The organism is Xanthomarina spongicola (assembly GCF_003148645.1).
In the GTDB taxonomy this organism is placed as follows: Bacteria; Bacteroidota; Bacteroidia; order Flavobacteriales; family Flavobacteriaceae; genus Xanthomarina; species Xanthomarina spongicola.
The window spans coordinates 461,371-519,041 of the sequence record NZ_QGGP01000001.1 but is presented as its reverse complement, the minus strand read 5'-3'; the positions used below and the strand labels follow the sequence as shown (position 1 = coordinate 519,041).

Sequence of the window (57,671 nt, the reverse complement as noted above, 5' to 3'; positions counted from 1 at the left end):
CATGAGCAGCAAAGCAGTAATTATCTCCAATATCTGTTATTGGAATGATATATACCACTTGATGTGGTGATTCATAATAAGGTTCTGTAAATTCAAAATGTCCAATTTGTGGATTACCAGAACCTGTTGTTGGCACCCAACCTTCTTCACATACTCCAATGCTTAAATGAGTTGTGCCTAGAGTCCAATCTTCATTTGTGGTATAAGTTACTATTAAGTTATTACCAACAACATCTATAGTTACAGCTCCAGCAGTATGATGCTGACCAGCTATAAGACTTGTATAAACACAATGTCCTCCTGTATTTGTATTAGGATTTAAATCAGGTAATTCTAATTCTTGACTTTTAATTTTCTTTTTTTGATTGTATTGTTGGTCATCTAATTGTTCACTTGAACAACCTATAAGAACCGATAAGAACAATACAGCCATAACACTAGTAAGTTTTTTCATAATTTGTAGATTTTGGGTTATTTAATTATAAGGTAATAAGGATTGTCGATTATAAAACAATTTATTCGTTGAGTTGCATTAAAAATATTATTTTTGAAAGCTTTTTCTTACTTTTATCGATGAACTACACTCTTAAATTAGAAGAATATTGAATTGATCAATTAATAAATCCTATACATTCATTTTAGATTTTATAGAAAGTCCTTTTTTATTTTTCAAAAACTACAACCGTTTTATCCTTCTCAACAGTCATATCAATTGTTCTTCCAAATATCATTGCGCGATTATCTTTTTCATGTCCAGCTGGCATATTAAATGCAATTGGGAAATTATAGTCTGCAAGCGCATCTAAAATAAGTTGTTCTATTGATGTTCCCCAAAGAGTTGTGTTTTTACGCATTTTACTCATGTCTCCAACCAAAACACCTGCACAATTATCAAAATAACCTGCTCGTTTTAAACTTTGTAACATTCTGTCAATATGATACTTATATTCACCTATTTCTTCAATAAACAATATTTTACCACTGGTATCAATACTCGTTTTAGAACCCAACATGGTATGTAACATGGTTAAATTTCCACCAACCAAAGGTGCTTTAATTGTTCCAACTCGATTATAATCTGTTCCTTTTAGTGTGTAGCTTAAAGGCTCCCCAAAAATAGCATCTTTAAATGTTGAAATGGATTCTGAAATATTGTCAAGATTATCTGTTAAACTAGTACACATTAAAGCATGTATGGTTTCAAAACCTTCGTTATGAAATTGATTGTGCAAAGCTGTAATATCGCTATATCCTATCAACCATTTAGGGTTTTCTCTAAACATAGAAAAGTTTAATTTATCTAAAATTCTAACAGTCCCATAACCTCCACGAGCACACCAAATAGCACTTATAGATGGATCGTCCATAGCTTTTTGGAAATCTTCATAACGTTCATCATCTGTTCCAGCAAAATGATTGTCTTGACTAAACACATGTTTTCCAACAACCACGTTCAATCCCCAACTTTTAAGTAAATTTTCAGCTTGTTGTACTTCGCCAGTTTTATTTTTTAATATTCCTGAAGGTGCTACAATGGCAACTGTGTCGCCAGCTTTTAAATATGGAGGCTGTATCAAAACTTGTGTTTTATATGTTAGTGTTTCTTGTGCAGATAGATTATTTTCTTCGAAGAAAAATATCAGACTGAATAAGCTTAAAAGTAAGGTCTTTTTTGTCATATTGTAAAAGTACATTTTTTTTCTAATTCGCTCTTAAAATGTGTACTTTTGTGGATTCAAAAAAAGTTCTAATAATGTCAAAAAGATATACCATAACAGCTGCTTTACCCTACACAAATGGACCAATACATATTGGACATCTTGCAGGTGTTTATGTGCCAGCAGATATTTACGCTCGCTATTTAAGATTAACAGGAAACGATGTTGCTTTTATTTGTGGAAGTGATGAGCATGGTGTTCCTATTACTATTAAAGCGAAAAAGGAAGGTGTTTCACCACAGGATATTGTTGATAAATATCATGCAATTATCAAAAAATCGTTTGAAGATTTTGGTATCTCATTAGATAATTATTCTAGAACTACTGCGAAAATTCATCATGATACAGCTTCAGAATTCTTCACAACCTTATACAATAAAGGCGAATTTATTGAAGAAGTAACAGAGCAATTGTACGATGAAGAAGCCAATCAGTTCTTAGCTGATAGATTTGTTGTTGGAACCTGCCCAAAATGTGGTAATGAAGAAAGTTATGGCGACCAATGTGAAAAATGTGGAACAAGCCACAATGCTACAGATTTAATTAATCCGAAGTCTGCTATAACAGGCAATGTACCAACTTTAAAACAAACAAAACACTGGTTTTTACCTTTAGATAAACATGAAGCCTTTTTAAAAGAGTGGATTTTAAAAGGTCATAAAAAAGACTGGAAACCTAATGTTTATGGACAAGTAAAATCATGGATTGACGATGGTTTACGACCAAGAGCAGTAACCAGAGATTTAGATTGGGGAATTCCTGTGCCACTTCCAGATGCTGAAGGCAAAGTGCTATATGTGTGGTTCGATGCACCAATTGGATACATTTCTGCAACCAAAGAATGGGCAGAACGCGAAGGGAAAGATTGGGAACCATATTGGAAAGACAAAGACACCAAACTAGTGCATTTTATAGGGAAAGATAATATTGTATTTCACTGCATTATTTTTCCAGCCATGTTAAAAGCTGAAGGCTCATATATTTTACCAGATAACGTGCCTGCAAACGAGTTTTTAAATTTAGAAGGAAACAAATTATCAACCTCTAAAAACTGGGCTGTTTGGTTGCCAGAATATTTGGAAGATTTTCCAAATCAGCAAGACGTAATGCGTTATGCTTTAACAGCTAATGCTCCAGAAACAAAGGATAACGATTTTACTTGGAAAGATTTCCAAGCAAGAAACAACAACGAGCTAGTAGCTATTTTTGGAAATTTCATCAATCGTGTGGTGGTTTTAACCAATAAATACTACAACGGAATTGTTCCAAGCCCATCTGAATTCTCTCAAATAGACGAAGAAACTTTAGCAACGGTTAAAGCTTATCCAGCAGTAATTTCAAGCTCAATAGAACGATATAGGTTTCGTGAAGCTGGTCAGGAATTAATGAATTTAGCCAGACTTGGAAATAAATATTTAGCTGACGAAGAGCCTTGGAAAGTGATTAAAGAAGACGAAGCCAGAACGCAAACCATTATGTTTGTTGCCTTACAAATTGCTTCAGCTTTAGCCACTTTAAGCGAACCGTTTTTACCGTTTACTTCCAATAAATTAAAAGATATTTTAGGATTATGTCATATCGAGAAGCAAAGCGAAGTGGTTATCTCCTCAAACAAAGAGATTGCCACGACTCAAAAAAATGAGTCTCGCAATGACGCTCTAAGTTGGAACGACATATCATCAAAAGACATCCTTTTGCCAGTTGGACATAAAATAGGAAAAGCAGAATTATTATTTTCTAAAATTGAAGATGAAACCGTTCAAGCTCAAGTAGATAAATTATTGGCCACTAAAAAAGCTAATGAAGCAGCCAACAAAACAGTAGAACCTCAAAAAGAAGAAATTACATTTGATGATTTTACCAAATTAGACATTAGAGTTGGAACTATTTTGGAAGCTGAAAAAATGCCAAAAGCTAAAAAGCTTTTAGTATTAAAAGTTGATACAGGAATCGATGTTAGAACTATAGTTTCAGGCATTGCCGAAAGTTTCACTCCAGAAGAAGTAGTTGGAAAAAAAGTAACTGTTTTAGTCAATTTGGCTCCAAGAGCCTTACGTGGTGTGGAAAGTCAAGGGATGATTTTAATGACGGAAACTCCAGAAGGAAAATTGGTGTTTGTAAATCCTGATGATGCTTCAGTTAATAACGGATTGCATATTAGTTAGCAAATGAACAACCCTCAAAATTTAAAAGAACACTGGAACAGAGCTTATGATAAAGCCGATAATCAATTGGGTTGGTTTGAAGAAAACCCAGCTCAAACCATGCAACTTATTGAATCATGTAAGCTTGAAAAAGATGTCAGAATTTTAAATGTTGGTGTAGGAACTACGACTTTAATCGATGCCTTATTAGATGCTGGTTACTTCAATCTAATAGCAAACGACTTAAGCGATTTAGCTTTACAAAAACTAAAAGAACGTATAAAAAAATCACATAACTACGACTTAAATTGTATTACAGACGATTTAACAAATCCTATAGAATTACAAAACATAGAACCTATAGATTTATGGATTGACAGAGCTGTGCTTCATTTCTTTTTACAAGCAAAAGAACAAACAGCTTATTTCAATCTTATTAAAAAAATAGTTGCCAAAAATGGTTATGTGCTAATTGCCGTTTTTGCTCTCGATGGTGCCGAAAAATGCTGTGGTTTAGATTTAAAACGCTATAATGTTGAGATGCTTCAAAATAATTTAGGAACAGATTTTAAACTTATTACATCTTTCAATCATACGTTTATTAATCCGTTTGGAGGCGAACGTCCTTATATTTATACATTATTTAAAAGACATTAAATTTAATCAAGTAACCATTAATTTATTTATGAAAGCAATAAACATACACATTGCAACTTTAGTGCTATTAGTCTTCACTAGTTGTAATTCGAATGAAAAAAAGAATGCTGAAACTAATTCAGAAAATATTGTAGAAATCGTTGAAGAAGAAGTAGTCATCGATTCCCACTCAAGTGAAAGCTCGTTAGATTGGGAAGGAACTTATAAAGGTACACTTCCATGTGCCGATTGTGAAGGCATAGAAAGAACTATTACTATTAATGGGCATACTTTTATTTCTAAAGATAATTATTTAGGAAAAAAAGATGGTGTTTTCGATAGTCGTGGTTATATTAAATGGATAGATAATGGTCAAAAAATCCTATTATCAGATGATAATGAAACAACTTATCTTGTAGGTGAAAACACTTTAACTCAACTTGATAAATCTGGAAATAAAGTGACTGGTGAATTAGCTGATTTTTATATCTTAAAAAAACAGATAGCTATTTCATCAACTGGAGAAGAGAACGCTAAGTAACTTAATTAGTTGCTTATTGAAGCATTAAAAAAAGTCTTTAAACTATATATTATAAACCTCACAGACTATGTTCTGCGAGGTTTTTTTAGTATTTTCGACTTTCAAAATAAATTTATGATTTCCTATATAATTTCCCAAACTAAACTATCAGAAACTTCAGTAAAAAATACAGTCGAATTATTAAATGAAGCCTGTACCATTCCGTTTATTTCACGTTATAGAAAAGAACGTACTGGTAATCTAGATGAAGTTCAAATAGGAGATATCGTAAAATATAAAGAACTATTTGAAGCCCTTGAAAAACGAAAAGCGACCATTATAAAAGCTTTAGAAGAACAAGAAGTTTTAACTGAAGAATTAAAACAAAAAATTGAAAAAACTCAAGAATTAATAACGCTTGAAGATCTCTACTTACCCTTCAAAAAGAGTCGTAAAACTAAAGCAGAAACTGCTAGAAAAAACGGTTTAGAACCTTTGGCTAAAATTATTATGAGCCAAAATGCTTCGGATATTGAATCCATTGCTTTTAAATATGTAAAAGGAGAGGTTGATTCTGTTGAAGATGCTCTAGAAGGTGCCAGACATATTATTTCAGAATGGATTAACGAACGTACAGATGTTAGAAACAACATTCGTCATCAATTAGAACGTTTTGCTATGATATCAACCAAAGTAGTAAAATCGAAAGTTGACGATGAAAATGCCCAAAAATATCGAGATTATTTTGAATGGGAAGAAGCCTTAAGTCGCATTCCATCTCATAGATTGTTGGCTATTTTAAGGGCCGAAAAGGAAGGTTTTATAAAATCTAAAATTTCTATTGACAACGACAAAGCACTTGCTAAAATTGAAGATCGCATCATACGTTCTAAGAATGCTTGTTCAGAGCAAATACAGATTGCCATTCAAGATGCTTATAAACGCTTATTGTTTCCATCTCTATCTAATGAAGCGCTTCAAAACGCTAAAGAAAAAGCCGACAAGTCTGCCATTAATGTTTTTGCTAAAAACTTAAAACAGTTATTGTTAGGCTCGCCTTTAGGTGAAAAACGTGTGTTAGCAATCGATCCAGGATTTAGAACAGGTTGCAAAATAGTCTGTTTAGATGCCCAAGGGAATTTAAAACACAACGAAACCATTTATCCACATCCTCCAAAAAGCGATACCATTGGAGCCATGAAAAAAATAAGCTCGCTTTCTGAAGCTTATCAAATAGAAGCTATTGCAATTGGAAACGGAACTGCTTCTAGAGAAACCGAAGCAATCATTAGAAAAATAAGATTTAAAAACGATATTCAAGTCTTTGTAGTAAGCGAAGCTGGAGCCAGTATTTATTCGGCCTCCAAAATTGCTCGTGATGAATTCCCTAATTACGATGTAACCGTTCGTGGCTCTGTTTCTATAGGAAGGCGTTTACAAGACCCTCTTGCAGAACTGGTTAAAATTGATGCCAAATCTATTGGTGTTGGACAATATCAACACGATGTAGACCAAACGAAGCTTCAAAAAGAATTAGATAATGTTGTTGAAAATTGTGTGAATGCTGTTGGAGTGAATATTAATACAGCTAGTACCAGTTTATTAAGTTATGTATCAGGAATTGGTCCAAAATTAGCCGAAAATATTTTTAATTATAGAACCGAAAAAGGCATCTTCAAATCCAGAAACGATATAAAAAAAGTACCACGTTTAGGAGATAAAGCCTTTGAACAAGGCGTTGCTTTTTTAAGGATTAAAGATGCTAAAAATCCATTGGACGATTCAGCTGTACATCCAGAAAGTTATGCGATTGTAGAAAAAATGGCAAAAGATTTAGGTAAGAATGTTTCAGATTTAATTGGAAATTCAGCCTTACTTCAAAAAATAGATTTAAAACCTTATTGCACCAATTCGGTTGGATTACCAACACTTCAAGATATTATTAAAGAACTTGAAAAACCTGGATTGGATATTCGTGAGCAAGCCAAAGTATTCACCTTTAATCAAAATATTAAATCCATAACCGATTTACAAGAAGGACAATTACTTCCAGGCATTATTAACAATATTACCAATTTTGGTGCTTTTGTAGATGTTGGAATCAAGGAAAGTGGTTTAATTCATGTGTCCAATTTATCAGATAGTTTTGTAAGTGATGTAAATGCACATGTTAGTTTACATCAACAAGTTATAGTAAAAGTTCTGGAAGCAGATATAGTACGAAAACGCATTCAATTAAAACTTCACAAGTAAAAACAGGATAATATTTTACCATAATTGGCTAACTTAGTCTTATACAAATCTATAAATAATAAGTACTTTTGCCGATTCAATTTCAGTTACTGAATATACCTGTATGAAGAAGGCAAGAATCGCATTAGTTATTGGAATATTTTGTATTTCTATATTCCCCATTTTGGTAAAATTAAACCTGACTCCAGGCGTTATTTCGGCATTTTACAGAATGTTGTTTTCCCTAGTGCTATTACTTCCTTATGTTCTAATAAGTAAGCAATTTAAAATCCCAGATTTAAAAGCTGGACTTTTAGCCGTTTTTTGTGGAATTGTTTTTGGTAGTGACGTGGCTGTTTGGAATGTAGCTATCCAAGAATCTACAGCAACTCAGGCTTCGTTATTAACAAACTTATCTCCAGTTTGGGTAGGCGTTTTATCGTTATTTTTTATAAAAGATAAACCGAGAACTAATTTTTGGATTGGAACTGTAATTGCTGTTTTTGGAATGATGATGTTGGTTGGTTTTACAGTATTTAAAAATCTAGATTTTGATTTAGCTTTTAGTTTTGGAGTACTTTCTGGAGTGCTTTATGCCTTTTATATGTTAATTAGTAAGGAGGTCTTAAAAACAATGAATGTTATTTCATTTATGACTTTAAGTTTATTAGCTTCTTCAATTCATTTAGGCATTGTAAGCTATGCCATAAACGAACCATTTACAGGCTTTACTAATGCTGGTTGGCTCGTTTTAGTTATTCAGGCTGTAATTTGTCAATTATTAGCTTGGTTTCTTATTAGTTATGCGACACAACATATGCGAGCAACCAGAGTTTCGGTAAGTTTATTGGGACAAGGTATTTTAGCATCTCTTTTAGCTTGGATGTTTATTGATGAAACTATTTCTTTACAAATGGTTCTTGGTGGTTTTATTTTATTATTTGGCATACGTGTAACCTTCATAGAAAAACAGATTTTTAAAATAAAAAAAGCGACCTAAGTCGCTTTTTAAATAAATACTTTTTAAATGTTATTTACCTAACATCAAAAGCTCATTACATACCACTTCTGTTATGTAGCGTTTTTCACCTTCTTTAGTTTCGTAACTTCTAGATGTTAATTTTCCTTCAATAGCAACTTCCTTGCCTTTAGTGACATATTTTTCAATGATTTCTGCCGTTTTCCCCCAGGCAACCACATTGTGCCATTGGGTATCAGTTATTTTTTCGCCTTTAGCGTTTTTATAACTTTCGTTAGTTGCTATTGCAAATTTTGCTAATGTTTTTCCTGATTCAAGATTAATAATTTCTGGGTCGTTTCCTAAATTACCAATTAACTGTACTTTGTTTCTTAACGTATTCATAAGATAAGGTTTTAATTATATTGAATGTCATTAGTTCAATTCAACAAGGCAAAGATGCAACCACTTGCAAATGATAGTCGGTTATTAACTAATTAAATTCGTTTGTAAATGTTTGTAGTCATTTGTAAACGACTATTGTTTTTACTATATTGCAACACAAACAGTTACTTATGAAGCATTTAGCAACCTTTTTTATAATTTTATTCTTTATTTCTCAGAATTGCATAGCACAAGAACAAACCATAAAATTTTTAGAAAACAGCATGTCTCCTCAAGCTAGTTTAGAAGATATTTCTTGGATTCAAGGCTATTGGAAAGGTGAAGCTTTTGGTGGTATAACCGAAGAATTCTGGAGTCCTCCTCTTGGAGATTCCATGATGTTTTGCTTTAAACTAGTGGTCGATAATAAAGTGGTTTTTTATGAATTAGGAGGCATTAGACAAGTAGAGGAAACTCTCTTGTTACAACTAAAACACTTTGGAAACGATTTTAAAGGCTGGGAAGAAAAAGACGAAACAGTTGATTTTAAATTGGTGAAAATTGAAAATAATAAAGTTTATTTTGATCAATTTACATTTGAAAAAGTATCAGAAAATGAAATGAATCTTTATGTTGTTATTGAAGAAAATGGGACATCTGAAGAAGTAAAATTTAATTATAAAAAAGAAAAATGACTTTTCATATTGAAACAGAAAGGCTACTATTAAGAGACTTAAGATTAACAGATCTAGAAGGTATGTTTGCTTTGGATTCTGATCCTGAAGTACACAAGTTTCTAAGAAACAAACCTGTAAAAACTATAGATGAATCGCGAATAATTTTAGAGAGTGTTCTTACACAATATAAAGAACGAGGTATTGGTAGATTTGCAGTTATAGAAAAATCTTCTGGAGATTTTGTTGGATGGTCTGGTTTGCGTTTAAATACCGAATACAACATGAATGGCTTTACTAAATATTACGATGTTGGATATAGACTAATAAAACGTTTTTGGGGAAAAGGTTTTGCCACAGAATCTGGTAAAGCTTCTGTAGATTATGCTTTTAATAATATGAAACTTCCTGAAATTTATGCAACTACAGAACTAGGGAATCAAGCTTCACACAATGCACTCTTAAAAATAGGTTTGCACTATGTGGAAGATTTTTATTTTGAACAAGAGCAAGTAAATTTACGTTGGTATAAAATAGAAAAGCCATAATGGCTTTTATTAAAAAATAATATATATGCAAAAACAATGTCCTGAATGTGGAGATAAAATTGTAGGCAGAATTGACAAAAAATTCTGCAGCGACGCTTGTAGAAACTCATTTAATAATCGAGTTAATAAAGATTCTAAAAACCTAATTAGAAACACCAATAACAGATTGAGAAAAAATTACAGAATTTTAGAAGAGCTCAATCCAGAACAGAAAACCAAAACATCAAGAGCCAAACTAATAGAAAGAGGTTTCGATTTTAACTATTTTACTAGTATTTATACTACAAAAGCAGGAACAGTTTATTACTTTGTTTATGACCAAGGTTACCTCCCTTTAGAAGCCGATTATTACGCATTAGTAAAGCGTGAAAGTTAGTTTTTCGTTACATTTTCACTCTCACACCTTAGATATTTTCTTAATGCCTTTTTTAATAATATGACGAATGTCATGTTTTTTAAGGATTCATCGTTTTATTTTTGTTTAAAAGATTAAAAGGTCTTTTTTAACTAATTTAACCATTAATCATATGTTATCAAAAAAACAAGCACGTGCTTTTTTCCTTGGAGGTACTGTGGTTACATTCTTAATTTTTATAGGATTAACCATTTTTTCTTTTAGTAAAAGTCAAGACCAAACCAACCACGAAGGTATTACCGAACAGGTAGTTCGAGGTAAAGTGTTATGGGAAGAAAACAATTGTATGGGTTGCCATACTATTTTAGGTGAGGGAGCTTACTACGCTCCAGAATTAACAAAAGTACTAGATCGTCGTGGCGAAGGTTACGTTAAAGCTGTATTAATGTCTCCTATTCCTTGGAATCCTAATGGGAGGAAAATGGTTGCTTACGGTTTTACAAAAGAAGAAGCTGATGACCTAATAGCTTTCTTTGATTGGATTGGAGGCATTGATCTAAACGGATTTGATACTGTAGTCTCTCCTTTAGCTAAAGACAAAATTGAAAGAAATAAAAACTAACTAACTATGAAATATAAATCACAAAAAGTAGCCTATTGGTTTTTTGCCTTTTCAATGCTACTACTCGTTTTACAAATTACCTACGGATTTATTATGGGTTTTGCTCGTATTGGATTCGATGGACTCCATGAATTTATTCCTTTTAACACAGCAAGAGCTGTGCACACAAACTTATTAGTTGTATGGTTACTTTCCGGTTTTATGGGAGCAGCATACTACATTATCCCAGAAGAAGCACAACGCGAATTAGTTAGTGTTAAATTGGCTTATGTTCAATTAATTTCACTTGCTGTTGTTGGTGTTGCTGCTGTTATTGGTTATCATTTTAACTGGTGGGAAGGACGTAAATTCTTAGAAATACCTAGACAATTAGATTATCTTGTAGTTGTAAATGTCCTCTTATTTTTGGGACTAATTCTAGCAACGCTTTTTAAAGGTAAACGTAAAACTACTACAGCTTTAGTGCTTACAATGGGATTATTGTTTGCAGCTTTGCTATATATTCCTGGAATGCTTCCTTTCGATAGTCAAGTAACAGATTCATTCTTTAGATGGTGGGTTGTTCACTTATGGGTTGAAGGTGTTTGGGAACTAATAATGGGAGGTATCTTATCTTTTCTATTAATAAAACTTACTGGTGTCGATAGAGAGGTTATCGAAAAATGGCTTTATGTTATTGTAGGATTAACGTTCCTATCTGGTATTCTTGGTACTGGTCACCACTATTACTACATTGGTGTAAATAAAATTTGGTTAATTGTTGGTGGTATTTTCTCTGCTCTAGAACCTTTAGCTTTCTTAGCTATGGCATTGTTTGCAGTAAATATGTATAGAAAAGGTGAAAAGAAACATCCAAATAAAATAGCTTTATTCTGGACTCTTGGTTCTGCCATTGTATCTTTTGTTGGTGCAGGATTATTAGGTTTTGCACATACCTTACCTCAAACAAACTTATATACTCATGGTACTTTAGTAACTGCTATGCATGGTCACCTTGCTTTTTGGGGAGCTTATGCAATGATAGTTCTTGCAATAATTAGTTATGCTTTACCAAATATGACAGGAAGGAAATTATACGATAGCAGTGTAGGTCGTGCAGCCTTTTGGATGTCTAATGTAGGAATGATAGGAATGACAGTTGCCTTTGGTGTTGCAGGTGTTGCACAAGTATATCTTGAACGTAAATTCAAAATGGATTTTATGGAAGTTCAAGCAGAAATTAGTATACACTTTGTGGTATTAATTCTTTGTGCTACTTTATTTACAGTAGGAATTATCATGTATATCATGGACTTTATAAAACATGGAAAACCAACTGATGAAGCTTTAGATTTAGAATCCGATTTATAACAAATAATAGCAGAAATGGCCTTTTGGTTATATATAGATAGTGAAGTTAAATTTGCTCATACCTGACAATTACTCGCTTCAAAAATCTTTAACTAAAGGGCCTTTTAAATTTTATAATCATGTCAAAAACGATAGTCAATTCAGCTATAAACTCAACTAATTTGAATTCAGAAATGCAACATACAAACACAATAAAACCTTTCTATAAACCAATAGCTAAAGAAATTGAAGTGTTTGAACATGCTTACAAAAATAAAATTCCTGTACTCTTAAAAGGACCTACTGGAACTGGAAAAACCCGTTTTGTGGACTACATGACCTATAAATTAGAGAAGGAATTAATTACTATTTCTTGTCATGAAGAGACTTCATCAACAGATTTAATTGGTCGTTATATTATAAAAGGTGCCGAAACTGTTTGGATAGATGGACCTCTAACAAAAGCAGTAAAAAAAGGTGCCGTAATTTATTTAGATGAAATTGCCGAAGCCAGACCAGATGTTATTGTAGCTATTCACTCCTTAACAGATCATAGAAAAGAATTGTATATCGATAAATTGGGCGAAACTATAAAAGCACATCCAGATTTTATGCTAGTCGCATCTTTTAATCCTGGCTATCAAAAAGGGTTTAAAGAATTAAAACCTTCAACAAGACAACGATTTATAGCACTAGCTTTTAATTATCCAAATGAAAAAGATGAAGCTGAAATATTAGTAAACGAAACACAAATTGATGCTTCAATTGCTAAAAAATTAGTTTCAATTGCTAATAAAATTCGTAACCTAACTGAACTTGGCTTAACTGAAACCGTTTCCACACGTTTATTGGTGGATGCTGCCAAACTAATACATACTGGTTTAGGAAAACGTCTAGCTGTTCGTGTGGCTGTTGTAGAGCCATTAACAGACGACACAGAAATTACCGAAGCCTTATCAGATTTATGTGATTTAATGATTTAAATAAAAAATCATGTTCGAGCCAGATGAATTTATCTATTCTAAAATTGTAAAGTTTTTAAAGCGTCGTAAAAAAAATGCTCAAGAAACAATCGAACATGCCGTTAAGTTAAAAGACATAAAGCAACGGCTAACTATTTTTTCTAGAGCTATAACAGGTCAAGCTATAGAAATATTTGAAGCCGAACGTGAAGGTGGTTATAAAAACAATAGCTTCTTCTTACCAACTCGATTTTCAGAATTTCAAACCTTAGAGCAGAACACCAAATTTTATATTTTTAGAATTGTTTATCTATCTGTTCAAAAAAACTTGAATTTAAATTTTACAGCTGAAGATGAATTTACTTTAGAGACTGCTCGTGAAAAGGCGCTTGAAACTTCAACTTTAATTCTAAACGAGATGTTTCAGCAGTTTCCAATAACCAAGCAAATTCATCAGGAATTAATTACGCATTATTTCAAATTTGCAACAGAGAAGACACCAGAAGATTTAAGCTTTATTTATGGAAAATGGATGCGCAATGATCCTCAAACTTTAAAGAAATCTGTTTTAAATAACATTTCAGAACAAGTAAAAAAAGCCATAGACCACGAAATAAACACTATTTTAAAAGCCAATGCAGTCGAGGAAATTACGTCTTTAGAAATAGATAAAAAACAACAAGAAGATTATGTGATGACACATAATTTTGAAAAAATTGAAACTGCTGAAGAATGGGAAGGTGGTTGGAGAGATTTTGATGGCGACGACGATTTAGACGATCATGCCAATGCTTTAGAAGACCTCAACATGAAACATACAGTACGTGTTGACGATCCAGTTCACTCCATTTATCAAGCAGAATTTATTGAAAATACAACTATTTCTGAAAGTGCCGAATTAGATACAGAAGCACCTCATGTTGCTTACGACGAATGGGATTACTCCAAACGTGAATACAAATCCAAATTCTGTAAGGTGTATCCAAAAACACAAGTAGAAACTGATTCTGCTTATTATAAAAAAACAATTCAAAAAAACGCATCTACCTTAACAGGGTTGCGTAAAATGCTGACTTCTGTTAATAACAAATACCAACAACAACGCAGACAAACGCAAGGAGAAGATTTTGATTTAGATGCTATAACAGATCTATATGTAGATATTCATTCTGGCCATACACCTTCAGAAAAAATCTACCTTTCAAAACGCAAAAAAGATAAAGACTTATCTATTTTAATCTTATTAGATGTCAGCCTTTCTAGCGATGGTTATGCTGGAGGAAATAAAGTGATTGATGTTGAAAAACAAGTCTCTATTATTTTTGGTGAAATTTTAAACGAGTTCAACGTAGATTTTTCTATTCAAAGCTTTTATTCCAAAACCAGAAACTACGCAACCTACCTCACTCTAAAAGGATTTGACGATACTTGGGATAAAGCCAAACACAAAATTGGAGCTGTAGAACCTAGTGGTTATACCAGAATTGGAGCAGCATTGCGACATTCAGGAGCTTTACTGGACGCACGAGATACAAAAAACAAATGGGTTATTTTAATCTCGGATGGAAAGCCAAATGATTACGATAAATACGAAGGAAAATATGGCATTAACGATGTTAAACAAGCGCTTCGTGAGTTAAACCAACGCAATATTAACTCGTATGCTTTGGCCATAGAAGCACAAGCTAAATACTATTTGCCACAAATGTTTGGGCAAAACCATTATCAAATATTAACAACACCAGTAGAGTTATTGCAATCTTTAGTAAAACTCTACGAAAAAATAAAACATCAAAGTTAATGTCAACAGTCATTCAACAACATAACTCTAAGAATATTCTTTATCCACCTGGAGGTATTTTAATGTGGATAATTATCTATCTAGAACTTTTAACATTTGGAGCAGTATTGGTAGCCATGGTTTGGTATAGTAAAGACGAACCTGAACTTTTTCACCAATCGAGATTACAATTAAACACCACCTTTGGAGCCATAAACACCTTATTTTTATTGATTAGTGGGTTTTTTATGGCGCTTACTGTTGTCAATTTAAAAGTTAATAATATCGCCAAATCTAAATTATACTTAAAACTCACCATGCTTGGAGGTTTGCTGTTTTTAGGTTTAAAAACTGTAGAATATTTAGATAAAATTGATGCTGGACTAACCATGGGTTACAATACATTTTATTCATTCTATTGGATGTTAACACTTTTTCATGTGATTCATGTATTAGTTGGTTTAGTCATTTTAGCTTCGGTTTTAAGAACTATGGTTAAAAATCCTAAGAAACTCATATTAGAAGATGTTGAAGCAAGTGCTACCTTTTGGCACATGTGCGATATAATTTGGCTATTGTTATTTCCTGTAATTTATTTGATTTTTTAAAATGAAACAGAAACCGTTTTTATATATATTAATTGTACTTATTGCTTTAACCTTGCTTTCAGCAATCGTTTCAAATTCGCAAATAACTTATGCTTCTCAATTAATCATGATTCTATCTGCTTTAAAATTTTTAGCTGTTGCTTTTTATTTTATGGAATTACGTCATGCAAACGTTTTTTGGAAAGTATTATTAATTGCTTGTTTAACTATTTTTATTAGTCTGGTTTTAATTATTTAAGATGACTCAAAAAACAAAATATAATTTTTTTATCATCACCATTTTAATAACACTTTTCGTGGTATTTAATGGGTTAATTTACACGTCTAATGAAAATGAAAACCCAATAAAATTAACAGAACAAGGTTTACATGGTCAACGTTTGTGGCAAGAAAATAATTGTTGGTCTTGTCATCAAACTTATGGATTAGGTGGTTACTTAGGCCCAGATTTAACAAATGTATATAGTGCAGAGAATAAAGGTCCTTTATACATAAAAGCCTTCCTGAATAGTGGTGTAAAAGCCATGCCAAAATTTAATTTTTCAGAAGCTGAAAAAGAAGCGTTAGTAACTTATCTGAAATTTATTGACAGCACAGGATATTACCCAAATTATAACGCCAAATTTAAACCTAATGGTTGGGTTGAACTAGAATATAAAAATGAAAAATAAAGCAGCAATCATCTTTTTAATCACAGCACTTTCAGCATTACTTACTGGAATGCTTTTTGGTTTATTTGCAGCCTTACAATATCTTATTCCAGAATTTTTAAAAGAACTCATTCCATTCCATAAAATGAGACCTTTTCATGTTACGACAGTTATTACATGGATAGTGCTTTGTGCAACTGGAAGCATCTATTTTTACCTTACACAAATTGAAAAATTGAAATTGTTTTCAAACAAATTAATGAAGCTTCATTTAATTGTATTTCTTATAACTGGTTTAGGCATCTATCTGTCTTATATTTTTGGAAGAATGGAAGGTAGAGAGTACTTAGCTTTTACGCCTATTTTAACAATTCCCATTTTATTTGGCTGGCTTCTTTTTGGAATTAATTATTTTAAAACCATGTTGAAGCAAGTTAAAAACTGGCCTGTATATTACTGGATGTGGGGAACTGGAATTGTTTTTATGATGATTCATTTAACAGAAGCTCATCTATGGTTATTTCCATATTTTAGAGAACATGTTATAAAAGATTTAACGGTTCAGTGGAAATCTTATGGCTCTTTCGTTGGTTCATGGAATATGTTGGTTTATGGAATTTCCATTTACGTTATGGCAAGAATAAAAGGAAATGATGCTATAGGTAGAGGTAAATTAGCCTTCTTTTTCTATTTTCTTGGGTTAACAAACTTGATGTTTGGTTGGGCTCACCACACTTATATCCTACCTACTCAACCATGGATAAGATATGTAGCTTATGGTGTAAGTATGACCGAATGGATAATTTTAGGTTATATGATTTACGATTGGAAGAAAAACCTAAGCCAGACTAAAAAAGACTCATATCCATTAGCTTATAGATTTTTAGTAACAACCGATTTCTGGATATTTATCAATCTAATCATTGCCTTATTATTCTCCATACCAGCCATTAACTTCTTTACACATGGTACGCATATTACAGTTGCACATTCTATGGGAACAACTATTGGCATAAACACAACCATTCTTTTTGCTTCACTTTTGTATATTGTTTCAAAAATATCTGCTTTCTCTAAAAAACAAGAAACACTTATAAAACGAGGTCTTTGGGGATTTAACATCACACTCTTTTTATTTTTCTCAGCTTTGTTGGTAGCAGGTGCCAAAAGAAGTCATTGGATGTACGCAGGAAACGACACCTCTTTTTCTAATATGCAAGACAGTTTATTTTGGGTATATATGGCGTTTTTTGTCTTTGGCATTGCTTTAACTACAAGTATCAGCATCATTGGTTTGCCAATCTTAAAAAAGCTAATAAATAGTTTAAGAGTCTGAATCCGGTTTTAGGATTTCGAATGATTTTAAAGATATATAGCGACCCTTCAATTTAATTTCTTCTACAAATTCAGCTATAGTTTTTTCTTTAAAATCTTGAAATAATTTTTGTTTGAAAGCTGAAACTGTAAAATGAACAGGACATGGATTATCATCTCCACACTTAGATAGTCCTAAAAAACACTGATTAAATTTTTCGTTTCCATCAATTAGAGAAACAATATCCCAAACTGTATGTTGTTTATTTGTTTCACTTAAATAAAAACCTCCATAAGGTCCTTTTGTAGAAGTAACTAGATTGCTTTTATTTAATTGTTGTAGCAATTTGGCTAAAAAAGGTTGAGGCACTTCTAATTCCTTAGAAATAACCTTTACTCCAATTTTATGTTCTTCATCAGAACGCATTCCTAAATAAAGAATTGATCTGATTGCATATTGACAAGCATTTGATAACACAGTATTTTTTTGTAAATATATAAAAAAGATATTTTTGTCCTGTTTTAATTAACATTATCTTTGTTTATGATTTATATCATAATTTATATGGCAGGTTCCTAATAAATTTGCCTCTTATAAAATCCGTAATTACTTAGATGTTTTGGACTTAAAAAAAGAAATCCTTCGTTTAAAAAAAGAAAAGAATGCTGTTATTTTAGCACATTATTATCAAGTGCCAGAAATTCAGGATGTGGCAGATTATGTTGGAGATAGTTTGGGTTTATCTCAAAAAGCAGCTGAAACAGATGCAGATATTATTGTATTTGCTGGTGTGCACTTTATGGCAGAAACTGCTAAAATTTTAAACCCAACTAAAACAGTGGTTTTACCAGATTTAAAAGCAGGTTGCTCCTTAGCAGATTCTTGTCCTCCTGATGCTTTTAAAGCTTTTAAAGAAAAACATCCAGACCATTTGGTTATTACTTATATAAACTGCTCAGCTGAAATAAAAGCTATGAGCGATATTGTTTGCACCTCATCTAATGCGTTAAAAATTGTAGAATCTGTTCCGAAAGAAATACCTATTATTTTTGCTCCAGACAAAAATTTGGGGCATTATATTAGTAAAATTTCTGGTCGAGATTTAGTGCTTTGGGATGGTTCTTGTATTGTTCATGAAGCCTTTTCAATAGATAAACTTTTAAAATTATATAGCGAACATCCAGGCTCAAAAATTATTGCACATCCAGAATCTGAAGCACATATTTTAGATGCCGCCAATTATATTGGTTCTACTGCTGGAATGATTAATTATGTAAAAGAACATCCAGAGGAAAAATTTATAGTGGCTACAGAAGCTGGTATTCTTCATAAAATGCAGCAAGATGTTCCAAATACACTTTTAATTCCTGCTCCTGCTGAAGAAGATAATACCTGTGCTTGTAGTGAATGTGCATTTATGAAAGTAAATACGTTGCAGAAATTATACGATTGTTTATTAAACGAATCTCCACAAATTGAAGTTCCAGAGCCTATTAGAAAACGTGCTTTAATTCCTATTGAACGTATGTTGGAACTTTCAAAATAAAAACATGAAAACCCAATTACTTATTATTGGTTCTGGTGTTGCAGGTTTAACTTTAGCTGTAAAATTTGCAGAAAAATTTCCAAAGAAAAACATCACGATTGTTACTAAAGGAAACGAAGACGAATCCAATACTAAATATGCTCAAGGTGGTGTTGCTGTTGTTCTGGACGAAAAAACCGACTCATTCCAAAAACACATAGAAGACACTTTGATTGCTGGCGATGGCTTATGCGATAAAACTGTTGTGGAAATGGTTATTACCGAAGGCCCAAAACGTTTTAAAGAACTTATGGTTTGGGGAGCACAATTTGATGTAGACCAAACTGGAAATTTCGATTTAGGAAAAGAAGGTGGACACAGTCAATACCGAGTGGTACACCACAAAGACATAACTGGTTACGAAATTGAAAGAGCATTGTTGGCTCGTGTTCATCAGCTTGAAAATATTACGCTTTTAACACATCATTTTGCCATTGATTTAATAACCGAACACCAATTAAAACAAGTATCTGAAAATATTAGGTGTTATGGAGCTTATGTCTTGAATCAAAAAAACGGAAATATTCTTACTATTGAAGCAGATAGTACTGTTTTAGCAGCAGGTGGAATTGGTTTTGTATATGGACACACCACCAATCCAATTATTGCTACAGGAGATGGTATTGCTATGGCTTATAGAGCTAAAGCTAGAATTAAAGATATGGAATTTGTGCAGTTTCATCCAACAGCTTTATATACAAATACAGAAGGTTCTGCCTTTTTAATTTCTGAAGCTGTTAGAGGATTTGGCGCTTACCTAAGAACCAAAAATGGCGATAGATTTATGCCAAACTATGATGAAAGAGCTGAATTAGCTTCTAGAGATATTGTCTCTCAAAGCATAGACAAAGAATTAAAAAAATCTGGTGATTCCTGTATGTATTTAGATTGTACTCATTTAGATTTAGAAGCCTTTAAAAATCATTTTCCAAATATCTATCAAACTTGTTTAGAGCATAATGTAGATATTTCTAAAGATTGGATTCCAGTAGTTCCAGCTTCACATTATTTATGTGGTGGCATTGAAGTAGATACAAATGGTAAAACTTCCATTACTAATTTATTTGCTTGTGGCGAATGTACCAGAACTGGATTACATGGTGCAAATAGATTAGCATCAAACTCTTTATTAGAAGCTTTGGTGTATGCACATAATATTTATAAATATCATTGCAATCATCCTATTTCGGTAAAAAACAAGCATATTCCAGACTGGAACGATTATGGAACTAGCATTCCAAAAGAACATGTATTAATAAAACATAACTTAAAAGAATTACAAGCTTTAATGGGTGATTATGTTGGAATTGTTAGAAGTAACAACAGATTGAAAAAAGCGATAATACATTTAGATGTTATTTATAATGAAGTTGAAGAGCTTTACAGAACGTCTAAAATTACCACCACACTTTGTGAGTTACGAAACATGGTAAATGTGGCGCATTTAATTATTGGTCAATCTTTAGATAGAAAAGAGAATAAAGGTGGTTATTTTAATGTGGATAATTAATTGTTATTTCCAAGTATGTCCTTTAAGCTCGATGGCAGCTTTTAAAATATCTTTCTGACTGATTAAACCAACTAATTTCCCATTTTCTACAATTGGAAATCGTCTTCTTTTAGACTCTAAAAATTTGTTGGCAGCATCAAACACATTCATATTACCATCAATTGTTTCAACATCTTTAATCATACGCTTTTCTACATTGTCACTCTCCATTGGCATATTATAATATCTGCTATCACTTATTTGTTTCAAACAATCTCCTTCAGAAATAATTCCAACTAATTCATTATTATCATTTACAACTGGACCTCCAGAAATTTTATTATTTATAAGTGTCTCTATAACTTCTTGAACAGATTGTTCTGGTTTAAAAGTTATAAGATCTTTGCACATTATATCACTTACCTTAAAAGGCATTTCATCAGTTGTGTTTTGTTGTTGCTTCCTTGCTCCTTGAAAACTCTTTATTCCCATGATTAATTAATTTAATTTTAATCTTAAATATACTTATTATTAATGAGTTATCCTAACTAGAAATTAGCTGAGATTATTTTCTTATTTTTATAAAACTAACCAACAACTTTTTGTCATGTTAAAAAAAGTAATTTCTATTGTTCTTATAGTTATAGCAATTTACTGGAGTTTTTCAGCTTTATTACCAAGCAAAATCTCATCTATAGATGCTCCAGATAATACATTTTCTACACAACGAGCATTAATTCATTTAAAAGAAATTTCAAAAAACCCTCATTATGTTGGTAGTCCAGAACATGAGGTAGTTAAAAATTATATTGTAAAGGCTTTAGAGAATTTAGGACTGGAAGTTGAGATTCAAGAAGGTTATGTGTTAACAGATTGGGGAACAATTACAAAACCCAAAAATATTCTTGCAAGGATAAAAGGTTCTGATAACACAAAAGCACTTATGCTGCTTTCCCATTACGATAGCAAATCTCATGCTTCTTATGGAGCAAGTGATGCTGGTTCTGGAGTTGTGACTATTCTAGAGGGATTAAGAGCTTATTTACATGAAAATAAAATTCCGAAAAACGATATTATTATTCTGTTTTCTGATGCTGAAGAATTAGGCTTAAATGGTGCTTCGTTATTTGTAACTAAACATCCATGGGCTAAAGATGTAGGTTTGGTCTTGAATTTTGAAGCTCGTGGTAGTGGTGGACCAAGCTATATGCTTATGGAAACCAATGGAGGAAATCATAATTTAATTTCTGGTTTTATTGAGGCTAATCCAGAATATCCTGTTGCAAACTCTTTGGCTTATAGTGTCTACAAAAAACTCCCTAACGATACAGATTTAACCCGATTTAGAGAAGAGGGAAATATAGATGGTTTTAACTTTGCGTTTATTGACGACCATTTCGATTACCATACATCTTTAGATAACTACAAAAGATTAGACCGAAATACATTAGAGCATCAAGGAAGTTATTTAATGCCTTTACTAAACTATTTTGCAGATGCTAACCTCAACCATATTAAAAGTGATACTGATGACATTTACTTTAATGTTCCACTTTTTAAAACAGTGAGTTATCCTTTTTCTTGGATTATTCCCATGCTTATTTTAGCTATCCTTATTTTTATAGCATTAGTGTTTTATGGCATAAATAAAAGAACTTTAAACTCTAAACATATAGCAATAGGTTTTTTACCAGGAATTGCTGCTTTATTAATTAATGGGAGTATTGGTTTCTTTGGCTGGAAATTTTTAACCTCAATTTACCCACAGTATAACGAGATGCTTCATGGGTTTACATATAATGGACATACCTATATTTGGGCTTTTAGTTTGCTTTCTGTAGCTATTTGTATGTGGCTTTATAATAAAGTTTATAAGCCAGAAAACACAGCAAGTTTAGTTGTACCACCATTATTTTTATGGTTAGTTATTTGTGGTGTAATTAGCTTTCAACTTAAAGGAGCAAGTTTCTTTATTATTCCTGTATATTTTGGACTTATTAGTTTATTTGTTCTTGTGCGACAAAAACAACCAAGCTTAATATTAATGACCTTATTATTATTTCCAGCTTTATTAATACTGTCTCCTTTTGTTAAAATGTTTCCTGTTGGTTTAGGTTTAAAAACCATAATCGCTACAACTTTATTAGTGTCATTAATATTCTCATTATGTATTGGTGTTTTTGGGTTTTTTAGATATAAAAACAGATGGTCTTACCTTTTGTTTCTTTTAGCTTTCTGTTGTTTTATTTCTGCACATTTAAATTCAGATTTTAATGAAGAAAACCCTAAGCCTAATAGTTTGGTTTATTATTTAGACACAGATAAAAATGAAGCAGTTTGGGCTACTTACGACAAGATGTTAGATCCATGGACAAAAGCTTATCTCTCTGAAACTCCAGATACTGACCACGATATTACTAAAGCGACTAATTCTAGTAAATACAATACCAAATTTACATATAGTAAAAAAGCAAATATTAAACCCATTAATCATCCTTATGTTGACATTAAATCAGATACTATTATTGGGGAAACCAGATATATAAAAATGTTTATTTCACCTCAACGATTAGTAAATAGAATGGATCTTTATGCAGATTCCACAAATGTGTTTACTTCTTTTAATGTGAATGGTCTTGAGATAGAAAAAGATCAAGATGGCAATGTATTTTCTAAAAGAGAGTTCAATAGATTATTTGAATATTATGTTGTAGACGATAAGTTCTTAGAAATAGAATTTAGCACTCCTAAAAATCAAAAAACTACCATTCATTTCTATGACATCTCTTTTAATTTATTAGATAATAATTTGTTTAGAGTGCCCGAAAGACCTAGTGATATGATTCCAAAACCATTTGTAGTAAACGATGCTGTAATGGTTAAGAAAACAATTACAATAGAATAGCACCTAAAAAAAGCATAATTAAATTAGCATGGTTTTAAGATATTAACTGTTTAATTTTTATAGTTTTGGCACATCTTTAAAAAATTAAAAAAATTATGAAACATTTTATCATATTAATTGTGTTTGCAATCGGTTTTAATGCCCAAGCTCAAAATAATAAAGAGTTACTTGAGCATTATCAAGCTTATTATAAACAAATGAAATCTCAGTCAGATATTCAAGGGATTATAAATGGTTTAACACATTTAAATGTTCTTTCACCATCAGTAGCTAGGCAAGATACACTTGCATATATTTATATGAATGAGGGTAAATTTATCCAAGCAATTAATACAGTTGGCGTAGACGAAAATAGTTCGGATTCTGATATGGCTGTTGAAGTAAAAGCAATGTCTTTAAAAGCTTTAAGTCAACCAAAATTAGCTATTCCTCAATTTGAAACCTTATTTAAAAGAACTCAGAATGTTGCTCTTTCTTATGAATTAGCAGAATTATATTTACAAACACAAAATCTTACTGAGGCTTCAAAAAATGTTGAATATGGACTTTTACATGCTCAAGACAACATGGGGAAAAAGTTTTATGAATCTCAACAACCATATCAAGTGCCTTTAAAAGCAGCATTTTTATATTTAAAAGGTCTTATTGTATTTAATGAGAATAAAGAAACAAATATAGATCTTGCTGTTTCTTACTTAGAGCAAGCTCTTACTATGGCTCCTAATTTTAATTTAGCTTTTGTAAGTAGACAAGCTTTATTAGGACAAAAACCTCAACCAAAAACTGAAGATTAAATAAAAAATAATCTAAACAAAAAGCCAGCAATAATTGCTGGCTTTATTTATTTAATTCTATATAATTAGATTACCATATTTTAACACGACTCTCAGGAGCTAGATACATATTATCTCCTTCTTTAATATTAAATGTGCTATAGAAAGCATCTATATTTTGTAAAGGCATAACAGCACGATACATTCCTGGAGAATGTGTGTCTGTTTTAATTTGATTTCTTAGAGCATCATCAGTATATTTAGTTCTCCAAATGGTTGCCCAACTCATAAAGAAACGCTCTTCTGGAGTAAATCCATCAATATTTTCTGGTCTACCATTTTCTGCAAAATACATTTGTAATCCATCGTAAGCAGCATTAACACCTCCTAAATCGCCAATGTTTTCACCTAAAGTAAATTCGCCATTTAGTTTTACATCTGGAAACGCATTCACATTGCTATACTGCTCAGTTAGTTTTTCTCCTAAAGCTGTAAACTCTATTAAGTCTTCTTCAGTCCACCAATTATTTAAATTTCCATTAGCATCATAACGTGAACCAGAATCATCAAAACAATGTGAGATTTCATGACCAATAACAGCGCCTATTCCACCATAATTTACAGCTTCGTCTGCTTGATAATTATAAAATGGAGGTTGTAAAATAGCAGCTGGAAATACAATTTCATTGTAAGAAGGCATAAAATAGGCATTCACAATTTGTGGTGCCATTAACCACTCACTTTTATCAACTGCTTTCCCTAATTTATTGAGATCTTTATTGAAATTCCATTTATAGACATTGTTTAAATTTATAAAATAAGAGCCTCCTTCGTCTACTCCTTTAACTTCAAGAGCAGCATAATCTTTCCATTTATCTGGATAGGCTATTTTAACTGTCATTTTTTGAAGTTTTTCAATCGCTTTTAATTTAGTTTCGGGTGCCATCCATTCTAAATTCTGGATTCTGTTTTCAAAAGCTAACATGATATTGCTTATCATTCTTTCAGCTTTTTCCTTAGCTTCTGGTGGAAACATTTTATCCACATACAATTTTCCTAAGGCTTCGCCAATAGTTCCATTTAACGTGTTTAAAGCTCTTTCATCTCTAGCTCTTTGTTCTTTAGAGCCTCTTAAATCTCTGCTATAAAACTCCCAGTTAGCAGTTTCCATTTCGGTCGTTAATTTACCAGCTGCTCCTCTAATAAGCGTCCAGTTTAAGTAATCTTTCCAAACACCTACTTTATTCTCTTTTAGTAAAACATCTAAGGCTTTAAAATATCCAGGATCAGACACAATTACAGTGTCTATAGATGTGACTCCAATGTTATTAAAATATGCATCCCAATTAACAGAAGTTGTCATTTTATTTAAGTCTTCAATAGATTTTGGGTTAAATCTTTTTCTGGCATCTCTTCTATCTTCTTTTGTCATTGTAGATTTTGCCATTCGTGTTTCGAATTCTAAAATCTGGTCTGCTTTAATTTTTGAAGATTCTTCAGTTTCGCCTATATATTGCAACATTCTAGCAATATGAGCACGATATTTTTCTAGCTTTTCTTTTGTGTCTTCGTCTTGATCTACATAGTAATCTCTACTTAAACCTAAAGAACCATTTCCTAAATAACCAACATTTAAGTCGCTATTTTTTGGATGAGAACCAACTCCAAACCCAAAAAATCCAGCTCCTCCTTGAGGTTCCATTTCTATTAAATAAGCTTGTAAATCTTGAATATTATTAATCTTATCTATTTTTTCCAAATATGGTTTAATTGGATCGATGCCTTGTTTATCTCTAGAGACCGTATCCATAATGGTTTGAAAAAGTTTTACTGCTTTTTCTTGATCTGATCCTGGTAACAATTCTATTTTCTCTAAATCTTTATTATCTGACATGGCAGATTTTAAAATAGACAAAGCATCTTCATCTGTTTTTTGACGAAGCTCATCGAAACTTCCCCATCTGGTTCTATCAGCTGGTATTTCGTTCGTGTTTAGCCATGTTCCATTAACATAATTAAAAAAATCGTCAGTTGGCTTTATTGAAGAATCCATATAATCTAAATTGATTCCTGGAATTTTTTCAACTTCTAGTTTTGCCATATCTTTTTCTTGGTCTTTTTTGCAAGCTATCAAGCCTACAAAAGCTAAAGCGCTAAATAGCGAAAGCTTTTTAAAATTTTTGCTCATAGGGAAAATTTTGAGTTTTAAACCGGGAAAATTACTAGTAATTATTTAGTTAGTAAGATACATTAACAAAACCTTAATAAATGGAAGATATTACATTAAGGTTTTTTAATTTTCTGAGATTCTCTCTCAATCTTTTTATTCATTTGAAGGTTTAAGTTAGAAAAAGAAACTAATACTTCTTTAATAGAAGTAACTATAACTTTTGTTGATGAGTTAGAAAGATTTACAACACTTTCTAGTTTATATAGTTTTGTCTCTAATGCAATTAACCTTGACATAATTGCAGGAGAATTAACTTTATCTGGAATCGTTTGTTTAAGGTCGTTAATTAACGCTTCTAAAAATTCATGATTATCTTTGAAATAAGATAAATCTGCTTGTTTTAAATTTAATATAACAGCTTCTAACTCGTTATATTTAGCCCATTTTTGAGTAATTTTTTCAACTTTAGAATCTAAAATAAAATCTGTATAGTTTAGATTCTGAATCATTTTTTTTGAAATAGAAAAGGATGTATTGTCTTGATTATTTTCTGTCGACTTACCTTCTTTCTCTTTACAAGAAAACATACATACTAATAGAAGAAAACTAATTACTAATTTCATGTGTAATTTATAATGAATAGCAAATATATAGATTTCGGTTTTTTATATCCTATTGTTTAGCACATGTTTAATAAATAACTAAGCATTTTAAGTTAATTTTATAAAACAAAAACAAAAATCTTGTTATTTTTGAAAACCTTAAAACTTACAAAAAATGTCTCCTAAAATATTAATACTTGGTGCAAGTGGTCAAATAGGATCTGAATTAACACAAAGATTAAGAAGCATTCATGGTGCAGAAAATGTTATAGCTACAGATATAAGTTATAATAATATTGAGTTGGTTAATTCTGGGATTTTTGAAAGAGTGGATGCCCAAGATTATACCTCTGTTAAAATTTGCATAGAAAAACACCAAATAAATACCATTTATTTAATGGCAGCTATGTTAAGTGCCACAGGAGAGAAATTTCCAAGGAAAGCTTGGGATTTAAACATGGAATCTTTATTTCATGTTTTAAATTTAGCTAAAGAAGGGTTTATTAAAAAAGTGTTTTGGCCTTCAAGTATTGCAGTTTTTGGACCCACGACACCAAAAGAAAACACACCTCAATTTACCATTATGGAGCCATCTACGGTTTATGGAATTACCAAACAAGTAGGAGAACGTTGGTGCGAGTATTACCATAAACAATATGGCGTAGACATTAGAAGCATTCGTTATCCTGGAATAATAAGTTGGAAAACAATGCCAGGAGGAGGAACAACAGATTATGCTGTAGAAATATATCATAAGGCCATTGCAGAAAAAAAATACGAATGTTTTTTATCTGAAGATACTGAATTACCAATGATGTTTATGGACGATGCTATAAAGGCTACCATAGATATTATGAATGCTAACCAAGAAGACATTAAAATTAAATCTTCTTATAATTTGGCAGCTGTTAGTTTCACTCCAAAACAAATAGCCAAATCCATACAAAAGTACATACCAGAATTTACCATTACTTATAATCCAGATTTTAGACAAAAAATTGCAGACTCCTGGCCTAAAAGCATAGACGACTCTAGAGCACGAGAAGACTGGAATTGGAGTCACTCTTTTTCTTTAGATGATATTACAAAAGAAATGCTAACTAACTTAAAAGCAAAAGCTAAACAATCTGTTTAATTAGCCATATTATTGTTTTACACTATTCCCTAAATTTTTATTTTCAGGCATGTAAAAAATACGTAGTTTATCGTATATAACATCTCATAAAGTTACCTTATATTAGCTTCATAAATCAATTAAACTTATTATCATGAATAAATTATTAGTATTTGCACTATTATTTTCTACAACTTATATGTTTTCGCAAAAAGCAAACGTCACTAAAGGCGATTGGTCAGCTTTAAAAGGCATTTCCGAATACACTCTTGTGTTCGATTATTCTGATTTAGAAATCCCTAAATTCGACTCAGAAGAAGCTTTTTTAGAGGAAAAAATGGCTAAAAGAGATGAAAAAGAGCCTGGAACAGGAGAAGCATTTAGAGAATCCTGGTTTTCTGATAGAGAAAATTTTTACGAGCCAAGATTTATTGAAACATTTAATGATAGATATAAAGATGGTTTAGTAAAAGTTGACAGAGATTTAGGAAGTGCTGAATATACAATGAAAATTCACACTACATTTATCTATCCAGGATATAATGTAGGTGTTGTTAGACATAACTCTAAAATAGAAGTCACTTTATCTGTTTATAAAAATGATAGTCCAGACGATGTTATTTTCGAAGTAGACTATACAAAAATAGAAGGTGCTGGTAGTGGTGGCTACGATTTTAATTCTGGTCAACGAATTGCTGATGCCTATGTTATTTTTGCAAGAGCATTAGTAAAACATATGTATAAAAATAATAAATAAGATTCCTCAATCTTATTAAAATTTAAAAAAGCGAATCTAAATGGATTCGCTTTTTTCTTGTTCCATATGTATTAAATGTGCAAAAGTCTTAACTAATCTATCATGTTTTTTAACAAATGGGTTTGTATCATCCCAAACGTAACCAGCTAAAACTGCACAAATTTGTTTTTTAACTTCTGGATTTTCTGGTCTATGGAAAAACAAGGTCTGTAAATTACCTGTATACCATTCTTTAACATAGGTAGCAAATACATCTACGCCCTTTTTAATATAGTTTGCATAATCCTCTTCCCAGTTTACAGTTTCGCCACGTAATTCTTTAGTTAATACTTTAGCTACTTTTAAAGCAGATTCTGTAGCAAACGTCACACCAGACGAGAAAACTGGATCTAAAAATTCAGCACTATTTCCTGTTAAAGCAAAACCTTTACCATAAAATTGCTTTACAGCTTTGGAATAATTTCTAATACTTTTTGGTTCGAATAATAATGGCGCATCTTTAAAACGTTTATAGTAATAATCAGATTGTTTGAACATGGTTTGTAAACGTTCAGAAGTTGTTCCCTCAAAAGAATCAATAAATTCATTTTTGCCAACAAACCCTAAACTGGTATTTCCATTAGAAAATGGGATTACCCAAAACCAAGTGTCTTTATCTAATACATCGAAAGTAATAAGAGTTCCTTCTTCGCCTTCAGGTCTATTAATATCTTTTACATGCCCAAATATAGATGAGTGTTCTGGTATTGTTGAAGGTTTCTCTAAATCTAATAAACGAGGCAATACACGACCATAACCACTAGAATCTATAATAAACTTGGCATGTATATTATATTCATTACCATCTGGATCTTTTACTATAGTAGTTGATGCACCATCATCAGCAATATTTACACCAACAACTTCGTGTTGAAAAGAAACATCTACACCTTTCTTAATAATCTCATTAACCAAAATATTATCGAAATCTGCTCGTGGCACTTGCCACGTCCAATTCCAACCATCTGTATGCTTCTTACTAAAATCAAAATTACAAACAACATCATCTCGTAAGAAACGTGCACCTCTTTTAATTTCAAAATTTGCTGCTTTTAGGCATTCTAACAAACCGACTTCTTCAAAATGATCCATGCATCTAGGCAATAAACTTTCGCCTATTACAAATCTTGGAAACACACTTTTTTCAACAACTTTAATATTGAATCCTTTGTTGTTTAAATAAGCTGCTGCTACACAACCTGATGGTCCTGCTCCAATAATTAAAACATCAATATGTATATCACTCATGGTCTTTGTAGTATTAATTCATTAATTATTATAAATTTGCAATCCAAAATAACTACTTTAGTTATAGTTATTAAAAATAAATTAAAAAAATAACAGAATAAATTATAGATGCTAACATTTAACGGAAAATTAGAAATAGAAGCTTTTTACAAAGTTATTTTTGAAGATACTAAGATACAAATCGATAATCAAGTTTTAAAGACTGTTGAAAAAAGTTTTGATTTTTTAAAAAAATTCTCCGAAGACAAAGTAATCTACGGTGTTAACACTGGTTTTGGGCCAATGGCTCAATATAAGATTAAAGATTCCGAACGAATTCAACTTCAATATAATTTAATAAGAAGTCATGCTTCTGGAACTGGAGAACCAATTGCTCCAATGTACGTAAAAGCAGCTATGCTTGCAAGATTAAACACCTTATCTCTAGGAAACTCTGGAGTTCATGTTTCGGTAATTAATTTAATGACAGAGCTTATAAATAGAAATATTACACCTCTAATTTATACACATGGTGGTGTTGGAGCTAGTGGAGATTTAGTACAATTAGCTCATTTAGCTTTGGTTTTAATTGGTGAAGGTGAAGTTTTTTATAAAGGAGGAAGAAAATCTACAGCTGAAGTATTTAAAATAGAAAAATTACAACCTATTTCTGTTGAATTACGTGAAGGTTTAGCATTAATGAATGGAACTTCTGTAATGACAGGAATTGGAATTGTTAATGCCATTTACACTAGAAGATTACTAGATTGGATGACATCTTGTTCGGCTGCAATAAATGAAATTGTAAAGGCTTATGATGATCATTTGTCTTTCGAATTAAACCAGTCTAAAAAACACATTGGACAACGCAAAATTGCTGAATCCATGCGTGAACACCTAAAAGATAGCTCATTAACAAGAAAAAGAGAACATCATTTATATTCAAAAAACGATGATGTTTCTGTTTTCGAAGATAAAGTTCAAGAATATTACTCGCTACGTTGCGTGCCTCAAATATTAGGTCCTGTACTAGATACTTTAAATAATGTTGAAAATATTTTAATAGAAGAAGTAAATTCAGCTAACGACAATCCAATTGTTAACGTAGAACAAAAACATGTTTATCATGGTGGAAACTTCCATGGAGATTATGTGTCTTTAGAAATGGATAAATTAAAAATTGTTGTCACCAAATTAAGTATGCTTTCTGAAAGACAACTTAATTATCTTCTTAATTCAAGATTAAATAACATGCTTCCTCCATTTGTTAATCTTGGAAAATTAGGCTTAAACTTTGGAATGCAGGGCGTGCAATTTACTGCTACTTCAACAACTGCCGAAAATCAAATGCTATCTAACCCAATGTACGTACATAGTATTCCTAATAATAACGACAACCAAGATATAGTTAGTATGGGAACTAATGCAGCATTAATAACCAAAAAAGTTATTGAAAATGCATACGAAGTCGTGGCTATAGAAATGATTACTATTGTTCAAGCTATTGAATATTTAAAAGTGCAAAAAAACGTTTCTTCTAAAACTAAAAAGATGTATGATGATATTAGGAATTTAGTTCCTATCTTTACAGAAGATGTCATCATGTATCCTTATGTAAATAAGGTTAAGGACTTTATAATGAATCATTAAAAGCTATTAATCATGAAATTAAAATGTTTATTAATTGTGTGCTTAATCACAGGTTTCTCTGGTTTTGCACAAGAACTTGCGCTTGCTAATCAAGGTGGTAGTTATGGTTATATTACCAAAACTGGAGATTGGCAAATAAACCCTCAGTTTAAAGTAGCTAAAAACTTTTCTGAAGATTTAGCCGAAGCATCAAACGATGGTAAAACTTGGGGATTTATTAATAGAAAAGGAGAATGGGTTATCCAACCTTCTTTCGAAAAAACAAAAGAATTTAATTCTGGTATTGCTGTTGTTCTCAAAGATAAAGAATGGTTTTACATTAATACTAAAGGAGAACGTACACTTACAAATGTATCTACAGAAAAATTTTACGATTTTAATAACGGTTATGCTATAATTAGAAAAGGAGATTATGTAGGTTTTATTAATAATAAAGGTGAAGTTGTAGTAACTCCAAAATTCACTAAAGCCTTCAATTTTGAAAATGGTTATTCTAAAGTTTTAGAAAATGGGAAATGGGGATTAATCGATCCTTCTGGAAACTATTTAGTAAAAACAGAGTACGATGGTATTAGCAATTTCTACGATGGCAATATTGTTGCAACACTTGGTGAAACTCATGGTCTAATTATTAATAATGAATTTAAAATAGTTTCTGGAGCCGAAAAAATATGGGATTTCTCTAATAATTCTGAATATACCTATGCTGAAAAAGGTGGTAAAATGGGTTATATTAATAGTAAAGGAGAATGGATTATAGAACCAGCTTACGAAAAAGCTCGTGCTTTTAAAAATGGATTAGCTCCTGTTATGAAAGATAAAACTTGGGGTTATATTAATCCAAAAGGAGAAGTTGTAATAATGTTTCAATATAAAGATGCTGAAATTTTTAGCGAAGACGGTTTAGCTCCTGTAAAATCATCAAAATTATGGGGTTTTATCAATACAGAAGGCCAATTGGTTATTGAAGAAAAATACGATATTACTGCTGGTGGATTTTCAATATTTCAAAAAAATAACCCTAAAGGATTTATTAATGGTCTTGCTAGAGTAAAAGAAAAGAAATCTTGGGTTTATATTAATACAAAAGGAGACGTTCTAAAAAATATGCAATTTGATAATTTAGAGCTATTCCAATAATCGAAATTTACTCCTCCAAAATTTACTAAATAAAACAATACTTATAATGAAATGTGCCTTAATTACAGGTGGATCTAGAGGAATTGGTAAAGCAATTTGCATTCAATTAGCAAAAGATTCAGACTATCATATTTTAATAAATTACAATAACAACAAAGCTGCTGCACTTGAAACTCTAAAAGAAGTTGAAGCAGAAGGTAACACAGGTGATATTCTTCAATTTAATGTAACAGATTCCGATCAAGTAAAATCAACTTTAGATGCTTGGCAGGAAAAAAATAAAGATGCTACTATAGAGGTTATTGTTAATAATGCAGGAATCACTAAAGATGGTTTATTTATGTGGATGCCACAAAGCGATTGGCAAGATGTAATAAACACCTCATTAAATGGATTTTTTAATGTAACAAACCATTTAATTCAAAAAATGTTACGTAATAGATATGGACGTATTATAAATGTAGCTTCTGTTTCTGGAGTAAAAGGAACAGCAGGACAAACTAATTATTCTGCTGCAAAAGGCGCATTAGTTGCTGCTACAAAAGCTTTGGCTCAAGAAGTAGCTAAGCGTAAAATAACAGTAAATGCTGTAGCTCCTGGCTTTATAAAATCGGATATGACTGCTGAATTGAATGAAAGCGAATTAAAAAATATGATTCCTATTAATAGATTTGGAGAGCCTGAAGAAGTTGCCTTTGCAGTTTCGTTTTTAGCATCAAAAAAAGCTTCGTATATTACTGGTGAAGTTATTAATATAAATGGTGGAATTTACTCTTAAAATATTATAAAATGAAAAGAGTTGTGATAACAGGAATGGGAATATATTCTTGTATTGGAGAGAATTTAAATGACGTTAAAGAATCACTATATAAAGGAAAATCTGGAATAGTAATCGATGAAGAAAGAAAAGAATTTGGTTTTCGTTCTCCCTTAACTGGAATGGTTAAAACTCCAAATTTAAAATCAGCACTTTCAAGAAGACAACGCATTAGTTTAGGCGAAGAAGGAGAATATGCATATGTTGCTACTCTAGAAGCATTAAATAATGCTAAAATATCTCAAGAGTTTTTAGACGAAAACGAAGTAGGAATTCTTTACGGAAACGATAGTACTGCAAAAGCCATTATAGAATCTAATGATATTATAAGAGACAAAAAAGATACAACTCTAGTTGGTTCTGGAGCAATTTTTAGAGGCATGAACTCTTCAGTTACCATGAATCTCTCAACCATCTTTAAGTTAAAAGGTGTCAACTTTACCATTAGTGCAGCTTGTGCAAGTGGCTCTCATTCTATTGGAATGGCTTATCAATTAATTAAAAGTGGTTTACAAGATTGTATTATTTGTGGTGGAGCTCAAGAAATCAACAAACTAGCTATGGGCAGTTTCGATGGTTTAGGCGTGTTTTCTATTAACACAGAAAATCCAAGCCAAGCTTCGCGTCCATTCGATAAAAATAGAGATGGTTTAGTTCCAAGTGGTGGAGCCGCAACACTAATTTTAGAAACTTATGAATCTGCTATAAAAAGAGGTGCAACTATTTTTGGTGAAGTTATAGGTTATGGTTTTTCTTCAAATGGAGACCATATATCAACTCCAAATGTAGATGGTCCTGCAAGAGCTATGAAAATGGCTATAAATCAAGCAGGAATCAAACCCGAAAAAATACAATATGTAAATGCACATGCAACTTCAACTCCTGTTGGAGATGAGAATGAAGCTAAAGCAATTTTTGAGGTGTTTGGAGAAAATGGACCTTATGTTAGCTCAACAAAATCTATGACTGGACATGAATGCTGGATGGCTGGAGCAAGCGAAGTATTGTATTCTATACTTATGATGCAACATAATTTTATTGCCCCAAACATTAATTTAGAAGAACCTGATGAATCTGCTGCTAAATTAAATTTAGTTAACAAAACATTAGATAAAAAATTTGATGTATTTTTGTCAAATTCTTTTGGATTTGGTGGAACAAATTCAGCTTTAATAATTAAAAAATAATAGTGTAGCAATGAATAAAGAGGATATCATTGAGAAAATAAACGACTTTCTTATCGATGAATTTGAGGTAGAGAGTGAAGATATTTCACCAGAGTCTGACTTAAAAGAAACTCTTGAGCTAGACAGTTTAGATTTTGTAGATCTTGTTGTTGCTGTCGAATCTAATTTTGGAGTAAAATTAGTTGGAGAAGATTTTTTTAATGTAAAATCTCTTAATGATTTTTATACTCTTATTGAAAATAAATTAGTCTAAATACCCACAAGTAAACATATGGCTACTGAGTGGCAAGGAAAATCCCGAGGAACCGTTCTAGGATATAAAATCTTCGTATTTTTTATAAAGAATGTTGGAATTGGAGCAGCATATTTTATCTTATATTTTGTTGCTACTTACTTTTGCTTTTTCTCCAAAGACAGCACGAAATCTATTTATTATTACTTTAGGCATAGACTAAAATATTCTAAAACTAAAAGCGTTCTTAATGTTTTTAAAAGCTATTATGTGTTTGGACAAACCATATTAGATAAAATTGCTATAAACTCTGGTTTGAGTAGTAAATTTACCTATGTATCTTATGCTTCTGGTTTAATAAACGAAGCTCTTAAAGAAAAAAAAGGAAGTATTTTAATTAGTGCTCATGTAGGAAATTTTGAAGTAGCCGAATTCTTCTTTAGTAATCTAGAAGTTAGCGCCTCAATTAGTCTACTTACTACAGACGTTGAACACTCGGCAATTAAAGAGTACTTAGAAAGTGTGAGTAAAAAGTCTAATATTAATTTTATTATTCTAAAAGAAGATTTATCACATATATTTGAAATTAATGCTGCTTTAGCAAGAAATGAGATTGTTTGTATTACAGGCGATCGCTATATGAAAGGTTCGAAATTTTTAACCCAAGAGTTGTTAGGCAAAGAAGCAAAATTTCCTGCAGGTCCTTTTTTATTAGCATCTAGACTTAATGTCCCTGTTCTATTTGTTTATGTTATGAAAGGACCTAAAAGGCACTATCAATTATATGCAAAAAAATCGAAAGCAAAATACAGAGATGCTCAAACTATTTTAAAAGAATATACCGAAAGTGTAACTGGGATGCTAAAAAAATATCCATTACAATGGTTTAATTATTTCGACTTTTGGGATGTAATGAAATAATAAAAATGAAGGAAGTACTTGTAATACAATATTCGCAATCTGGTCAATTAATAGAAATAGTAAATAATATTGTTTCACCTTTAAATACTAATGAAACTAATCTAACATTTCTAAATATAGAAATGGAAAAACCGTTTCCATTTCCATGGAATAAAAAAGATTTCTTTGGTGTATTTCCTGAAACATTTCTTCAAATACCTAGAAAAACAAAACCCCTTCCAGATACCATCCTAAACAAAAAATTCGATTTAATTATTTTTGGTTATTCAGTGTGGTACCTAACGCCATCTTTGCCAACAACTTCTTTTTTAAATTCACCTGAAGCTAAAAAACTTTTTGCTAATACGCCTGTAATAACAGTTATTGGCTGCAGAAACATGTGGATAATGGCTCAGGAAAAAATGAAAAAAAAGCTACTAGACCTTCAGGCAAACCTTGTTGGAAATATTGTTCTTGTAGATAGAAACATCAACCATATTAGTGTAATTACCATTGCCCAATGGATGTTTTCAGGAAAAAAAGACCGTTTTTTAGGAATCTTTCCAAAACCAGGTGTTTCACAAAAAGATATAGACGAATCTGTTAAATTTGGACCTATAATAAAAAACCACTTATTAAATAATAATTATAGTACCTTGCAAAACGATCTTTTAAGCAAAAATGCTGTAAAAATTAAACCCTTTTTAATAACTGTAGACAAACGTGCAAATATTTTATTCTCTAAATGGGCACATTTAATTATTTCTAAAGGCCAAAAAAACGATTCAAAACGTCAATTATTAGTTAAAATGTTTAATTATTATCTTTTATTTGCCATTTGGATTATTGCACCTATAGTTTTTATCTTATTTTTGTTCACTTATTTACCTTTGTATGGTAAAATAAAAAAGGATAAGATATATTACTCATCTGTTGCATTAAAATAGAAGGTACTAAAAAATGAAGGAAGTTTATATTACAAAAATATCAAAGTTTTTACCAAATCGTCCCATTAGTAATGACGAGATGGAAGAAAAATTGGGCATTATTGATGGCAAGTCATCTAAAGGAAGACGAATTGTTTTGCGTAACAATCAAATAAAAACAAGATATTATGCTATTGACGACAATGGAAACAATACACATAACAATGCGCAACTAACTAAAGAAGCTGTTGAAAAATTATACGATGATAACTTAAAACCTAATGAAATTGAGTTATTATCATGTGGAACTTCGAGTCCAGACCAAATATTACCCTCTCATGCAGCCATGGTTCATGGCTTCTTAAAAAATGGAAATACCGAAATAAATTCACCATCTGGAGCATGTTGTTCTGGAATGAATGCTTTAAAATATGGCTTCTTAGCTGTAAAATCCGGACAAACAAAAAATGCTGTTTGTACTGGTTCTGAGCGCACATCGTCTTGGATGAAATCTGATACTTTTGAAGAAGAATTAAAATATTTAAATACTCTTGAAGAGAATCCAATTTTAGCATTTAATAAAGACTTTTTACGATGGATGCTTTCTGATGGTGCAGGAGCTTTTTTATTAGAAAATGAACCAAAAGGAGATCTTCCTCTAAAAATTGAATGGATGGAAGGCTACTCTTATGCTCACGAATTAGAGGCTTGTATGTATGCAGGTGCAGATAAACTTGAATCAGGATTTTTAAAACCATGGAGCGAATACCCTTCAGATCAATGGAGTAAAAAATCATTGTTTGCTATGAAGCAAGATGTAAAACTCTTAGGAGAAAACATTTTAGTTAAGGGCGTTGATAGCTTAAAAATGGCAATCGAAAAACATGGTGTAAAACCTGAAGATATAGACTACTATTTACCACATATTTCTTCTTATTACTTTAAAGAAAAACTATACCAAGAAATGATTAATCAGAATGTTGAAATTCCTTGGGAAAACTGGTTTATGAATTTAAGTAAAGTAGGTAATGTTGGCGCAGCTTCAATATACATCATGCTAGAGGAATTAGCCTCTTCAGGAAAATTAAAAAAAGGAAACAAAATATTACTTTCAGTTCCAGAAAGCGCGCGTTTTGCTTATGCATATGCGCTTTTAACAGTTTGTTAAAATGGCATTACAACAATATCCAATAACAGATATTACACACTTAATACCTCAAAAAACACCATTTGTAATGGTAGACACTTTGTTAGATTTTTCTAACACTAAAGTGGTTTCTTCATTTAAAATAAATGCAAACAATATATTTTTAAAAGACAATACCTTATTAGAATCTGGTCTTATTGAAAATATGGCTCAAACTGTTGCTCTTCATACAGGTTACGATTTTTTTCTTAAAAATGAAGAAGCTCCTACAGGTTATATTGGGTCTATTAAAAAAATAGCAATTTTAAAACTTCCTGTTTTAAACGATATCATTACTACAGAAGTAGATATTCTACATGAATTTAATGGTGTAACTATGGTCGCTGTTAAAGTCTTTAATACTGAAAAAGAAGAAATAGCATCAGGTGAAATGAAAACAGTTATTGCAAACTAATGAATCTTGACTATTTAGACATAAAAAAATTTTTACCTCATCGAGCACCATTCTTAATGGTAGATAAAGTTTTATCTATTGATAATGAGCACGTTTCCACTTCTTTTTTTATAAATGAAAATTGTATTTTTAATGATACTGGAGTATTTAATGAAAATGGCTTAATTGAAAATGCTGCTCAAACTTGCTCTTCAATTGTTGGTAAAAGCTTTTTTCGAGAAGACGATATTTTGGGTGAAGATGTTAAACTAATAGGTTTTATTAGTGCCATAAAAAAAGTTACTATAAATGCTTGCCCTAAAGTAGGAAGCACAATTACTACAAATGCCAAATTAAAATCTAGATTTGATACAGACGAATACAGTATTTGCACAATAGTTTGTACAACCTCAACAGACCATAAAGAATTACTATCTTGCGAATTAAATTTGGTTATACAGGAACTTAAATAAATTCAACATGAAGAAAGATGAAGTCCCTCAAGATAAAAGCAATCTAGAGTCAGCTAATTTTAGAGAATTATGCTATGCTGTTGATGAAAATGGTGAATACACAACTGTAAATAGTACAGGATGGGATCCAAAAACCATTGCGCTAAATAAAGCTATTGAAGACATTAACCAACGTGTTGAAGATGCAAAACAACGTGTATTAAACAATCAAACAAGTCCTATTGAATATTATATGGAGCTACATAAAATGGATCTTCCAATTTTAGCAAGTTATGTAGGTTTGTGGAAATGGCGTGTAAAAAGACATTTTAAACCACAAGTTTTTAATAAGCTTTCAATCAATCTTTTACAAAAATATGCCGATGTTTTCGACATTAGTATCGAACAATTAAAAAATATAGAGCTTCATGCAAATTAATTTCACTCATCATCAATCGGCACATTGCGAAAATGGTGTGATTTCTAATTTAATGAAACATCATGGTTTTAATGTTAGTGAACCTATGGCCTTTGGTATTGGTTCTGGATTATTATTTTGTCACATTCCTTTTTTAATGGTTAACCATGCGCCAGCTTTTACTTATAGAGCTTTGCCTGGAATAATTTTTAAACGTTTTGCCAAACGTGTTGGTATAAAAATTAAACGCGAAAAATTTAAAAACCCACAACAAGCAAAAGCTGTTTTAGACCAAAACTTAAACAACAACAATCCTGTTGGGCTTCAAGTTGGTGTGTATAATTTAGTGTATTTTCCAGATGAGTATCGTTTTCATTTTAATGCGCATAACTTAGTAGTTTATGGTAAAGAAAATGACACTTACTTAATTAGCGATCCAGTCATGGAAGATGTAACTACTTTAACGGATAAACAGTTAGAAAAAGTGCGTTTTGCAAAAGGTGCATTTGCTCCAAAAGGACATATCTATTATCCAGTAGATTTTCCAAAAGAATTAGAACTTGAAAGCGCAATAATTAAAGGTATTAAACATACTTGCAGAGACATGCTTGCTCCAATGCCTGTTTTAGGTGTAAAAGGAATTCGTTATACTGCAAAACTTATTAGAAAATGGCCAAAGAAAAAAGGTGTTAAAAAAGCCAATCATTATTTAGGTCAGATTGTTAGAATGCAGGAAGAAATTGGTACAGGAGGTGGTGGTTTTAGATATATATTTGCTGCTTTTTTACAAGAATCCAGTAAAGTTTTAAATAAACCTGAACTTTCAAATCTTTCTAAAGAAATGACTTTAATTGGTGATTCTTGGCGTGATTTTGCCGTTGATGCTTCAAGAATTTATAAGAACAGAAGTGCAAAAGAAGATGCTTATAATAACGTTGCGACTCAGCTTGAAGTTATTGCAGATAAAGAAGAAGTATTCTTTAAAAAATTAAAGAAAGCCATCCAATAACAATGATTAAAATTGAACAAATTTCTAAAAAATACAAAGGAGCTGATAATTATTCTGTTTCCGATTTAGACTTGTTCATCAATGAAAAAGAAATCTTTGGTCTTTTGGGTCCAAATGGCGCAGGAAAAACCACTCTGATCTCCATTTTATGTTCGCTTATTAAACCTACTTCTGGCTCGTTTTCAATTAACGATTTAACATATCAAAAAAACAAAAATCAGCTTAAACAATTAATAGGAATTGTTCCACAGGAATATGCTCTATATCCTTCTTTAACTGCTTTCGAAAATTTAAAATACTTTGGGAGCATGTACGGTTTAAAAGGAAAATCTTTAGATGAAAAAATTAATAATGCTTTAGAACATTTAGGACTTCTAGCTTTTGCTCATAAGAAAATCGACACATTTTCTGGAGGTATGAAGCGTCGCATTAATTTAATTGCTAGTATTCTTCATAATCCAAAAGTATTATTTCTAGACGAACCAACCGTTGGTGTCGATGTGCAATCTAAAAATGTAATAATCGAATTCCTTCAGCAATTAAATAAGAATGGAACAACCATTATTTACACATCACATCACTTAAACGAAGCTGAATTGTTTTGTACGCGTGTAGCTATTATAGATCATGGAAAATTAATTATTAAAGGAAAGCCAAAAGAGTTAATTGATAATAGTGAAGGCTCACATAATCTCGAAGATGTATTTATAAGTTTAACAGGAAAAGCCTTAAGAGATCATGCATAAATTAATGGCTTCAGCATATAAAGAATTCTTATTGCTTATACGCGATATTGGTGGTATTGCTATTCTTTTTATCATGCCTTTGGTGTTAATTGTAACTATTACTTTAATTCAAGATAGCACATTTAAAACAGTCTCTGATGCCAAAATTCCAATTCTTGTTGTGAATAATGACAATGGAAATGTTTCCGAAACCATATTGAAAGGTCTGGGAGAATCCAATGCTTTTGAAGTTAACATCAAAGAGTCTGAAGACGTTGCTAAAGATTTAGTTTTTAAAGGAAAATATCAATTAGCCATTATTATTCCTGAAAACTTAAGTTCTGGATTAGAACAAAAAGTAACTCAAAATGTTGATGGTATTATTGAAAAATTTGGTTTTGAAGAAGACACAGATAGTCTTCCAAAAGAAACCATAAAAAGTAAAGAAGTCAAACTATATTTCGATCCTGCCACACAAATGACCTTTAAAAGTTCTGTAAAAAATGGAATTGATAAAATGGTTGCAGAAATTGAAACCAAATCTATTTACAAAGCTTTTCAAGAACAAATATCAGACGATCCAACCGAGGTTATTTTTGAGACTGAAAACTTCATCACTTTTAAAGAAATTCTACCAAAAGAAAATAATAAAGAAATCATTCCTAATTCGGTGCAACATAATGTACCAGCTTGGACCTTGTTCGCCATATTTTTTATTATAGTACCACTTTCAATCAATATTGTTAAAGAGAAAAGTCAAGGGACTTTTGTAAGATTACGTACAAATCCAGTGTCTTACGCAACAGTTTTAGGAGGCAAAACACTTATTTATCTCGTGGTTTGCCTTATCCAATTTGTACTTATGTTATTGGTTGGCGTCTATTTATTTCCAGCTATTGGCCTACCAACCTTAGATGTTTCTGGTAGACTTCCTTTACTTTTTGTAGTAGCTATATTTGCTGGACTAGCAGCAATTGGATTAGGCTTATTATTAGGAACTATTGCTAAAACACAAGAACAATCTGCTCCATTTGGCGCTACATTTGTAGTTATTTTAGCTGCTCTTGGTGGTGTTTGGGTTCCTGTTTTTGTAATGCCAAAATTGATGCAAACGCTTTCAAATATTTCGCCAATGAATTGGGGTTTAAATGCTTTTTACGATGTATTTTTACGCCATGGCTCTCTATTAGATATTTTACCAGAAATTAGTTTGCTATTTTTATTTTTTCTAGCAACAACATTTATTGCCATAGTTTATAATGAAAAGAAAAACACAGTATAAACCAAAAGAAATAATACATACTAGTCAAGTACGTGTACGTTTTGTAGAAACAGATCCCTTAGGAATTGTTTGGCATGGCAATTACATTCAGTATTTCGAAGATGGTCGTGAAGCTTTTGGAAGACATCATGGCATTTCTTATTTAGATCAGAAAAAATATGGTTTTGCAACACCTATTGTAAAATCTAGTACAGACCACAAACTGCCTCTTCGTTATGGAGATATTGCTACAATAAAAACCATATATGTAGATAGTCCTGCTGCTAAAATGGTATTTAGATATGAGATTTTTAACCAAGACAATGCGTTAGTTTGTACTGGAGAAACTATACAAGTATTTGTAGATAAAATTGGTGAAGGAGATTTATGGTTAACCATTCCATCATTCTTTAAGGATTGGAAAAAAAGTGTTGGTTTATTAGATGAATAAGACGTACGTTTCATATAATAATATTGTTTCATCATTAGGTTTTAATAGCGATGTTGTTGTTGAAAACATTCACAACGAAGTTTCTGGTTTAGAATTAATAGATAATAAAAATGTATTACCAGAACCGTTTTATTCAGCGTTAATTAATTCGGAAAAACTTGAAGAGGCCTTTCAAAAATTACACCCAAAACAAGAGTATACACGTTTAGAAAAAATGATGATAACCTCTTTAAGCAAGGTTATTAGTACTTCTAATATTGAATTAAACGATCGGGTTGGTTTAATAATTTCTACAACCAAAGGAAACATTGATGCGTTAGATGAAAATAATTTATTCCAAAAAGAACGTGCTTATTTAAGTGAATTGGGAAAACAAATTAAAGACTTTTTCAATTTTAAAAATGAACCCATTCTCGTTTCAAATGCATGTGTCTCTGGAGTTCTAGCAATAGCTATTGCTAAAAGATATATTCAACAAAATATGTACGATCATGTATTTATTGTTGGTGGAGATATTGTAACAGAATTTATCTTGTCTGGTTTCAATTCGTTTCAAGCACTAAGCAGTAAGCCTTGTAAACCTTACGATAAAAACAGAACAGGAATTAATATTGGCGAAGTAGCAGCAAGTACATTAGTAACTAATAGCGATATAAATCTTACAAAAGAAGCTGTTGAAATTATTGGTGAAAGTTCTTGTAATGATGCCAATCACATTTCTGGACCATCTAGAACTGGTGAAGGTTTATATAGAAGTATGAATTCTGCATTAACACAAGCTAACTTAACGGCTCAAGACATAGATTATATTTCGGCTCATGGAACTGCTACTATGTTTAACGACGAAATGGAAGCCATTGCTTTTAATAGATTACAATTACAAGATGTTCCTTTAAATAGTTTGAAAGGCTATTTCGGACACACGTTAGGTGCTTCAGGTTTATTGGAAACCATAGTTGGCATGCACTCCTTATATAATAATACACTTTATGCATCGAAAGGATTTGAAACATTAGGTGTTTCGAAACCTATTCATGTTATTAAAAAAACAACATCAAAAGAATTAAAGACCTTCTTAAAAACTGCATCAGGTTTTGGAGGTTGCAATACAGCCATATTATTTAAAAAAATCAATCCAAACTAAAAATCATGTCTAAAAACCACATTAAAGCTATAGATGCTATTCAAGAAGCTCAAAAAATTGCTTTTGCACCATTTGTATTTCAAGCAGTCGTTTCATTAAGAAAACTTGGTATTTTCGACCTTATTTTCGAAAGAAGAAAAAAAGGAGGTATCACAATAGAAGATATTGCTAAAGAATTATCACTTAGTGCATATGGTGTAGGCGTGTTATTAGAAATAGCCGAAAGTTCTAATATAGTTTCTAAAGACGAAAACAATCACTACGAATTAACAACCATTGGTTATTATTTAAATTCTCATAAAACAGTTGATGTAAACATTAATTTTACTCAAGAGGTTTGTTATAAAGGATTGTTTCACTTAGAAGAAGCTATAAAAACTGGAAAACCAGCAGGACTAAAAGTACTAGGAGATTGGAAAACTGTTTACGAAGGTTTATCGCAATTAACACCTGAAGTACAAAAAGCATGGTTTGAATTTGACCATCATTATTCAGACGATGTTTTTCAAGAAGCTTTAGAAACTGTTTTTAAAAACAACCCAAAAACCATTTATGATGTTGGTGCAAACACTGGAAAATTTGCCTTAAGTGGAAGTAAATTTAACGACACTGTTTCTATAAAAATGGTCGATTTGCCAGGTCAATTAAAAATAGCATTAAGAAACATTGCTGATGCTGGTTTTCAAGATCGTGTAACTCATCATGAAATAGATTGGCTATCAGAAAACCCAACACTACCAAAAGGAGCAGATGCTATATGGATGAGTCAGTTTTTAGATTGTTTCTCAGAAGACGAAATTCTAACCATTTTAAAAGCATGTGCAGCTGCTGTAAATGACGACGGAGAAATTCTAATCATGGAAACTTTTACAGATCGTCAACGTTTCGATAATGCCAGATTTGCTCTAGAAGCAACTTCGCTTTATTTTACAGTTATGGCGAATGGAAATAGTAAAATGTATCCAGCTAAAGTGTTCATGAAGCTTATAGATAAAGCTGGATTAGTTTTAAAAGAAGATATTGCAGTTGGTGAATATCATACCATTCTGGTTTGTAAGAAAAAGTAAATAATTTTGAAAACTAATTATAACATAACATCTTATTGCCATATAAAGAATAATCATATTTCTTTAAATGGTTCTGTTATATTTAGTGAAGTGCATACAAGTTTTTCAGAATTTATAAAAGCAGCATACAAAGATCAAAACACAAAGTATTCTAAGTTTTTTAAAATGGATAACTTAAGTAAATTAGCTTTTTTAGCAGCTGATGTTTTACTTAAAAACCAAAATTTAGATTTAGAAAAAGACAATAATATAGCACTCGTGTTTTCTAATAAAGCATCGAGTTTAGATACAGATGTTATCCATCAAAAAGCCATACAACATAAAGACAATTATTTTCCAAGTCCAGCTGTTTTTGTGTACACATTACCAAATATTTGTTTAGGTGAGATAAGTATTAAATATAAGCTATATACTGAGAATAGTTTTTTTATCTTTGAGCGCTTTAATGCTGAACATTTGTTTACATATACAAATAGCTTATTAGCAACACATAAAGCAGAATCTGTTCTTTGTGGATGGGTAGAATTAGAAGAAGAAAATTATGAAGCCTTTTTGTATTTGGTTTCAAAAAAAGAAGGCGACAAAGAATTCAACAAACAAAATATAATAACACTATATAATACATAATATGGAAGCTTTAAAACAAGAATTAAAAGAAAACATTATCGAGCAATTAAACCTTGAAGACATGACAGTTGCAGATATAGCAGATGACGATATGCTTTTTGGAGATGGTTTAGCACTAGATTCAATTGATGCTTTAGAACTTATCGTGATGTTAGATAAAAACTATGGAATTAAATTAACAGACCCAAAAGAAGGTCGTACTATTTTTGAGTCTATAAATACTATGGCTGCTTATATCCAAGAACATAGATCTAAATAAACACATTCCTATTTTTTAGGAAATATTATGAGTAAAGGAGTTGCTATAACAGGAATGGGAATTATATCTGCAATTGGAAACAATGTTGCAGAAAATTTTCAGTCACTTGTGGAAGGGAAAAAAGGAATTTCAAGAATTTCTAAAATTGACACCATCCATAAAGATGATATTATGGTAGGCGAAATTGCCTATACTAATTCAGAATTAGAACAACTTTTAGGAATCTCTTCAGTTAACAATTATTCTAGAACAGGCCTAATTGGTGCTCTTGCAGCTAAAGAAGCCGTTTCAAATGCTGGAATAAAAGATATGAATGCTTATAAAACTGGATTGATATCTGCAACTAGTGTTGGAGGTATGGATATGACTGAGAAATATTATTACAATTATCTAGAAAACGACACCAACCATAGATATATAGAAAGTCATCATGCAGGAGATTCTACACAAAAAATAGCTGAACAACTAGGTATAGACAAAAGCTTAGTAACGACTATTAGTACAGCCTGCTCTTCGGCTGCAAATGCTATTATGCTTGGAGCGAGACTTATAAAATCTGGACAATTAGATCGAGTTATTGTTGGAGGATCAGACTGCATGTCTAAATTCACCATTAATGGTTTTAAAACCTTAATGATATTGTCTGATACTTATAACACACCTTTCGACGAAAATAGAAAAGGACTAAATCTTGGTGAAGCTGCTGCTTTTTTGGTATTAGAATCTGATGCTATAATAAAAGCAGAAAACAAAACCGTTTTAGGCTATGTAAAAGGTTATGGGAATGCAAACGATGCCTTTCATCAAACAGCTTCTTCAGATCATGGAGATGGAGCTACTTTAGCTATGGAGAAAGCTCTTGAAGTTGCTAATTTAACTGTCAAAGACATAGACTATATCAATGCTCATGGAACTGCCACAGGAAACAACGATTTATCTGAAGGTCGCGCCATTATTAGAGTATTTGGTAATACTCCTCCAGAGTTTAGTTCCACAAAAGCATATACAGGTCATACTTTAGCTGCAGCTGGAGCTATTGAAGCTGTATATTCAGTTTTAGCTTTACAGAATAATGTAATTTATCCAAATCTGAATTTCAAAACTCAGATGAAAGAATTTAATATCACTCCTCAACTGAAACTAAAAGAAAAAAAGTTAAAAACCGTTATGTCTAATTCCTTTGGTTTTGGTGGTAATTGTTCAACAGTTATATTTTCAAAAGAACAATGAAAAAGGTCTATATAAATAGCGTTGCATCTATTACACCACAAAAAACTTTCGATAATTCGGAATTTTTAGACGAGGTAATAATTCATGATAACCAAGTTGTTTCTGCTGTGGAACCTGTTTACAAAGACTACATTCCACCTGCTGCTGCTAGACGTATGGCAAAAGGTATTAAAATGGGAGTTGTTGCCTCTAAAATAGCTTTACAAGAAGCTGGTCTGGAAAATGTAGATGCTATAATTACTGGTACAGGAATGGGTTGTTTACGTGATTCCGAAAAGTTTTTAAGTGGTATTATTGATAATAACGAACAGTTTTTAACACCTACTTCGTTCATCCAGTCAACTCACAATACAGTTGGTGGACAAATAGCCTTAGAGCTTCAATGTAAAGGTTATAATTTTACGTATGTGCATGGTAGTAATTCATTTGAATCTACTTTGCTAGATGCCAAACTTCAATTAGAATTAAATGAAGCAGAAAACATTCTAATTGGTGGTGTAGATGAATTAGCAGATCACACAACAAAATTACATGAGCTTATTCATCATATAAAAAAAGAGGATATTACTACAAATACACTTTTAGGTTCTAAAACCAAAGGTTCTATATTTGGAGAAGGTGCTAATTTCTTTGTGTTATCCAATAAAGAACAAGAATCTTCTTATGCAGAAGTTGTTTCAGTGAAAATGTATAACACATTGCCATTAAACGACGTTGTTCAAACTACCTTATCTTTCTTAAAGGAAAACAACTTAACTACTAAAGATTTAGATGCTGTTGTTTTAGGTAATAATGGTGATGTAGAATTTGATAGGTTTTATAACGAATTAACTTCAGACATATTTAGCAACACACAACAAGTTTGCTACAAACATCTTATTGGAGAATTCAATACAGCCTCTCCTTTTGGAGTTTGGATAGCTTCGAAAATATTAAAAACACAAACACTTCCAGACATATTAAAACTAAACAACAAAGGAACTTCTTCCTTTAAACACATCTTACTTTATAATCAGTATCGTGGAGAAAATCATAGTTTCACTTTACTTAAAACATGTTAAACTTTAAAACAGTAAACATATTTACTCTTATTGTTTTAATAGGTTTATTTATGGCTTGCTGGATATTTAGTTTCTCTTTTTTGTGGTTTGTTTTAATAGGAGTTATCTGGTTTTCTTTAACTGCTCTCGGTTCTGGAATAATTGGTTGGAACTACCATATTAAAGCATTAAACTCGAATCCATCCATTTTAAAAAATCAAGTAGCTATTACTTTCGACGATGGTCCGAATCCAGAGTTCACTCCTAAAGTGTTAGAACTCTTAAAAAAATATCAAGCTAGTGCTACGTTTTTCTGTATAGGAAAACAGATAGAAAGCCATCCAGAAATCTTCAAAAGCATTATAGACGAAGGTCATACAGTTGGAAACCATACCTATTCTCACAATAATGTGTTTGGTTTCTTTAGTACTGAAAAAGTGATTTCAGAATTAGAACAAACAAATAACATTGTATTAGAAAAATCAGGTTTAAACTTAAATCTATACAGACCAGCATTTGGTGTCACCAATCCAAGAATTAAAAAAGCTTTAAATATTACTAAACTTCAGGCAATAGGTTGGAATAAACGTTCATTAGATACTACTAAATTAAGCAAAGAAACTGTTTTAAATCGTGTTATTAAAAACCTAAAAAAAGGCGATGTTATTTTATTGCATGATTCTAGTGAAAAAACAATATGGGTTTTGGAACAGTTATTGTTAATTTTACAAAAGCAAAATTTACAAGCTGTAACTGTAGATTGCTTATTTAATATTGAACCTTATGCGTAACCTTGTTTACTTATTTTTATTTTTAACTGTTAGTATTCAGTCGCAAACACAAATGTCTGCTTCAGAAGCACAGGCTTTAAAAACTTTGGTAAAAGAACAAGCCTTAACTACTAAAACAATTTCCAGCAATTTTACACAATACAAACATCTAGATTTTTTATCAAACGATATTGTAACCAAAGGAAAACTTGCATTTAAAACACCTGATCTTGTAAAATGGGAATATACAGAGCCTTATAAATATACAGTTCTTTTTAAAAATGAAACCCTTTTTATTAACGACGAAGGCAAAAAAAATGAAGTAGATATGGGCTCAAATAAACTATTTAAACAATTAAATAGTTTGATTATTAACAGCATAAAAGGTGATATGTTTGATGATGAGGCTTTTGATATTACTTATTTCAAAACAGATAAAAACAGTCAAGTGCATTTTATTCCGAAAGACAAAAAATCTTCAAAATACATCGATGCGTTTCATATTACATTCAATACAAAAGGAGATGTTATTGAAGTAAAAATGATTGAGCCTTCTGGCGATTTCACTAAAATTGTATTTAGCAATAAAGAGCTAAACAAACCTCTACCAGATGCGATATTTACTAATTAGTATTTGTTTTCTTTTTGTGTCTTGTGGCAGTTATCCTAAAAAACAGAACTTTCAATTAGACAATTCAGTCTCTGAAAATTTAGCAAATCCCTATTTTTCAGATGAAACAAAAGACTATGTTTACAAAGCATCTATTGATGTTTACGACAAGCATTTTGGAGGCCTTTTAATTATTAAGAAAATTGACAAAAACAATCATCGTGTGGCTTTTACCACAGAAATGGGTAACAAACTGTTTGATTTCACATTTATTGAAGACGACTTTAAAGTAAATTTCATTCTGGATGAACTAAATAAAAAAATGCTTATTAACATCTTAAAGAAAGATTTTAAAGTATTAATTACAGAAAAACCTAAAGTTTCAAATAGTTTTAAAAAAAATAATAATCGTATTTTTGAAACAACAATTTATAATAAAACCCACTATTATTTCTTTAATGAGAGTCAACTTACACACGTTGTAAAAACAAAAAATGGTAAAGAAAAAGTTGAATTTTTATTCACAGAAATAAGCGCTAATTTTGCAGACCAGATTTCAATAAAACACAACAATATTAAACTAGAAATTATATTAAAATCTATTACCCAATGAAAAAATTATTTTTAGCTATCGCATTAATTGCAATTAGCATACCTACATTCTCTCAAGTTAAAGTACGCCCAGGATTACGTTTGGGATTAAATGCTTCAACCATTACAAATCATGACGACTCAGGCAGATTATTAGGCTTTAGTGGAGCCATGTTTGTAAATTTACACTTGTCACGATTCTACGAATTACAACCAGAAATGACCTACTCTAATCAAGGATTTAAAGGAGGTAATTATACCTATATTGATCCTTATTATGGAGATGTTATTCATGTCAATGGAGACGATGTTAACATTCACTATTTAGGACTATCTATTGCAAATAAATTCTTTGTGTCTCCTGAAATTGGCTTACATTTTATAATTGGTCCAAGTTTGGATATTAATGTTTCAGATAATTCTAATGGAGACATAACTCCTGCTGATGTTTCATTTTTTGGAGGTATTGGTTACGAATTCCCAATGGGACTTGGTATTGAAGCTAGATATAAACAAGGATTTGTTGACGTAAGAGATGGTTATTATGACGATTATTATTACGACAATAATTACGATAATGAGTATTATAACGGAAATAACAAACTAAACTCTGTATTTCAGTTTAGTGTTTATTATAAATTTGGAATGTAATGTTACTAAAAGACTTTTATAAATTAAACGACCTAGCAGTTTCAGAAAATTTGGCAACTGCTAAAATTACTATTAACAAAGACCACGAAGTCTTTAAAGGTCATTTTCCTGGAAACCCTGTTACTCCTGGTGTTTGCATGATGCAGATAATTAAAGAATTAACAGAGCAAATTGTCGATAGAAAACTCTTTATGGAATCGTCTAGTAATGTCAAATTTATGGCAATTATTAATCCAGAAGAGACACCAGACTTAATTCTTGAATTAGATATAACTGAAACTGAAACTGGATACAAAGTAAAAAATAACACCTCTTTTGGAGATACTGTGGCATTAAAATTGACAAATAATTATATTGTTAAATAAACCTAATCGTGAAATTCTTAATAGCTTTTATTTCAACTTTTTGCTTATTTATTCTATCTCTAGAATTAAGTGAAGTACGTGCTGCCTATAAAGAAGCTGCTCACGATAAAACAAAAGTAGAAGCTTTTAACAAAATGCTTGAAGGTGTTACAAAAAATAGTACTGTAGCATTAGTAGCCTATAAAGGAGCTTCCATTGCATTAAAAGGAAAATATGCCGAAACCATTAAAGATAAAAAAGAAGGGTTTTTTAATGGAGTATCATACATAGAATTTGCAATAGAGAAAGAACCAAATGCTATTGAACCTAGATTTGTTAGAATTGGAATTCAAGAAAACTCTCCAAAAATTCTAAAGTATAAAGACAACATTAACGAAGACAAACTCTTTTTATTAAAACAATACAATAATATTTCGTCTACAGATTTAAAAAAACATGTTAAAGACTATATTTTGCAATCTAAAGTCTTTACAGATGAAGAAAAACTAACTATTAGTAAACAATAACTAGATTAAACCATGAAAAAAATTACAATCCTATTATTATTTCTATTTACATTTTCAATTTCTGCTCAAGATGTTATTGTAACATCAAACAATGAAGAGATTTCTGCAAAAGTTGAAGAAATTCATATTGAAACCATTTCCTATAAAAAATTTAATAATTTATCTGGACCATCATATCACATAGAGAAATCTGAGGTAGCTAAAATTATTTTCGAAAATGGAGACGTTGAAACTTTTGACGTTGTTTCTGAAGATAATGATGAAGACGAGGCTACAATGGAAGAAACTCAAACATTTTTAATAGAATATATTGGTAAATACTGTTATGATGATAATGGATATCTAAAAAACAGATACAAAGCAAAGTTTGAAGGCGACTATTTAAGGCTAATTGTCATGAATAAAGACCAATCTAAGGAATTGAGTAATCATCTATTCAATTTCAAAAATGTATATTCATTTAGAAGACCAGACAGAAGAGCCGACAATCTTGCTTATTTAAATTTTTATGTGCCTTTTTTAGCAAATGAAAAGAAAGATAAGTGGGATAAGCTTAAATTGGTAATGAGTGTTGAAGGCCATGAAAATGCTCAATCTATTGTAAACGCATTAAAACATTACAACTATCTTCTTAAACAGAAAACAAAAAAACCTGGTCAAAAATTTTAATTATTAAATCTTCTTATTGTAAGTAGAAAACCAACCAATTAAGACCAAAAATCTATGAATAGAATAATTATTGTTTTCTTGTTATTTAGCCTCTCGTTATCTGCTCAAGATGTAACTTCTCTGGAAGAAACAAAAGCTTTTATAATAAAAAACATTAGTGAGAATTGTTATGAAGAAGATGGATTTAAAGAACCATATAAAGCCGTTTTTGAAGGAGACTACTTAAGATTAATCATATTAAATAAAAATCAGACTAGAGAGAGAAGTAACCTTTTATACGATTTTGAAAATGTATATCTATTTCAAAAAGTTTCAAAAAGAAAAAATGACATAGCTTACATTAACATATTTGTTCCCATATTAAAAAACAAAGAAAAGAATAAGTGGGATAAACACAAATTAATCATGAGAGTTGATGGGCATGATATGGCAGATTCTATATTAAATGCTTTAAAACGTTACAACGAACTTCTTATAAAGAAAAAGAAAAAACCTGGTCAAAAATTTTAATCTAATTATTTAATCTATCGCTTTAAATAAGAAGAAAAATCAGTAATTTCGGAACAATAACAAAATAAGGCTTCATTGAAGTGAATATAGAGCTTATTAAACAAAAAATTACCGATTTAAACGTATGTGTTATTATTCCAACATACAACAATCAACATACACTAAAACGAGTTATAGATGGTGTTCTGGAATTAACAAATAACATTTTGATTGTTAACGATGGCTCTACAGATACTACAACTTCCATATTAAAGAACTACCAAAACATTAATCAAATACATTTTCCTAAAAACAAAGGCAAAGGTATGGCCTTAAGAAAAGGGTTTAAACAGGCAATTTCTTTAGAATATGACTTTGCAATTACTATAGATTCTGATGGACAGCATTTTCCAAGCGATATTCCAAATTTCATAAACGAACTGGAGCAAAATAAGGGAAAAGACTTGCTGATTATTGGAGCCAGAAATATGAATCACGAAAGTGTTCCAGGAAAAAGTAGTTTTGGTAACAAGTTTTCAAACTTTTGGTTTTGGATAGAAACTGGTATCAAGCTAAAAGACACACAATCTGGATTTAGATTGTATCCTTTAAACGTAATTAAAAACCTGAAATTTTACACCACCAAATTCGAATTTGAAATAGAAGTCATTGTGAAATCGGCTTGGAAAGATGTAGAAGTTAAAAATATCCCTATTCAAGTACTTTATGATGAGTCTGAACGTGTATCGCATTTTAGACCTTTTAAAGATTTTACAAGAATTAGCATCTTAAATACCTGGTTGGTTTTTTTAACTGGTATCTATTATTTCCCAAGACGACTTTTTAGGAACATTAAAAAAAAAGGTCTTAAAAAATTCTTTGTTGAAGATCTCTTAGGCAGCAACGATTCTCCAAAAAAGAAAGCCCTTTCTATTGCCTTAGGAACTTTTATAGGTTTTTCTCCTCTTTGGGGATTTCATACTTTTTTAGTCTTAACACTTGCTATTTTTCTAAAACTAAACAAAGCCATATCCTTTGCGTTTTCAAACGTAAGCTTACCTCCTTTTATTCCATTTATCATTTTTGCAAGTTTAGAATTAGGTCAATGGATTTTGGGTGAAAAAATCTCTTATTCTATTGAAGAAATGATAGCTAATTTTGAGGCATTTAAACATCTAAAAACGTATCTTGTTGGAAGTTTTACCTTAGCAAGTATTGGAGCTTTTGTTTTTGGATTTATAGGATACATTTTCTTCAGCTTTTCCAATAAGAAGAACATGGCAGTAAAGAATGACTAACTTTTTTTATAACATACATACGTACTTGGCCTCAAAAAAAATTGTAGGCTTTTTTGCTTTAGCTTTACTTGTTATTAGCTTAGGTTTTTTAGCTTCAAAGATTACTTTTGAAGAAGATATTACGAAACTAATTCCTATCAATGAAGAAAATCTTGATGCTCAAAAAGTACTTAAGTCAGTTAATTTTGCTGATAAAATAATTGTAAATATTAAACGTGAATCTGCTGGTTCCATCAACAATTTAACCCAATACGCTTCACAATTTATTGATAGTATTAACAACTCTTCAAGCAAGTATTTTACTAAAATACAAGGGAAAGTTGAAGATGAAGAAATACTAAATACATTAGATTTTGTCTATAATAATCTACCTCAGTTTTTAGAGGAATCCGATTATATTACCATACAAAATAAGCTTCAAAAAGACAGCATAGAGGCTATTACTAAAGCTAATTATAAAACCTTGATTTCACCTTCTGGAATGGTTGCCAAAGAAACCATTTTAAGAGATCCATTAGGTTTATCGTTTTTAGCCTTAAAAAAGTTACAGCAATTAAGTTTTGGTAATGAGTTTACCATGCAAAATGGCTTTTTGTTAAGCAAGGACAAAAAACATATTCTGTTATTTATAAGTCCAACGCACGCTTCTAGTGAAACTTCAGAAAATGCCCTTTTTGCAGAACAACTTTACAGTTTAAATTCAAAACTAAATCAGGAGTTTAAAGGCAAAGTAAGTAGCGAATATTTTGGTGGTGCTTTAGTAGCAGTAGCCAATGCTAAACAAATAAAAAAAGACATTCAACTAACCGTTGGTATTGCTATAACATTCTTACTATTAATTCTTATTGTATTTTATAGAAAGCTAAGTGTGCCACTAATTCTATTCACACCAACTGCTTTTGGTGCCTTACTTGCAGTAGCTTTATTATTTTTAATACGAACAAAAATTTCTGCAATTTCTTTAGGTATTGGCTCTGTTTTGCTAGGTATCACTTTAGACTATGCCTTACATATTTTAACGCATATTCGTAGTAATAACAACATAAAAGCTCTGTATCAAGAAATTACCAAGCCAATTTTAATGAGTAGCTTAACAACAGCTTTGGCTTTTTTATGTTTGCTGTTTTTAGACTCTCAAGCGCTTCAAGACCTTGGGCTTTTTGCAGCTATTAGTGTGCTTGGTGCTTCGTGTTTTGCATTGATTTTTATTCCACTAGTTTATAAAGAACAAAGTAAAACCACAAAAAAGGCAACTGTTATTGATAAAGTAGCATCTTACCCACTTCATAAAAACAAATGGGTTTTAATAGGATTGGTGTTACTGTTTTTTATGAGTTATTTCACCTATAACAAAGTAACTTTTAATAACGACTTAGCTAATTTAAACTTTGAACCAACCAATCTTCGTGAAGCTCAAGACCGATTAGATGCTTTAACCAATATTAATTCCAAATCTGTTTATATTGCTGCCTACGGAACAAATAAAGATGAAGTACTTCTGGCAAACGACAGTATTTTTTCGACCTTAAAAAATTTAAAGGAGAAAGATAGTGTCATTGGTTTTAGTTCTATAAGTGCTTTAATAAAATCTAACCAAATACAAGAAATACAGCTTGCCACTTGGAATAATTTTTGGTCTGAAGAAACCAAACTAAATACTAAAGAAAACCTAATTGATAGTGGCTCTAAGTTAGGATTCAAGCCTAATAGTTTTCAGCAATTTTACAAACATTTAGATTCAGATTTCGCCACATTAAGTATAGAAGATTTTAAAGCTTTCAAAACCATTTCGGTTGACGATTACATTGCTTCAAAAGAAGGTTTCACAACCATAACAACCTTAGTAAAGTTAAAAGACGAACAAGCAGAAAACTTGTTTCATAAATTTGAAAACAACTCGAAAACTTTAGTTATCGATAGAAAACAAATGAATGAAACCTTTTTGGGCAACCTTAAAACCGATTTCAATAGTTTGGTAGGTTATTCATTTATAGTTGTTTTACTGCTTCTGTTACTATTTTATCGCAGTTTTTCTTTGACCTTGGTTACGCTTCTTCCTATTGCTTTAACTTGGTTTTTAACTATTGGAATTATGGGCTTGTTGGATATTCAATTTAATATTTTCAACATTATTATTACAACTTTTATTTTTGGTTTAGGTATCGATTATAGTATTTTTATAACTAACGGTTTGCTCAATGAATTAAGAACTGGGGAAAGCTCCTTACCTACCCATAAAACCTCTATTTTACTTTCAGTTATTACTACTATTTTGGGAGTTGGTGTGCTTGTTTTCGCTAAGCATCCAGCTTTACATAGTATTTCCATGGTGTCGCTAATTGGTATTTTATCTGCAATGCTTATTTCGTTTACTATCCAACCACTTTTATTTGGATTTTTTATTGGAAGTAAAAATAGCAGACCTTCGCCAATACTCATGTTTATTCATTCTTCCATCTCTTTTACTTATTATGGTTTAGGTGGTTTATTTTTATCATTACTTGGAATTGCTTTTATGAAAGTGGTACCAATTAGTATGAAAATTAAAATGAATTGGTTTCATAAAATCATGTCGAAATTCATGAAATCGGTTTTAGATTCTTATCCGTTCTTTAAAACAAAAGTGATAAACAATTCAAACGAAACATTTGAAAAACAAGCCATGATTATAGCCAATCATACATCATTTTTAGATATTTTGGCTATTGGCATGTTGCATCCCAAAATTATTTTTTTGGTAAACGATTGGGTTTACAACTCCCCATTTTTTGGAAAAGCAGTAAAACTTGCAGGTTTTTATCCTGTGTCAAGTGGTATTGAAAAAGGAGTTGACCATTTACAAAAGAAGGTCGATCAAGGTTACAGTTTAATGGCGTTTCCTGAAGGCACACGTTCTTACACCAATAAAATGAAACGCTTCCATAAAGGTGCTTTCTTTTTAGCTGAACAATTTAAATTAGACATTGTTCCAGTAATGATTCATGGAAATTCCGAAGTGCTACCTAAAGGAAATTTCGTTATAAAAAGTGGTGCCATTACAGTAAAAATACTAGATAGAATACCATTTGAAGATGATATATTTTTAGGAACAACTAGAGATACTACTAAAAAAACAAGCGCATACTTTAAAGAACAATTTAATGCTTTTAGACAGGAAATTGAAGATGATATCTATTTCCACAAAGTAGTTTTAGAAGAGTTTCGTTATAAAGGAGATGCATTATATAAACAGGTGAAATTAGATTTAAAAACTAATAGAACAGCTTACAAAACCATCATGGATTCGGTTGGAGAAAAAGATAGCATTCTGCATATTTCTAAAACTTGTGGACAATTAGATTTCTTATTGGCTTTAGATAGACCAGATAGAAAGATATATACCAATTTTGAAAACAAATCTGTGAGCAACATCGTTAAAAACAGTTATATAAGCAATAATCATTATAAGATTTCAGTTTTAGATACAATTGAAGATACTCTAAATAATAATGCTAACGTTCTTATTTTAGAC

The 57,671-nt window shown here is 31.2% G+C and carries 61 protein-coding genes (2 of these 61 only partly in view); 53 read left to right on the top strand and 8 right to left on the bottom strand.

Going from position 1 to position 57,671, the window contains the following annotated elements; genetic code table 11:
- Together LX78_RS02370 and LX78_RS02365 are read right to left on the bottom strand one after the other, a co-directional pair.
- A protein-coding gene (locus LX78_RS02370; protein WP_109681031.1) for a hypothetical protein crosses the window boundary here: on the bottom strand, positions 1 to 454 show its 5' portion. Its footprint begins 122 nt before the window's first position; only the first 454 of its 576 coding nucleotides appear in the window; the start codon lies at positions 452 to 454; the stop codon falls past the left edge of the window.
- Positions 455 to 662: 208 nt separating this feature from the next.
- On the bottom strand, positions 663 to 1,679 hold the full coding sequence (locus LX78_RS02365; RefSeq protein WP_109681030.1) for a S66 peptidase family protein: 1,017 nt from the start codon (positions 1,677 to 1,679) through the stop codon (positions 663 to 665).
- 74 nt (positions 1,680 to 1,753) lie between these two features.
- Here LX78_RS02365 and metG point away from each other — a divergent pair, with 74 nt between their 5' ends.
- From metG to LX78_RS02340, 5 genes are all read left to right on the top strand, one after another.
- Positions 1,754 to 3,883, top strand: coding sequence for a methionine--tRNA ligase (gene metG, locus LX78_RS02360; RefSeq protein WP_109681029.1), 2,130 nt, complete (start codon positions 1,754 to 1,756; stop codon positions 3,881 to 3,883).
- A 3-nt stretch (positions 3,884 to 3,886) separates the two neighbouring features.
- Positions 3,887 to 4,519, top strand: coding sequence for a class I SAM-dependent methyltransferase (locus LX78_RS02355; protein ID WP_109681028.1), 633 nt, complete (start codon positions 3,887 to 3,889; stop codon positions 4,517 to 4,519).
- A gap of 28 nt (positions 4,520 to 4,547) precedes the next feature.
- Positions 4,548 to 5,039 (top strand): copper resistance protein NlpE, encoded by a 492-nt coding sequence (locus LX78_RS02350; RefSeq protein ID WP_245881455.1) that lies wholly within the window; start codon positions 4,548 to 4,550, stop codon positions 5,037 to 5,039.
- 114 nt (positions 5,040 to 5,153) lie between these two features.
- Entirely contained in the window at positions 5,154 to 7,271 is a 2,118-nt protein-coding gene (locus LX78_RS02345) for a Tex family protein (protein ID WP_109681027.1), read from the top strand.
- A 103-nt stretch (positions 7,272 to 7,374) separates the two neighbouring features.
- On the top strand, positions 7,375 to 8,250 hold the full coding sequence (locus LX78_RS02340; protein ID WP_109681026.1) for a DMT family transporter: 876 nt from the start codon (positions 7,375 to 7,377) through the stop codon (positions 8,248 to 8,250).
- A 30-nt stretch (positions 8,251 to 8,280) separates the two neighbouring features.
- On the opposite strand, the gene LX78_RS02335 is transcribed toward LX78_RS02340, so the two are convergent.
- A complete protein-coding gene (locus LX78_RS02335; RefSeq protein WP_109681025.1) occupies positions 8,281 to 8,613 on the bottom strand; it encodes a single-stranded DNA-binding protein in 333 nt (110 codons plus the stop codon).
- 170 nt (positions 8,614 to 8,783) lie between these two features.
- On the opposite strand from LX78_RS02335, the gene LX78_RS02330 reads away from it, so the two are divergent.
- The 11 genes from LX78_RS02330 to LX78_RS02280 all read left to right on the top strand — a co-directional run bounded on the left by LX78_RS02330 (position 8,784) and on the right by LX78_RS02280 (position 17,456).
- Positions 8,784 to 9,287: a DUF6265 family protein gene (locus LX78_RS02330; RefSeq protein ID WP_109681024.1), complete on the top strand. Its 504-nt coding sequence runs from the start codon at positions 8,784 to 8,786 to the stop codon at positions 9,285 to 9,287.
- The gene (locus LX78_RS02325) at positions 9,284 to 9,814 is read left to right on the top strand and encodes a GNAT family N-acetyltransferase (protein ID WP_109681023.1); all 531 of its coding nucleotides are present in this window, start codon (positions 9,284 to 9,286) and stop codon (positions 9,812 to 9,814) included. The genes LX78_RS02330 and LX78_RS02325 overlap by 4 nt, the downstream gene beginning before the upstream one ends.
- 25 nt (positions 9,815 to 9,839) lie before the next feature.
- Complete coding sequence (locus LX78_RS02320; protein WP_109681022.1) at positions 9,840 to 10,190, top strand: hypothetical protein; 351 nt, start codon at positions 9,840 to 9,842, stop codon at positions 10,188 to 10,190.
- 151 nt (positions 10,191 to 10,341) lie between these two features.
- On the top strand, positions 10,342 to 10,791 hold the full coding sequence (locus LX78_RS02315; RefSeq protein WP_109681021.1) for a c-type cytochrome: 450 nt from the start codon (positions 10,342 to 10,344) through the stop codon (positions 10,789 to 10,791).
- A gap of 6 nt (positions 10,792 to 10,797) precedes the next feature.
- The gene (locus LX78_RS02310) at positions 10,798 to 12,141 is read left to right on the top strand and encodes a cbb3-type cytochrome c oxidase subunit I (RefSeq protein WP_109681020.1); all 1,344 of its coding nucleotides are present in this window, start codon (positions 10,798 to 10,800) and stop codon (positions 12,139 to 12,141) included.
- A gap of 119 nt (positions 12,142 to 12,260) precedes the next feature.
- The gene (locus tag LX78_RS02305; protein ID WP_281267894.1) at positions 12,261 to 13,103 is read left to right on the top strand and encodes a CbbQ/NirQ/NorQ/GpvN family protein; all 843 of its coding nucleotides are present in this window, start codon (positions 12,261 to 12,263) and stop codon (positions 13,101 to 13,103) included.
- Between the two features lie 10 nt (positions 13,104 to 13,113).
- On the top strand, positions 13,114 to 14,883 hold the full coding sequence (locus LX78_RS02300; RefSeq protein WP_221407890.1) for a nitric oxide reductase activation protein NorD: 1,770 nt from the start codon (positions 13,114 to 13,116) through the stop codon (positions 14,881 to 14,883).
- Positions 14,883 to 15,470, top strand: a complete 588-nt coding sequence (locus LX78_RS02295; protein WP_109681018.1) for a cytochrome c oxidase subunit 3 — start codon at positions 14,883 to 14,885, stop codon at positions 15,468 to 15,470. Before LX78_RS02300 ends, LX78_RS02295 begins: the two co-directional genes overlap by 1 nt.
- 1 nt (position 15,471) lies before the next feature.
- Positions 15,472 to 15,708 (top strand): cytochrome C oxidase subunit IV family protein, encoded by a 237-nt coding sequence (locus LX78_RS02290; protein ID WP_109681017.1) that lies wholly within the window; start codon positions 15,472 to 15,474, stop codon positions 15,706 to 15,708.
- Position 15,709: 1 nt separating this feature from the next.
- Positions 15,710 to 16,141, top strand: a complete 432-nt coding sequence (locus LX78_RS02285; protein ID WP_109681016.1) for a c-type cytochrome — start codon at positions 15,710 to 15,712, stop codon at positions 16,139 to 16,141.
- Positions 16,131 to 17,456 (top strand): cbb3-type cytochrome c oxidase subunit I, encoded by a 1,326-nt coding sequence (locus LX78_RS02280; protein ID WP_109681015.1) that lies wholly within the window; start codon positions 16,131 to 16,133, stop codon positions 17,454 to 17,456. The genes LX78_RS02285 and LX78_RS02280 overlap by 11 nt, the downstream gene beginning before the upstream one ends.
- Here LX78_RS02280 and LX78_RS02275 read toward each other — a convergent pair.
- Positions 17,445 to 17,912: an RrF2 family transcriptional regulator gene (locus LX78_RS02275; RefSeq protein ID WP_109681014.1), complete on the bottom strand. Its 468-nt coding sequence runs from the start codon at positions 17,910 to 17,912 to the stop codon at positions 17,445 to 17,447. The genes LX78_RS02280 and LX78_RS02275 overlap by 12 nt on opposite strands.
- 142 nt (positions 17,913 to 18,054) lie before the next feature.
- Here LX78_RS02275 and nadA point away from each other — a divergent pair, with 142 nt between their 5' ends.
- Both nadA and nadB read left to right on the top strand, forming a co-directional pair.
- Positions 18,055 to 18,981, top strand: a complete 927-nt coding sequence (nadA, locus tag LX78_RS02270) for a quinolinate synthase NadA (protein ID WP_109681013.1) — start codon at positions 18,055 to 18,057, stop codon at positions 18,979 to 18,981.
- Positions 18,982 to 18,985: 4 nt separating this feature from the next.
- Positions 18,986 to 20,530, top strand: coding sequence for an L-aspartate oxidase (gene nadB / locus LX78_RS02265; protein ID WP_109681012.1), 1,545 nt, complete (start codon positions 18,986 to 18,988; stop codon positions 20,528 to 20,530).
- Between the two features lie 3 nt (positions 20,531 to 20,533).
- On the opposite strand, the gene LX78_RS02260 is transcribed toward nadB, so the two are convergent.
- Positions 20,534 to 21,001, bottom strand: a complete 468-nt coding sequence (locus tag LX78_RS02260) for a CBS domain-containing protein (protein WP_109681011.1) — start codon at positions 20,999 to 21,001, stop codon at positions 20,534 to 20,536.
- Between the two features lie 115 nt (positions 21,002 to 21,116).
- Between LX78_RS02260 and LX78_RS02255 the strand changes: the two genes are divergently transcribed.
- Positions 21,117 to 23,414, top strand: a complete 2,298-nt coding sequence (locus LX78_RS02255; RefSeq protein WP_109681010.1) for a M28 family peptidase — start codon at positions 21,117 to 21,119, stop codon at positions 23,412 to 23,414.
- A 95-nt stretch (positions 23,415 to 23,509) separates the two neighbouring features.
- On the top strand, positions 23,510 to 24,208 hold the full coding sequence (locus LX78_RS02250) for a hypothetical protein (RefSeq protein WP_109681009.1): 699 nt from the start codon (positions 23,510 to 23,512) through the stop codon (positions 24,206 to 24,208).
- 70 nt (positions 24,209 to 24,278) lie between these two features.
- On the opposite strand, the gene LX78_RS02245 is transcribed toward LX78_RS02250, so the two are convergent.
- A complete protein-coding gene (locus tag LX78_RS02245) occupies positions 24,279 to 26,375 on the bottom strand; it encodes a M13 family metallopeptidase (RefSeq protein ID WP_109681008.1) in 2,097 nt (698 codons plus the stop codon).
- Between the two features lie 95 nt (positions 26,376 to 26,470).
- Complete coding sequence (locus tag LX78_RS02240; protein WP_109681007.1) at positions 26,471 to 26,980, bottom strand: hypothetical protein; 510 nt, start codon at positions 26,978 to 26,980, stop codon at positions 26,471 to 26,473.
- A gap of 154 nt (positions 26,981 to 27,134) precedes the next feature.
- Between LX78_RS02240 and LX78_RS02235 the strand changes: the two genes are divergently transcribed.
- A complete protein-coding gene (locus tag LX78_RS02235) occupies positions 27,135 to 28,094 on the top strand; it encodes an NAD-dependent epimerase/dehydratase family protein (protein ID WP_109681006.1) in 960 nt (319 codons plus the stop codon).
- 133 nt (positions 28,095 to 28,227) lie between these two features.
- Positions 28,228 to 28,830, top strand: coding sequence for a hypothetical protein (locus LX78_RS02230; RefSeq protein ID WP_109681005.1), 603 nt, complete (start codon positions 28,228 to 28,230; stop codon positions 28,828 to 28,830).
- 36 nt (positions 28,831 to 28,866) lie between these two features.
- On the opposite strand, the gene LX78_RS02225 is transcribed toward LX78_RS02230, so the two are convergent.
- Complete coding sequence (locus LX78_RS02225; protein ID WP_109681004.1) at positions 28,867 to 30,117, bottom strand: NAD(P)/FAD-dependent oxidoreductase; 1,251 nt, start codon at positions 30,115 to 30,117, stop codon at positions 28,867 to 28,869.
- A 108-nt stretch (positions 30,118 to 30,225) separates the two neighbouring features.
- Between LX78_RS02225 and LX78_RS02220 the strand changes: the two genes are divergently transcribed.
- The 31 genes from LX78_RS02220 to LX78_RS02070 form a co-directional block, all read left to right on the top strand.
- Positions 30,226 to 31,746: an HAL/PAL/TAL family ammonia-lyase gene (locus LX78_RS02220; protein WP_109681003.1), complete on the top strand. Its 1,521-nt coding sequence runs from the start codon at positions 30,226 to 30,228 to the stop codon at positions 31,744 to 31,746.
- A gap of 12 nt (positions 31,747 to 31,758) precedes the next feature.
- Complete coding sequence (locus LX78_RS02215; RefSeq protein WP_109681002.1) at positions 31,759 to 32,886, top strand: WG repeat-containing protein; 1,128 nt, start codon at positions 31,759 to 31,761, stop codon at positions 32,884 to 32,886.
- Positions 32,887 to 32,932: 46 nt separating this feature from the next.
- Positions 32,933 to 33,664, top strand: coding sequence for a 3-oxoacyl-ACP reductase FabG (gene fabG / locus LX78_RS02210; RefSeq protein ID WP_109681001.1), 732 nt, complete (start codon positions 32,933 to 32,935; stop codon positions 33,662 to 33,664).
- Between the two features lie 11 nt (positions 33,665 to 33,675).
- Positions 33,676 to 34,890 carry a beta-ketoacyl-[acyl-carrier-protein] synthase family protein gene (locus tag LX78_RS02205; RefSeq protein WP_109681000.1) on the top strand — a complete coding sequence of 405 codons (1,215 nt, stop codon included), beginning with the start codon at positions 33,676 to 33,678 and terminating at the stop codon, positions 34,888 to 34,890.
- Between the two features lie 10 nt (positions 34,891 to 34,900).
- The gene (locus LX78_RS02200) at positions 34,901 to 35,143 is read left to right on the top strand and encodes an acyl carrier protein (RefSeq protein ID WP_109680999.1); all 243 of its coding nucleotides are present in this window, start codon (positions 34,901 to 34,903) and stop codon (positions 35,141 to 35,143) included.
- Positions 35,144 to 35,161: 18 nt separating this feature from the next.
- Positions 35,162 to 36,043: an LpxL/LpxP family acyltransferase gene (locus LX78_RS02195; RefSeq protein WP_109680998.1), complete on the top strand. Its 882-nt coding sequence runs from the start codon at positions 35,162 to 35,164 to the stop codon at positions 36,041 to 36,043.
- Between the two features lie 5 nt (positions 36,044 to 36,048).
- Positions 36,049 to 36,969: a hypothetical protein gene (locus LX78_RS02190; RefSeq protein ID WP_109680997.1), complete on the top strand. Its 921-nt coding sequence runs from the start codon at positions 36,049 to 36,051 to the stop codon at positions 36,967 to 36,969.
- Between the two features lie 13 nt (positions 36,970 to 36,982).
- Positions 36,983 to 38,116, top strand: coding sequence for a beta-ketoacyl-ACP synthase III (locus LX78_RS02185; RefSeq protein WP_109680996.1), 1,134 nt, complete (start codon positions 36,983 to 36,985; stop codon positions 38,114 to 38,116).
- Position 38,117: 1 nt separating this feature from the next.
- Complete coding sequence (locus tag LX78_RS02180; protein WP_109680995.1) at positions 38,118 to 38,549, top strand: hypothetical protein; 432 nt, start codon at positions 38,118 to 38,120, stop codon at positions 38,547 to 38,549.
- Positions 38,549 to 39,001, top strand: coding sequence for an ABC transporter permease (locus tag LX78_RS02175; protein WP_109680994.1), 453 nt, complete (start codon positions 38,549 to 38,551; stop codon positions 38,999 to 39,001). The genes LX78_RS02180 and LX78_RS02175 overlap by 1 nt, the downstream gene beginning before the upstream one ends.
- A 7-nt stretch (positions 39,002 to 39,008) precedes the next feature.
- A complete protein-coding gene (locus tag LX78_RS02170) occupies positions 39,009 to 39,419 on the top strand; it encodes a hypothetical protein (RefSeq protein ID WP_109680993.1) in 411 nt (136 codons plus the stop codon).
- Complete coding sequence (locus tag LX78_RS02165) at positions 39,409 to 40,407, top strand: BtrH N-terminal domain-containing protein (protein ID WP_109680992.1); 999 nt, start codon at positions 39,409 to 39,411, stop codon at positions 40,405 to 40,407. The genes LX78_RS02170 and LX78_RS02165 overlap by 11 nt, the downstream gene beginning before the upstream one ends.
- 2 nt (positions 40,408 to 40,409) lie before the next feature.
- Positions 40,410 to 41,153 carry an ABC transporter ATP-binding protein gene (locus LX78_RS02160; protein ID WP_109680991.1) on the top strand — a complete coding sequence of 248 codons (744 nt, stop codon included), beginning with the start codon at positions 40,410 to 40,412 and terminating at the stop codon, positions 41,151 to 41,153.
- A complete protein-coding gene (locus LX78_RS02155) occupies positions 41,146 to 42,414 on the top strand; it encodes an ABC transporter permease (RefSeq protein ID WP_109680990.1) in 1,269 nt (422 codons plus the stop codon). Before LX78_RS02160 ends, LX78_RS02155 begins: the two co-directional genes overlap by 8 nt.
- Positions 42,392 to 42,844 carry an acyl-CoA thioesterase gene (locus LX78_RS02150; protein ID WP_109680989.1) on the top strand — a complete coding sequence of 151 codons (453 nt, stop codon included), beginning with the start codon at positions 42,392 to 42,394 and terminating at the stop codon, positions 42,842 to 42,844. The genes LX78_RS02155 and LX78_RS02150 overlap by 23 nt, the downstream gene beginning before the upstream one ends.
- Positions 42,837 to 43,988 (top strand): beta-ketoacyl-[acyl-carrier-protein] synthase family protein, encoded by a 1,152-nt coding sequence (locus LX78_RS02145; RefSeq protein ID WP_109680988.1) that lies wholly within the window; start codon positions 42,837 to 42,839, stop codon positions 43,986 to 43,988. Before LX78_RS02150 ends, LX78_RS02145 begins: the two co-directional genes overlap by 8 nt.
- 5 nt (positions 43,989 to 43,993) lie before the next feature.
- The gene (locus LX78_RS02140; RefSeq protein WP_109680987.1) at positions 43,994 to 45,055 is read left to right on the top strand and encodes a methyltransferase; all 1,062 of its coding nucleotides are present in this window, start codon (positions 43,994 to 43,996) and stop codon (positions 45,053 to 45,055) included.
- 6 nt (positions 45,056 to 45,061) lie between these two features.
- Positions 45,062 to 45,682, top strand: a complete 621-nt coding sequence (locus tag LX78_RS02135; RefSeq protein WP_109680986.1) for a 3-oxoacyl-ACP synthase — start codon at positions 45,062 to 45,064, stop codon at positions 45,680 to 45,682.
- A gap of 1 nt (position 45,683) precedes the next feature.
- Positions 45,684 to 45,941 (top strand): phosphopantetheine-binding protein, encoded by a 258-nt coding sequence (locus tag LX78_RS02130; protein ID WP_109680985.1) that lies wholly within the window; start codon positions 45,684 to 45,686, stop codon positions 45,939 to 45,941.
- Between the two features lie 27 nt (positions 45,942 to 45,968).
- Entirely contained in the window at positions 45,969 to 47,171 is a 1,203-nt protein-coding gene (locus LX78_RS02125; RefSeq protein ID WP_109680984.1) for a beta-ketoacyl-[acyl-carrier-protein] synthase family protein, read from the top strand.
- Positions 47,168 to 48,232, top strand: coding sequence for a beta-ketoacyl synthase chain length factor (locus LX78_RS02120; protein WP_109680983.1), 1,065 nt, complete (start codon positions 47,168 to 47,170; stop codon positions 48,230 to 48,232). Before LX78_RS02125 ends, LX78_RS02120 begins: the two co-directional genes overlap by 4 nt.
- Positions 48,226 to 49,002, top strand: coding sequence for a polysaccharide deacetylase family protein (locus tag LX78_RS02115; RefSeq protein ID WP_109680982.1), 777 nt, complete (start codon positions 48,226 to 48,228; stop codon positions 49,000 to 49,002). Before LX78_RS02120 ends, LX78_RS02115 begins: the two co-directional genes overlap by 7 nt.
- Complete coding sequence (locus LX78_RS02110) at positions 48,995 to 49,612, top strand: LolA family protein (protein WP_109680981.1); 618 nt, start codon at positions 48,995 to 48,997, stop codon at positions 49,610 to 49,612. Before LX78_RS02115 ends, LX78_RS02110 begins: the two co-directional genes overlap by 8 nt.
- Entirely contained in the window at positions 49,593 to 50,204 is a 612-nt protein-coding gene (locus LX78_RS02105; RefSeq protein WP_109680980.1) for a hypothetical protein, read from the top strand. Before LX78_RS02110 ends, LX78_RS02105 begins: the two co-directional genes overlap by 20 nt.
- Entirely contained in the window at positions 50,201 to 50,833 is a 633-nt protein-coding gene (locus LX78_RS02100; protein ID WP_109680979.1) for a porin family protein, read from the top strand. Before LX78_RS02105 ends, LX78_RS02100 begins: the two co-directional genes overlap by 4 nt.
- The gene (locus LX78_RS02095; RefSeq protein WP_109680978.1) at positions 50,833 to 51,198 is read left to right on the top strand and encodes a hotdog family protein; all 366 of its coding nucleotides are present in this window, start codon (positions 50,833 to 50,835) and stop codon (positions 51,196 to 51,198) included. The genes LX78_RS02100 and LX78_RS02095 overlap by 1 nt, the downstream gene beginning before the upstream one ends.
- An 8-nt stretch (positions 51,199 to 51,206) precedes the next feature.
- Positions 51,207 to 51,704, top strand: a complete 498-nt coding sequence (locus LX78_RS02090) for a hypothetical protein (RefSeq protein ID WP_109680977.1) — start codon at positions 51,207 to 51,209, stop codon at positions 51,702 to 51,704.
- Positions 51,705 to 51,716: 12 nt separating this feature from the next.
- Positions 51,717 to 52,373 (top strand): hypothetical protein, encoded by a 657-nt coding sequence (locus LX78_RS02085; RefSeq protein WP_109680976.1) that lies wholly within the window; start codon positions 51,717 to 51,719, stop codon positions 52,371 to 52,373.
- Positions 52,374 to 52,427: 54 nt separating this feature from the next.
- Complete coding sequence (locus tag LX78_RS02080) at positions 52,428 to 52,883, top strand: hypothetical protein (RefSeq protein ID WP_109680975.1); 456 nt, start codon at positions 52,428 to 52,430, stop codon at positions 52,881 to 52,883.
- 80 nt (positions 52,884 to 52,963) lie between these two features.
- The gene (locus tag LX78_RS02075; protein WP_109680974.1) at positions 52,964 to 54,160 is read left to right on the top strand and encodes a DUF2062 domain-containing protein; all 1,197 of its coding nucleotides are present in this window, start codon (positions 52,964 to 52,966) and stop codon (positions 54,158 to 54,160) included.
- Positions 54,153 to 57,671: the 5' portion of an MMPL family transporter gene (locus LX78_RS02070; RefSeq protein WP_170109785.1), read on the top strand. 174 nt of this gene lie beyond the right edge of the window; the window shows 3,519 of its 3,693 coding nt (coding positions 1-3,519); its start codon is at positions 54,153 to 54,155; the stop codon falls past the right edge of the window. The genes LX78_RS02075 and LX78_RS02070 overlap by 8 nt, the downstream gene beginning before the upstream one ends.

What these genes read in the sequence shown, in the direction of transcription:
- LX78_RS02105 (WP_109680980.1), top strand. Translation starts at nt 49,593, where the DNA reads ATGCGATATTTACTAATTAGTATTTGTTTTCTTTTTGTGTCTTGTGGC.
- LX78_RS02140 (WP_109680987.1), top strand. Translation starts at nt 43,994, where the DNA reads ATGTCTAAAAACCACATTAAAGCTATAGATGCTATTCAAGAAGCTCAA.
- LX78_RS02080 (WP_109680975.1), top strand. Translation starts at nt 52,428, where the DNA reads ATGAATAGAATAATTATTGTTTTCTTGTTATTTAGCCTCTCGTTATCT.
- LX78_RS02365 (WP_109681030.1), bottom strand. Translation starts at nt 1,679, where the DNA reads ATGACAAAAAAGACCTTACTTTTAAGCTTATTCAGTCTGATATTTTTC.
- LX78_RS02180 (WP_109680995.1), top strand. Translation starts at nt 38,118, where the DNA reads ATGGCATTACAACAATATCCAATAACAGATATTACACACTTAATACCT.
- LX78_RS02330 (WP_109681024.1), top strand. Translation starts at nt 8,784, where the DNA reads ATGAAGCATTTAGCAACCTTTTTTATAATTTTATTCTTTATTTCTCAG.
- LX78_RS02220 (WP_109681003.1), top strand. Translation starts at nt 30,226, where the DNA reads ATGCTAACATTTAACGGAAAATTAGAAATAGAAGCTTTTTACAAAGTT.
- LX78_RS02240 (WP_109681007.1), bottom strand. Translation starts at nt 26,980, where the DNA reads ATGAAATTAGTAATTAGTTTTCTTCTATTAGTATGTATGTTTTCTTGT.
- fabG (WP_109681001.1), top strand. Translation starts at nt 32,933, where the DNA reads ATGAAATGTGCCTTAATTACAGGTGGATCTAGAGGAATTGGTAAAGCA.
- LX78_RS02205 (WP_109681000.1), top strand. Translation starts at nt 33,676, where the DNA reads ATGAAAAGAGTTGTGATAACAGGAATGGGAATATATTCTTGTATTGGA.
- LX78_RS02250 (WP_109681009.1), top strand. Translation starts at nt 23,510, where the DNA reads ATGAAACATTTTATCATATTAATTGTGTTTGCAATCGGTTTTAATGCC.
- LX78_RS02300 (WP_221407890.1), top strand. Translation starts at nt 13,114, where the DNA reads ATGTTCGAGCCAGATGAATTTATCTATTCTAAAATTGTAAAGTTTTTA.
- LX78_RS02280 (WP_109681015.1), top strand. Translation starts at nt 16,131, where the DNA reads ATGAAAAATAAAGCAGCAATCATCTTTTTAATCACAGCACTTTCAGCA.
- LX78_RS02335 (WP_109681025.1), bottom strand. Translation starts at nt 8,613, where the DNA reads ATGAATACGTTAAGAAACAAAGTACAGTTAATTGGTAATTTAGGAAAC.
- LX78_RS02320 (WP_109681022.1), top strand. Translation starts at nt 9,840, where the DNA reads ATGCAAAAACAATGTCCTGAATGTGGAGATAAAATTGTAGGCAGAATT.
- LX78_RS02295 (WP_109681018.1), top strand. Translation starts at nt 14,883, where the DNA reads ATGTCAACAGTCATTCAACAACATAACTCTAAGAATATTCTTTATCCA.
- LX78_RS02095 (WP_109680978.1), top strand. Translation starts at nt 50,833, where the DNA reads ATGTTACTAAAAGACTTTTATAAATTAAACGACCTAGCAGTTTCAGAA.
- LX78_RS02200 (WP_109680999.1), top strand. Translation starts at nt 34,901, where the DNA reads ATGAATAAAGAGGATATCATTGAGAAAATAAACGACTTTCTTATCGAT.
- LX78_RS02215 (WP_109681002.1), top strand. Translation starts at nt 31,759, where the DNA reads ATGAAATTAAAATGTTTATTAATTGTGTGCTTAATCACAGGTTTCTCT.
- LX78_RS02225 (WP_109681004.1), bottom strand. Translation starts at nt 30,117, where the DNA reads ATGAGTGATATACATATTGATGTTTTAATTATTGGAGCAGGACCATCA.
- LX78_RS02305 (WP_281267894.1), top strand. Translation starts at nt 12,261, where the DNA reads ATGTCAAAAACGATAGTCAATTCAGCTATAAACTCAACTAATTTGAAT.
- LX78_RS02100 (WP_109680979.1), top strand. Translation starts at nt 50,201, where the DNA reads ATGAAAAAATTATTTTTAGCTATCGCATTAATTGCAATTAGCATACCT.
- LX78_RS02155 (WP_109680990.1), top strand. Translation starts at nt 41,146, where the DNA reads ATGCATAAATTAATGGCTTCAGCATATAAAGAATTCTTATTGCTTATA.
- LX78_RS02130 (WP_109680985.1), top strand. Translation starts at nt 45,684, where the DNA reads ATGGAAGCTTTAAAACAAGAATTAAAAGAAAACATTATCGAGCAATTA.
- LX78_RS02345 (WP_109681027.1), top strand. Translation starts at nt 5,154, where the DNA reads ATGATTTCCTATATAATTTCCCAAACTAAACTATCAGAAACTTCAGTA.
- LX78_RS02350 (WP_245881455.1), top strand. Translation starts at nt 4,548, where the DNA reads ATGAAAGCAATAAACATACACATTGCAACTTTAGTGCTATTAGTCTTC.
- LX78_RS02260 (WP_109681011.1), bottom strand. Translation starts at nt 21,001, where the DNA reads ATGGGAATAAAGAGTTTTCAAGGAGCAAGGAAGCAACAACAAAACACA.
- LX78_RS02185 (WP_109680996.1), top strand. Translation starts at nt 36,983, where the DNA reads ATGAAGGAAGTTTATATTACAAAAATATCAAAGTTTTTACCAAATCGT.
- LX78_RS02110 (WP_109680981.1), top strand. Translation starts at nt 48,995, where the DNA reads ATGCGTAACCTTGTTTACTTATTTTTATTTTTAACTGTTAGTATTCAG.
- LX78_RS02235 (WP_109681006.1), top strand. Translation starts at nt 27,135, where the DNA reads ATGTCTCCTAAAATATTAATACTTGGTGCAAGTGGTCAAATAGGATCT.
- LX78_RS02255 (WP_109681010.1), top strand. Translation starts at nt 21,117, where the DNA reads ATGTTAAAAAAAGTAATTTCTATTGTTCTTATAGTTATAGCAATTTAC.
- LX78_RS02195 (WP_109680998.1), top strand. Translation starts at nt 35,162, where the DNA reads ATGGCTACTGAGTGGCAAGGAAAATCCCGAGGAACCGTTCTAGGATAT.
- LX78_RS02175 (WP_109680994.1), top strand. Translation starts at nt 38,549, where the DNA reads ATGAATCTTGACTATTTAGACATAAAAAAATTTTTACCTCATCGAGCA.
- LX78_RS02150 (WP_109680989.1), top strand. Translation starts at nt 42,392, where the DNA reads ATGAAAAGAAAAACACAGTATAAACCAAAAGAAATAATACATACTAGT.
- LX78_RS02245 (WP_109681008.1), bottom strand. Translation starts at nt 26,375, where the DNA reads ATGAGCAAAAATTTTAAAAAGCTTTCGCTATTTAGCGCTTTAGCTTTT.
- LX78_RS02115 (WP_109680982.1), top strand. Translation starts at nt 48,226, where the DNA reads ATGTTAAACTTTAAAACAGTAAACATATTTACTCTTATTGTTTTAATA.
- LX78_RS02190 (WP_109680997.1), top strand. Translation starts at nt 36,049, where the DNA reads ATGAAGGAAGTACTTGTAATACAATATTCGCAATCTGGTCAATTAATA.
- LX78_RS02160 (WP_109680991.1), top strand. Translation starts at nt 40,410, where the DNA reads ATGATTAAAATTGAACAAATTTCTAAAAAATACAAAGGAGCTGATAAT.
- nadB (WP_109681012.1), top strand. Translation starts at nt 18,986, where the DNA reads ATGAAAACCCAATTACTTATTATTGGTTCTGGTGTTGCAGGTTTAACT.
- LX78_RS02315 (WP_109681021.1), top strand. Translation starts at nt 10,342, where the DNA reads ATGTTATCAAAAAAACAAGCACGTGCTTTTTTCCTTGGAGGTACTGTG.
- LX78_RS02165 (WP_109680992.1), top strand. Translation starts at nt 39,409, where the DNA reads ATGCAAATTAATTTCACTCATCATCAATCGGCACATTGCGAAAATGGT.
- LX78_RS02325 (WP_109681023.1), top strand. Translation starts at nt 9,284, where the DNA reads ATGACTTTTCATATTGAAACAGAAAGGCTACTATTAAGAGACTTAAGA.
- LX78_RS02145 (WP_109680988.1), top strand. Translation starts at nt 42,837, where the DNA reads ATGAATAAGACGTACGTTTCATATAATAATATTGTTTCATCATTAGGT.
- LX78_RS02120 (WP_109680983.1), top strand. Translation starts at nt 47,168, where the DNA reads ATGAAAAAGGTCTATATAAATAGCGTTGCATCTATTACACCACAAAAA.
- LX78_RS02290 (WP_109681017.1), top strand. Translation starts at nt 15,472, where the DNA reads ATGAAACAGAAACCGTTTTTATATATATTAATTGTACTTATTGCTTTA.
- metG (WP_109681029.1), top strand. Translation starts at nt 1,754, where the DNA reads ATGTCAAAAAGATATACCATAACAGCTGCTTTACCCTACACAAATGGA.
- LX78_RS02310 (WP_109681020.1), top strand. Translation starts at nt 10,798, where the DNA reads ATGAAATATAAATCACAAAAAGTAGCCTATTGGTTTTTTGCCTTTTCA.
- LX78_RS02170 (WP_109680993.1), top strand. Translation starts at nt 39,009, where the DNA reads ATGAAGAAAGATGAAGTCCCTCAAGATAAAAGCAATCTAGAGTCAGCT.
- LX78_RS02285 (WP_109681016.1), top strand. Translation starts at nt 15,710, where the DNA reads ATGACTCAAAAAACAAAATATAATTTTTTTATCATCACCATTTTAATA.
- LX78_RS02355 (WP_109681028.1), top strand. Translation starts at nt 3,887, where the DNA reads ATGAACAACCCTCAAAATTTAAAAGAACACTGGAACAGAGCTTATGAT.
- LX78_RS02230 (WP_109681005.1), top strand. Translation starts at nt 28,228, where the DNA reads ATGAATAAATTATTAGTATTTGCACTATTATTTTCTACAACTTATATG.
- LX78_RS02340 (WP_109681026.1), top strand. Translation starts at nt 7,375, where the DNA reads ATGAAGAAGGCAAGAATCGCATTAGTTATTGGAATATTTTGTATTTCT.
- LX78_RS02125 (WP_109680984.1), top strand. Translation starts at nt 45,969, where the DNA reads ATGAGTAAAGGAGTTGCTATAACAGGAATGGGAATTATATCTGCAATT.
- LX78_RS02085 (WP_109680976.1), top strand. Translation starts at nt 51,717, where the DNA reads ATGAAAAAAATTACAATCCTATTATTATTTCTATTTACATTTTCAATT.